A 56,903-nucleotide genomic window follows, 5' to 3' on the forward strand; every position below is an offset into this window, starting at 1 on the left:
CGCCATCGTGTGGGACGGCGAGACGTTGCATGGGCTGAACGCCTCGGGGCGCTCGCCTGCCGCATGGACTCCGGAGTACTTCGGCGGCGGCCCCGTACCGGAGCGGGGTTGGAACTCGGTCACCGTGCCTGGCGCGGTGTCGGCGTGGACCGAGCTGCACGCCCGGTTCGGCAGGCTGCCGTTTGCGCGGCTCTTCGAGCCGGCGATCGGCTACGGGCGCGAAGGCTTCCTCGTCTCGCCGACGGTCGCCGGGCAGTGGGCCGCGCAGGCGAAGGAGCTGCGGATGCAGCCGGGGTTCGCCGAGGCGTTCCTGCCTGGCGGACGGACGCCTTCACCGGGGGAGCTGTTCCGGCTGCCCGAACACGCGGCGACGTTGGAGAAGATCGCGGCAACGGGCGGGGAGGCGTTCTACCGCGGCGAACTCGCCGCAACGATGGAGGCGCATTCGACCGCGAACGGCGGTGTCATGCTGGCCTCGGACCTCGCTGCACACCGAGCCGACTGGGTCGACCCGATCAGCATCGACTACCGCGGCTACACCCTGCACGAGATCCCACCCAACGGTCAGGGGATCGTCGCCTTGATCGCGCTGGGCATCCTGCAGCACTTCGACATGGCCTCGCTCCCAGTCGATTCGGCAGACAGCGTGCACCTCCAGATCGAGGCGATCAAGCTGGCGTTCGCCGACGCGCTGGCCTACGTCGCCGACCCCGACCACATGCTGGTGGGCCCACAACAACTCCTCGACGCCGAATACCTGAAGCAGCGGTCGACGCTGATCGACCCGGTGCGGGCCACACCGGTCGCGGCCGGCAGGCCGCCGGGAGGCGGCACGGTCTATCTGACCGCCGCCGACGCGTCCGGGATGATGGTGTCGATGATCCAGTCCAACTACGAGGGCTTCGGATCGGGCGTGGTGGTGCCGGGCACCGGGATCTCCCTGCAAAACCGTGGGACGGAGTTCAGCGCGACACCGGGGCACCCCAATCTGGTTGGGCCGCACAAGCGTCCGTACCACACCATCGTCCCCGGCTTCCTCACCAGAGACGGCGCCCCTGTGATGGGTTTCGGCGTGATGGGCGGCACCATGCAGCCGCAAGGGCATCTGCAGATCGTGGCGCGCATCGCCGACCACGGCCAGAACCCACAGGCGGCGTGTGACGGCCCGCGGTTCCGATGGATACACGGCATGCAGGTGAGCGTCGAGGACGGCTTCCCGCGGGAAACGGTCGACGAGCTGCGTCGGCGCGGCCACGATCTCGTCGTGGTCAACGACTACAACCAGTTCGGCAGCTGCCAGGCGATCTGGCGCCTGCCCGACGGGTATCTGGCGGCGAGCGACCCGCGCCGCGACGGGCAGGCCGCCGGTTTCTGAGCCGACCCGAACGACTAGTCCGTCACAGGCTGCTGAGGTCGTCGGGCACGTCGATGGCGTGCTCGCGCAGCGTCTCGAGGGGCACCACCTCGAGGGTGCGCTCGTGGGTGGCCGCCAGCACCACCGGCGCGGCGTAGCCATCGCTTTGGGCGCGCAGCCAATTCACCGCGGTGACGCACCAGCGGTCGCCGGGCGAGAGGCCAGGGAACCGGTACTGCGGCATCGGGGTCGAGAGGTCGTTGCCGATGGTGCGCTGATGTTCCAGGAACTCACTGGTGACGACGGCACAGATGGTGTGCCTGCCGTGGTCCTCGTCCCCGGTCGAGCAGCAGCCGTCGCGGTAGAAGCCGGTGAGCGGGTCGGTTCCGCACGGCTCCAGCGGGCCGCCAAGCACGTTGCGATCAGCCATTGGCCAAGTATCCACCGAGCGAGTCCCAGAAGCGGGTCAGTGCGGCCGCGCCCCGTTCCGGATCCTGCACCATCCACCAGTGGCCAAGCCCGTCGAGCACCTCGGTGCGGGCTCCCGCGCGCGCCGCGGCCCGCCGCCGAATCTCCTCCGAGCCGACGTAGTGGTCCTCGGTCGCCAGCAGGCAGAGCCCGGGTCGCGCCGCGGCCCGCTCCAGCGACCGGCCCGCCTCGGCGAGGGCGGGGTGGCGCGCCGAGCGGTAGAGCGCGAGCAGTGCTCGAGCCATCTCAGGGCCGTGGGCGGTCGCCATCTTGGCTGCCACCTCGGGTGTCAGGCCAAGCCCGACCAGCCGATCCGTTCGGTCCTGCAGCGTCCCGCCGAGCATGGCGTCGGCCAGCCGTTCGCCCTCCACGGGCGTCTGCCACACCAGCGCCGCCTCGTGCCAGACGTAGTCGGGATCGAACACCCCGATGATGTCGCTGACCCAGCTGCGCACCAACTCTGGGCGATGCATCATCACGTTGACGACGTGGTTGCCGCCCCAGTCGTGTCCGACGACGTCGACCGGTCCATCGACGCGTGACAACTCGTCCTCCAGCCAGTCGCGGTAGTCCAGGTAGGTCGCTGGCCAGCCGTCCGGCAACGGGGCGCCGAAGCCCGGCGGGGACAGCCGGATCACGTCGTCTCTGCCGAGTGTCTCGACCAGAGGATCCCAGACCGCGTCGGTCTCCGGGTTGCCGTGCACCAGTACCACCGTCACGAGAGTTTGCTCCTTGTGTATTGCCGCACGGCCTCTTTGAGTACTTTTCCGTTGGACGTCAGCGGAAGCGCGTCGACGAAGAGGACGTGCCGTGGGCGCTTGAACGCGGCGATCCGCGCACGAACGTGGGTGGCCAACGCCTCCGCCGACGGGCGTTCGCCGGCGCGGGCGACGACGACCGCGCAGATCGCTTCGCCCCAGTACTCGTCGGGCACACCAACCACCGCGACCTGCTCGACGTCCGGATAGCTCGACAGCACGTCCTCGACCTCGCGTGACGATACGTTCTCGCCGCCGGTGATGATGACGTCCTTGAGGCGGTCGAGCACCACCAACCGCCCGTCGTCGATGCGGCCGACGTCGCCGGTGTGAAACCAGCCGTCGACCGTCGCCGGTGTGTGGTCGGGCCAGTAGCCTGCGGCGACTTGTGCGCCGCGGACCAGGATTTCACCGACACCGTCCTTCTCGGCGGCGATCCGGATCTGCACCTCGACGTGCGGCCTCCCCGCACTGGCCAGGATCGCCGCGTCACCGTCCGCCCCTGCGCGGTGGTCGGCGGCGCCGAGAAACGTGATGTTGCCCCCGGTTTCGGTCATGCCGTAGCCCTGATGGAAGTCGACGTCGAGTCGCGCGAGGGCGCGGCGGAGCAGGTCGGCCGGGATCGCGGCGGAGCCGTAGGCGATGTCGCGCAGCGTCGGCAGCTCGATGCCGGTGTCCTCGAGATGAGCAAGCAGACCGTGCAGCATGGTCGGCGCCAGCGAGCACGACGTCACGCCAAAGGCGTTGACCGCCTCCGCGAAGGCATCGGGGCGGAACGCCACGACGGGCAGCACCGTGGACTGGGCGGCGTGGTGCACCAGCATGTTGTAGCCCGCGACGTGGCACATCGGAAACGGCAGCAGGTACACGCCGCCGGATCGCACCGACCGTCCGGCGACGGTGCCTCGCACCGCGGTGGTGATGGACCGGTGGGTGTGCAGCACACCCTTCGCCGGCCCGGTCGATCCGCTGGTGAACAGCAGCCAGGCGGGGTCGTCGGGTGCGATCACTTCGGTGGGTCCGGTCGTCTCGTGTTCCGCGCGTTGCCATTCCGCATCGTCGAATGTCACGACGTGCTCGACGGACGGGAGATGTTCGGCGATCTCCGGCAGCACGTCGAGGTAGCGCGCGTCGCCGACGAGGATGGCGGGTTCGGCCAACGCGAGTTGGGCGATCTGCTCGGCGGGGCTGAGGCGCTGATTGATCAGCACCAGGATGCGGCCGCTGCGGGGAACGCCGTAGTACAGCCGGGCGTACGCGGCGCCGTTGTCCGCGATGACCGCGACGCGGTCGCCGCGACGGGTGCGCTGCGCCGTCCAACTCGCGACGGAGCGCACCTGCCGGTCGAACAAAGCGAAGGTGACAGACGAGCCGTCGGCGCAGATGATGGCCTGCCGGTCGGGCACCGCGGCCGCTGCCGACGACACCAGCTCGTGGATGAGGTCGATGCGGTCGTTCATCGCCCTCAGCTTGTCATGGCGTCATCGAGATGGCAGTGGCGGCGTAGACGTGCGAGTGGGCCGCGCCCTGAGCGCTATGTGAACGCTCAGCGCGGTCGGCAGTTCGGCTTCAGTTCGGAGAAGTGGACGGCGGGCATACCGTCGATGGTCACGAAGTCGGTTCCCACGCCCCACGTCGTCCATGTCATGTCCTGCAATACGCCGGTGCCGTCGCAGTTGTAGTCGAACCGCGTCGGTCGTTGTGGTGGGGGCAGAGCCAGATCGAAGCACTTGCCGATGGCGTAGAAGGCGGTGTCGGGTTGTGGTTCCGCCGCAGCGACGGGTGACGTCCACATCATTGCGATCGCGGCGACGGCAAACGGCAACGCCAGTGCGCGGACCACTCGTCCCCCCTTCTTCGCCGTCGCTGGACCACGGGGATGCTAACAGCACGCCGCGAAACCTGGCAGATTGTGACGTCGATACCCGGGAGGAGACGTAGGTGTGAACGAACGCAATTCGCGTGTTGCGCGCGCGCTGTCGGATGCAGGCGTGGAACCAGCCATCCGAATTCTCGACGCGGATGCCAAGACCGCGGTCGCCGCGGCCGCGCAGCTCGGCTGCGAGGTCGGAGCCATCGCCAACAGCCTGGTGTTCGACTGCGACGGCGCGCCCCTGCTGGTCATGGCCAGTGGCGCGGAGCGGGTAGACACCGATCTGCTTGCCCGCACGTTGAGTGCGGACGTGATCGGCAAGGCCAGCCCGCGGATGGTCCGCGATGCGACCGACCAGGTGATCGGCGGCGTCGCACCGGTGGGCCATCCCAGTCGGCTGCGCACCGTCGTCGACGAGTCACTGGCCCGGTACGACGTGATCTGGACTGCGGCCGGTACCGCCGACTCGGTGATGCCGCTGACCTACGACCAGCTGCTGGCCGTCACCGAAGGCGTTGCGGTCCAGGTTCGTTGAGTCACTCCGCAGGTAGGATCAGAGACAGCATGGTGTCCAGCCGATTCGCCATGGTGCGATAACCGACGGACCGCGACTGCACCTGCATCAGCGCTCCCCAGAACACCGTCTCGAGCGTGGCGAGCACCTCCGGCCATGCACCGGTGCCCAACGCTGCGCCAAGCCTGCGGCGTACCTCTGCGCCGATCCGGCCGCGGACGTCGTCGACGGCGGGATCGTCGTGGCGCAACAGCGCCTGCGTGCACGCTGCCGCGAGGCGGGGTTCGTCGGCGACGATCAGCGTGATGGCCCGCAACTGAACGCTCACCCGCGACTGCAGGCTCGCCGTGGGATCGACCACCAGCGGCAGCTCGGTCACGCGGTTGAGGTAGAGCTCGGCGAACATGGCGTCGAGTGACGAGAAGTGCGCGCGAAGCGCGGCGGGAGGGATCCTGACTCGCGCGGCGAGTGTCGGCAGGGAGACGTCCGACCGCTCGGACCCGTCGAGCATGGCCGCGGCAGCACCGAAGACGCGCCGGTGGGTGTGTGTCATGCGCGCGTGCGGGTCTCGCAGACGAATGACGTCCGCCACCGTTGAGCTGGACATGTGTCCAGTTTATCCGACGGGTTCGTGGTTCGCAATCGACGAGGTTAAATTCCGTGGAACAGCTAATTTTTGGAACCACCAGGTGGTCGCCCACCCGCGCTGGCGGTATGTCGTAAGTCACGACACATGACCAAATCAGACACCTGTCCAGTAGAGTGTGGCGCCAACGCCGGAAGGGGAAACCGTGGCATACGTGATCACGCAGAATTGCTGCAAGGACGCCAGCTGTGTGCCGGTGTGCCCCGTCGACTGCATCCGGCCCATTGACGACTCGTCAACGGCCCCGATGTCAACTGCGACGATGCTCTACATCGACCCGGAGTCGTGCATCGACTGCGGTGCGTGCCTCGACGAGTGCCCGGTCGACGCGATCCACTACGACGAGGATCTGCCGTCGCACCTCGAGCGGTTCAAGGAGATGAACGCCGCCTACTTCGAGCGCCACCCGCTCGAACCCGACGAGACCCCGGCGCGTCGGTCGCGTCCTGCGGTGACGCCGGGTGCGCTGCGGGTCGCCATCGTCGGGGCTGGTCCCGCCGCCTGTTACGCCGCGGCCGAGCTGATCGACGTCGACGGTGTGGAGGTCGAGCTCTTCGAGCGGCTGCCGACACCGTTCGGGCTGATCCGTGCTGGTGTGGCGCCCGATCATCTGCACACCAAGGCGGTGACCAACGTCTTCGAGCACGTGTTCACGAGCAAGCGGTTCGGGTGTCACCTCAACGTCGAGGTGGGCAGGGACGTCACCCACGACGAATTGCTGGCGCACCACCACGCCGTGATCTATGCCTTCGGCGCGGCGACGAGTCGTACGTTGGGAATTCCGGGGGAGGAGCTACCGGGCAGCCACGCCGCCGCGGACTTCGTCGGCTGGTACAACGGCCACCCCGATCGCGCCGCGCATTCGTTCGATCTCGGCTCGTCGCGGGCGGTGATCGTCGGCAACGGCAACGTGGCGCTCGACGTCGCCAGGGTCCTGCTGATGGGCTCCGATGGCCTGGCCGCCACCGACGCCGCCGAGCATGCGCTGGATGCGTTGTGCCACAGCGCCATCGAAGAGGTGGTGATCCTCGGTCGGCGCGGCCTTCGCGATGCCGCCTTCTCTGTCGGCGAGTTCCTCGCGCTCGGCCGCCTCGACGGCGTCGACGTCGTCATCGAACCCGGTGACACGTCCGAGACCTTTTCCGACGACGCCGACGACGACGCCGACGTCGAGACCTCGTTCATACTGGAGATCGCCGGCGAGTACGCGCGGCGGGCACCGACTCCTGGCAACAAGCGAATCGTGTTCCGGTTCAACGCAACTCCGATAGAGGTGGTGGGTGTCGAACGGGCCGAGGGTCTGCGGCTGGACGGCGGCGACGTGATCGACGCGGGACTCATCCTGCGTTCCATCGGCTATCGGGGTGCGCCGATGCCCGGGCTGGCCTACGACGACGCCAACGGCGTCATCCCCAACGACGACGGCCGCGTGCTGGACGGGTCCGGCAGCCGGGTCGCCGGCGTCTACGTCACGGGCTGGATCAAACGGGGCCCCCGAGGCATGATCGGCACCAACCGAGCGTGTGCCGAGGAGACGGTCGCCGCGCTATGGGACGACTTCGACGCCGGGCTACTCGATCGGGTCGTAGAGGACCGGGATGCGTTGCAGGCCTTGCTCGCCGAGCGCGGAGCCCGCCCGATTCCGTGGCGCGGATGGCGGGCGATCGACGAGGAGGAGCGTGTGCGCGGCGCAGCGACCTCGCGCCCGCGGGTGAAGATCGTCGCGGTCGCCGAGATGCTCAGCGCGGCCCAACCCCAGTCGGTTCCGGGGTAACGGGCACCGGGTCCGCGTCGGGCCGACGGGTGGCCAGCACCGAACCGCCCAGAATCAACGCCAGGCCCGCGACGTTCCACGGTGTCAGGGGTTCGTTGAGGATGATCACCCCGGCCGCCAGCGCCACCGCAGGGTTGACGTAGGTGAACACCAGCGCGCGTGTGGCGCCGACCTCGCGGATCAGGGCGAAGAACACGATGAAGGCCAACGCGGTGCAGACCACGGCAAGGCCCGCCAACGCCAACAGGATTCGGGTGCTTGGCAGGCGGTCGGGCCACGTCGCCGCCGCTGGGCCGGCGTACACCACAGCGGCAACGCTCAGGCATGCGGCCGTGAGCGGCAGCGTCGGCACGTCGCCGAGGTAGCGCGCGGCAACCAGGGGAGCGATTGCATAGCAGGTCGCCACCAACATCACCTCGGCGACGGACCACGCGCTGCCTCCGGTGAGTTCGGGCCCGGCAAGCACGGCGACGCCGAAGAGCCCGACGGCCAGCCCCGCAATCCGTTTGACGCCGAATCGCGTTTCGCCGCCGGTCAATCGGTCCAGCACCACGGCGATGATCGGTGCAGCCGCGATCAGCAGGCCGGTCAACGAACTGGACAGGTGGCGCTCGGCATCCGACAGCAGCGCCCACGCGGCGATGATCTCGAAGAACGCGAACACCAATACCGGGCGCCAATGCCGGAACACCGGGGCCCACGTCACGTGGGATAGCACGAGGGGCAGCAGCACGGCAGCGCCGATCGCGGTTCGTGCCAGCACCAGGACGGGCACCGACACGCCCTCCACCGCAATCTTGATGAGCAGGTAGGGGATACCCCAGATGACGCTCATGGCGGCGAACAACACCCACCCGCGAAGGCTCACGCCTTGGTCAGCTCCGCATATCGCGCCAGGTGATGGTCGGTCGTACCGAACTCGTACTGCACCGCGGTGAGTCGCTTGAAGTAGTGCCCGATCGCCAGCTCCTCCGTCATGCCCATGCCGCCGTGCAGCTGGACCGCGTTCTGGCCGATGAATCTGGCCGCCCGACCGATCGTAGCCTTGGCCGCCGACACCGCCCGCGCCCTCGTCGCCGGCTCGGCCTCGAGGTTGAGCACCGCGAGATACACGGCCGCAACGGACTGCTCGAGTTCCATGTGCATGTCGACCATCCGGTGCTGCAGCACCTGGAAGCTCCCGATCGGCTGTCCGAACTGTTGGCGCTGCTTGCAGTATTCGACGGTGTCGGCCAGCACCTTTCGCATGCCGCCGACAGCCTCCGCGCAGACGGCGGCCGCGCCCTCGTCGCGGGCCCGATCGAGCGACGGCCACGCCTGCCCCTCCTCACCGAGAAGCGCGTCGGCGGGCAGTCGCAGACCGGTGAGCACCAGATCGGCGGCTCGGCGGTCGTCGATCGTGCGGTAACCGTGGAACTCGAGGCCTGCCGTGCCGACGTCCACGCAGAACAACGAGATACCACTGTCGGTACGGGCGGTGACCAACAGGTGCGTCGCGATGGGGGCGCCGACGGCCATGATCTTGGCGCCGTCGAGAACCCACTCGGAGCCGTCCCGTCGCGCCGTGGTCGCGGCGTCCTGCCAGCGATCACCGGATCCCGCCTCCGCGGCGGCCAGTGCGACGATCGCCCGGCCGGCGACGATGTCCTCGAGCAGCGCTGTGGCGACGTCGCCGTCCGCGCGGCGCAGCAGGCCGGCGGCCACCACGGCGGTGTCCACGTACGGCTCGACGACCAGTGCGTGGCCGAGGGCTTCTGCGATGACCATCACCTCGACGGGCCCACCGCCGATGCCGCCGACGTTCTCGGGCAAGGCGGCGCCGAGGATGCCGAGTTCATCGGCGAATGCCCGCCAAATGTCGGGCTGCCAGCCCGCTCCGGTCTTGACGGCCGCCCGGCTGGCCTCCAAGTCGTAGCGCGTCGACAGGAACTTCGAGAGGCCGTCGCGCAACAGTTCCTGTTCGTTCGAGAGGGTGAAGTCCATCTAGAGTCCCAACTCCGCCTTGGCGAGAATGTTTCGTTGAATTTCGTTGCTGCCCGCGAAGATCGAGCCTGCGCGGTCGTTGAAGTAGTGCAGCGGAGCCACGGCTTGCCACGGCTCGCCACTGACGTAGCCATCCGCTGGAGGTTCGTACCCGGTGACTGGCCCGCCGGGAAGGGCGGCGTGTGGCTGGTACGCCCGGCCACGGGGTCCCGCCGCTTCCATGGACAGTTCGGTGAGCGCTTGACTGAGTTCGGTCGACAGGATCTTGAGCATCGACGATGCCGATCCCGGGTGCCCGCCGCCGGACAGTGCGGCCAGCACGCGGTACTCGAGGATCTCGAGCACCTCGGTGCGGATGCGTGCGTCGGCGAGCTTGCGGGCGAACCCGGGGTCGTCGATCAAGCTGCCGCCGGCGGGGCCGGGCTGGCTTGCCGCCGCGGCGGCCACCTCCGCGGCTCTCACCTGTAGTGCGGGGGCGTTGGCGCCGCCGCCACGCTCGAACTCCAGCAGGTACTTGGCGACCGTCCAGCCGTCGTCGATCTGGCCGATGACGTTCGACTTCGGAACCCGAACCTCGTCGAAGTAGACCTGAGTCTGGATCTCCTCGCCGGACGTCATCACCAGCGGCCGTATCTCGATGCCGGGCGTACTCATGTCGATCAGCACGAACGTGATGCCCTGCTGCTTCTTGGCGGTGCGCGACGTCCGGACCAGGCCGAACATCCAGTTGGCCTCCCTGGCGTGCGTGGTCCAGATCTTGCTGCCGGTGCAGATCAAGTCGCCGCTCGCTTCATCTGAGACGGCGGCCATGGACAGCGATGCCAGATCGGACCCGGATTCGGGTTCGGAGTAGCCCTGGCAGAAGAACACCTCGCCGGTCAGGATGCGGGGCAGGAAGAAGTCCTTCTGTGCTTGCGTGCCGTAGGCGACGATCGCGTGCGCGACCATCCGGATGCCCATCGGTGACAGTGATGGGGCGCCCGCCAGCGTCGACTCGCGGCTGAAGACGTAGTGCTGCGTCAGGCTCCAATCGCAGCCGCCGTGTTCGACCGGCCAAGCCGGTGCTGCCCAACCGCGTTCGTGCAGGATCGCCTGCCACTGCAGGCTCGCCTCGTGGTCGCTGTAGACGCTCGTCATCAGGCGACCGGCCCGCTGCAGTTCCGGTGTCAGCTTGTCCTGCAGGAAGGCCCGCACCTCATCGCGAAAGGCGATGTCGGTGGGCGACCACGTCAGATCCATGGGTTCCCCGTCCGTCGATGACCGTACCCAGACAGTAAACCTAGTTACCCAACTCGGATTCATGTCGGGGTGCCCGCAGATCGCCCCCCAAGGCGCAATAATCAACCCGTGGACAGGCGTCGTGATGGAGAGACCCGGCGGTCGCCGATGACACTGTTGAGTGAGCTGCCTGCGTTGGTCTTGCTGGAGCGGTTCCCGGTGCCGGTGCTGGCCATCGCCGAGGACGGTTCGATCATCTTCGCCAACGGCGCCTTCGCCGAGATGGTGGGCAGGAGCGTCGACGAGGTCATGGCGTTGAGGTTCCGGCAGGTGTTTCACAGCATGCCTGCCGACGAATCGACACTGTCCGTTCTGCAGGCCCACGCCGGCCTTGTCGTCGAGTTGCGCCACCGGGACCGCTCGGTCGTCCGCGCAAGGATGAGCAAGTCGGCACTTCTTCGGGGTGACGACCCCGTCGCACTCGCGACGTTCCAGGACGTCACCGAACGGCTGTGGTCCGAGGAACTATAAGGCCAGTTCTGCCGTGCCGAATTCTAGGACGACGGCAAGATGCGCATCGACTGGCGGGCGAGGAATTCGCGGTAGTACCCGAGCGAGTCCCCGGTAACGATTGCGGGCAGCAGGATCTCCAGCGTGCGCGCGAAGCGGCGCCGAAGATCGCGTCCATCGGTCATCGCGCTCGAGACCAGTTCGGCCCCCAGCATCGAGGCCAGGACCGTCGCGACGACGGCATCGGCATCGATGTCGGACCGGACATCGCCCTGCTCGACGGCCGCGCGGACGCGCTCGGCGAACTCGGCTTCGAGAACGCCGTAGGTGGCCTTCGCTGAGGGGTTGAATCCGCCGAACGTGCGCAGTAACCGACACGCCGCCTGCGCGACGCTGTCGGCCGTGATGGCATCGGCGACGACGAACCAGCCGTGCACGATGTTCTCCATCGCCGGGGAACCAGATCTGCCCGCGGAACGGAAGGCACCGAGGATCGTGTCCGTGCCTTCCTCGATGATGGCGGTCGCCACCGCCTCCTTCGACTCGAAGTGGTAGTACAAGGCGCCCTTGGTGAGTTCGGCGCGCTCGATGATGTCAGCGAGACCGCTGGCGGGATAACCGATCTCGTTGATCAAGGCGACAGCCGAGTCGATGATCCTCCGTCTAGTGGCCTCGGATCTGGCCTGGCGCACCACCCCCGTGCACCTCCATCAGCCCATAGAGACGGCAGTTCGCCGCCCCCAGGATCATAGATTGTTGGCGCGCAAAGGGACGGCGTTCTTGACGGCGAGTGCGGATCGGCGCCGGATGAAGCCTGCGAAGTAACCGAGCTTCTCGGGATTTGCGAAACCCGGAAGGACCAGCATCCACAGCGACTCCAGATCGCGGATGAAACTTTCGGGTTCGTCCAGGTTGCTCGTCTGCCGCAGACCCAGATACATCGAGACCAGAAGGCGGGCCGTGTGTTCGGGGTCGACGTGCTCGACGACGTCGCCCTCGCCGATGGCGCGACGGGTCAGCGACGCGAAGCCATTGACCCAGACGTCGAGCACCTTCGCCTGAAGGCCGTCGAAGCGGCCGACGGCCTCGAGCAGATTGAGACCGGCCCGGGCATCCGCCTCGCCGATGTCGGAGACCGCGATCACGTAGGCGACGTCGATCGTGGTCTCGAGTCCGGACAGTCCGTTGGTGCGAAGTTGCTCGACGGTGGCCCAGCCTCGCTCGGCGCGATGCTCGATGACGGCGTTGGCCAACGCGTGCTTTGACCGGAAGTGGAAGTACAGGGCGCCCTTGGTGACGTCGGCGCTCGCCACGATGTCGTCGAGGTTGACCTGGCTGTAGGGCCGGGTGGCGAACTCGTGTGCCGCGGCTTGCAGTATCTGCTGCCGCGTCGCGTCGGCCCTTCTGTCCGCCTGCTCAGTCACCGTCAGCCCTTGCCACTAACCCCGACTATCCCGATTCCCCTGGACCGGTCATTGTCCAGTGTCAATGGTGGCCGATTTTGCCGCAGACTTTAAGTCATCACCTTAGCTGCATAACAATCCAAAGGTATGTAAAGTACGGGATGTGATGACTCTTGGTCCGCGTTCGGCTGTGGCTGACTGCGGGGTCGTGACGTCGTCGAGGGCCGTGACCAGCATGCTCGGTCAGGCCCGTACGTGCCACGCCAGTGGTACGTCCCTGATGTTGCCACGGCCCGCATTGGCAAACCCCCCTTCGAATTCAGTGCGGACCGTGGCGACTCGAACTCGGTGCGACGGGTCAGTACTCAGTTCGGCCGCTGGAGCTCTAGATAATCGGTTCCCAAGGACGAAATACCGCGCGCAAATGCCCGCGGCGACGGACGTCATCGCGACAGTTTCGCGACAACTTCCACTCCTCACGATTCAGGGTAAGCAATCTTTAGGTAGTTAACGCAGATGTGGGATACAGAAGTCGACCTTGTGTGTATCGGCGCTGGAATCGGGGGCCTGGCCACTGCCATCGCCACCGTTGACGCGGGCGAAGACGTCATCGTCGCCGACACGGGTCAGATTGCTGCGTCGGTGGCGACTCATGGGGGTCTCGGCGCGGCGCGCGGATGGTTGCAGCACGACGGCGTGGACGTCGAGACCGAGGATTTCCTCGCTGCCGTGGTCGAGGGTCTCGACCCGCTGGCCCGGCGTCCCGGCGCGTCTCGCGTGCCGACGCGGGTCGCGCGCCCGTGGACGGGCGACGGCCGGTCGGTGGAGCCGTTCGTCGGCGCCACGATCCGGGCCTGGGACATCCAGTGCCTCGGGTCGCCGTACGGGACGCTGCACTCGAGCGTCTTCGGTTGGCAGCGCACCAGGATGCGTTCGTCCGACGGCGAGGCCATCGAGGTCATCCCAGTCGGCGAGATCGACTGGCACGACGGCCTTGGCGAACACGACCTGCTCGACTGGATGGGCGGGCAGGCGTACGACCGCGACGTCGAAGTGCTCTCGGCCAGCTCGCTGCAACGCATCGTCTTCGAGGAAGGGCTGATCGTCGGGGTCGTGCTCGACACGCCCGATGGTCCGTACGCCGTCGGCACCCGCCGCGGCGTCACGTTGTCGCCGCCTGACAATGGGCCGGCTGCGGCCGGCCAGCTCACCTCCCCATCCCAAGGCGACCGCAAGCAGGTGTGCCTCGTCGGGCGGTCCGCCAGCCGCTTCGGGCGCGTCGAGCTGATCACCATTGCGGCGCCCGCCGTCGTCGAACCGGTCTGCTCGGGGTCAGGGCGTCAGCTGCGCGGCCATCTCCGCGAATCCCGTCAGGTTCCGTCAGATCTTTGGCGTTGCGGAAAAGTGCATGGGCACACGGCCTTTGGCCAATAGCGCCTCCATGTGCCCGGCGCTCAGCGGATGCGAAAGCAGAAAGCCCTGCGCCCGGTAACAACCGTGGTGTAGCAACGTCCTCGCGGCGACCTCGGTCTCGACGCCCTCGGCCACCAGTTGCAAGCCGAATGCCTCGGCGAGTGCGATGATCGCCCGCACGATCGCGAGATCGTCCGGATTGGTGCCCAGATCGGTGACGAATCCCCTGTCGATCTTGAGCAGGTCCACTGGTAGCGCCTTGAGGTGTGCGAACACGCTGTAGCCGGTACCGAAGTCGTCGATGGCCAGCGCGACACCTGCCTGCTTGAGAGCGGCCAGCGTGACGCCGGTGGTCTCGATGTCCTGAACGACGACGCTCTCGGTGATCTCAAGGCACACCGAGCCCCGCTCGAGGCCGAACTCGCGCAACGTGCTCGCCACGGAGTCGACGAAACCATCTGAAACCAGCTGCATCGGCGAGACGTTCAGCCGCAGCACGGTGTTGGCGCCCAGACCATGCGAGCGCCACCGCGTGAAATCCAAGCACGCCGTACGCATTACCCAACGGCCGAGTTCGCCTGCGAGATTGATGGATTCGGCGACCGCGATGAACGAGGCAGGAGGTAGCAGCCCCCGGGTCGGATGCTGCCATCGAACCAGCGCCTCTATGGCGAGTACTTCACCGGTGCGCATGTCGACCTCAGGCAGGTAGCGCAGAAACAGCCCCCCGGTCTCGATGGCGCTCTGCAGATGCAGTTCGATGTCGGTGCGGTACTCCGACGTCAGCGACATGTCAGCGGAGAACATGGAAACGTGGTTCCCGCCTGCGGCCTTGGCGGTGAGGACCGCCTGATCGGCCCGACGGATCAAATCCGTCGTGGTGTCACTACCCGGAACGCCCAAGGCGACCCCGATGCTCACCGTGCGGGCGAGCAACTCGCCGTCGATGGCCACCCGTTCGCGCAGGACGGACTGCAATTGGTGGGCGAGCGCCTCGGCTTTCTCCGCCGACATCGGCAGTGCCGGTATCACGACGAACTCGTCGCCGCCAAGGCGCGCGATCATGTCGCGCTCGCCGGTCGCTGCCTCCAGCCGGTCGGCCAGCGCTTGGATGAAGCGGTCACCGGCGGTGTGGCCGAGGTAGTCGTTGATGGCCTTCAACCGGTCCAGGTCGATGAACAGTGCTGCGACGGGACTCGGCTGCCCAGGCGCCAAGCGCGCGTCCACGTCTGCCAGTAGTGCCCGCCGATTGCGTAGACCCGTCAGATCGTCGTGCTCGGCCAGATAGCGCAGCTGGTCTTCCGCCTCGACGCGCGCCTGGACCTGCGCGAACAACGAGGTGATCGCCATCAACGCGTTGAGCTCGGCGACGCTCCATTCGCGAGCGCCATGCTTGACGAAACCGAGCACGCCGGTGGTGACGTCACCGGACAACAGCGGCGCGCACACTACCGAGGAAGTCGGTACCTGTCTGCGGTCTTGGGTGGCACGTTGGTAGTCCTCTGCCTCGGCGTGAAACACCGTCGGTTCTGTGAGGTGCTCCGCGAACGCGAACATGGGATCGGCCTCGGCGAAGTAGATCAGCTCGAGCGGATCGACGTCGGCGCGCGGTGGCCACTTCGCGATCAGCCGGGTGGCGTGAATTCGGTGGTCATGGTGGCGCAGGAAGCCGATGTCGACGTCGAAGTGGGAGACGAGGTCGGCCATCACCTGCCTGCTGACCTTGACGGAGGAGGCCGCGTCGACTCCCATCAGGCGCGTCGCCACCCGGGTGACGACGACGTCGAGGCTGCTTTGCACCCGTTCCTCCAGTATCTCGTCAGCCTTGCGGTGAAAGGTACTGGCGAAGCGCGCGGCGGCGGCATCGCACCGATGGTCGCGGGGCGCCGGTCAAGAACCGGGGCCTGCGCTCCGTCCGGAAGGAGTGGTCGCCAATTCTCGGAAATTGTATTGCAGTGTGTTGCCACGCATCGACGCAACGCCGACCGTGGCGTGGTCCCGGTGTCGGTCGGAGTGGACCGTCACTGTTGGCTTCCGGCCAGCAGGCGGGTCTCACCTGCCCCGTCCAAATGTCTGGCGATTAGCCGGAATTCGGCGGCGATCCGCGAAGCTTGCCGAGACTCGGCGTGCTTGGCGAACGTGCCGCGGTCCCACCACATCATCGTTGTCTGATATCGCTCGTCGGGATAGGGAGTGGGTGGAACTTGGGTCGCCACCAACCCGCCCGTCGCGCGCCATCGGGCCAGTACGTGCGTGCCACTGGTGGCCAACGCGAATTTGGCGTCGAGCAACAATACGGAGTGCAACGGAAAACGGGCGAGGACGTTGGTGAGCGAACGATTTCGGGCCGGGTCGTCGGTCACCCACGCGGTTTTGATTTCCACGACACCGAACGGGATTCGATCGCTGATCAACTTCCGAACCGTGTCCAAACCGGGGCGCCCGTGCCACTCGACGACCGCGTGCGATTCGTCGGCTGCGCCGTATGGCCCCTTGGCCCGAACGCCGGCCACCATCTGGCCGCCCTGGTCCATCACGGCCAGGAACAGCGAAGTATCGCTGGGTTTGCGCAGTGATTCCAGGTCAAGCGCGCGCTCGACGCCGTGCCGGCAGTAGCTGTCCTGTGCGCCACGTACGTATTCCGCCCAAAGTCGCGGTTCCGTCGTCGGCTCGGCTGCCACGAGCGTGCACTCGGTGTCCGGATCCCACCACTCGATGCTGCGGTCGAGGCAAACGGGAAGGCAATCGCTGGCATCCAGCGTCGAAACGCTCATAGGTGTCCGTTCTCTGGGGCAGGCCTGGTTGTTGAAGCCGCTGCCACATATGCGCATCCAATGGATAGCAAATACCGTCTAAGTATCGCTCTTTGGCGCCCGTTTGGAGCCATTGCGTTGATCTTGTATTGACCGTTGTTTGCTCAATAAAAATACTTTTAGCCTGTTATTGTGGATTGGACAATTCATCGATCATGGCGATGGCTTCGATACCAGCAATTAGGTAGCCAAATCGTCATGATGGCAAACTATGCGTCGGCTTCAGGGCCCGCCCGGGGCAGTATACGAGAGTTTCCCGAGTGTTCACTGGGTGGTGTCGGCAAAGGCTCGTCGTCGCCTCGGCGGCGGCTACGGGGCCCGGACGGTGGACGTCGGGCGAGGCCGGACTGGTGCCGGGAAAGGCGACGCGCTACACATGTTGGGTCGGCTAGTGGGGTCGGCGTCATCGTTCTAGGGAGTGCTGTGAAGGTCTTCGAGGGTCTGGATGAGTTCGCGGCGGCAAAGGGTAGTCAGTTCGGACCCACCGAGTGGCTGACGATCAGCCAAGAGCGCGTCAACCTGTTCGCCGACGCCACCGACGACCACCAGTGGATACACGTCGACCCCGAAAAGGCGGCCGCCGGGCCGTTCGGCGGCACCATCGCGCACGGCTTGCTGACGCTGTCGCTGCTACCGCATTTCTCCCAGCAGCTGTATCGCGTGGCCAACATCGCGCTGGCGGTGAACTACGGCTACAACAAGGTCCGTTTCATCACCCCGGTGAAGGTGGGCGCGAACGTGCGGGCACGCGGTGAACTCACCTCGGTCAATCAGCTGGACGGGGCAGTCCAGGCGACCACGACGATCACGGTGGAGATCGAAGGCACCGACAAGCCTGCGGCCGTGGTGGAGTCGATCGTCCGCTACATCGCCTGAGTTTCTAGGATCCCCCCGTCGCTTCGCTCGCCCCAGGTGACGACCGCTGCGCGGCTCTGACCAGTCCGCTGCCGATGATGAGGCGCTGGATCTCACTGGTGCCCTCGTAGAGGCGGAGCAACCGGACGTCGCGGTAGATGCGCTCGACCGTCACCTCCCGCATGTAGCCGCTGCCGCCGTGGATCTGCACGGCGAGATCGGCGACGTTGCCGACCATCTCGGTGCAGAACAGCTTCGCGGCGGACGGGGCGATGCGGCGATCCTCGCCCAATAGCCATACGCGCGCGGCATCGCGCACTAGCGCACGCCCGGCCATCACCCCGGTCTGCTGGTCGGCGATCATCGCCTGCACCAGCTGGAAGTCGCCGATCGGCGTGCCGCCCTGGGTGGCGGTGGCGGCGTAGTTCACCGATTCGTCAAGCGCGCGCTGCGCGGCGCCCACCGCCAGCGCGGCGATGTGGATGCGGCCCCGTGCCAGTGATGTCATGGCGGCTCGGTAGCCGATGTCCTCGGCCCCGCCGATGAGCGCGTCGTCGCCCACCCGCACCTCGTCGAGACCGACGTCGGCGGTCCATGCGCCTTCCTGGCCCATCTTGGCGTCCTTCGTGCCAACCACCACGCCAGCGGCGTCGGCGGGCACCAGGAACACCGCGATGCCTGGGCCGTCGGAGTCCGCAGGCCTGCTCCTGGCGAAGACGACGAACAGGTCGGCGGTCGGCGCATTGGTGATGAACCGCTTCTGGCCGGTGATCACCCAGTCCGAACCGTCCCGAATCGCCTTGGTGCGCAAGCCCGCCGGGTTCGACCCCGCGCCCGACTCGGTCAGCGCGAAGGACGCCACGACCTCGCCACCGGCGATCCCGTCCAGCCAGCGGCTCTTCTGCTCGTCGGTGCCGAAGCCGACGAGCACCTGACCGGCGATGCCGTTGTTGGTACCGAACATCGACCGTAGCGCCAACGTGGTGTAGCCGAACTCCATCGCCATCTCGACGTCCTGGGCGATGTTCAGGCCGAGCCCGCCCCACTCCTGTGGGATCGCGTAGCCGAACAGACCCATCTCCTTGGCCTGGTTGCGGATGTCGTCGGGCACCCGGTTGTCGGCCATGATCTCCAGCTCGCGAGGCATCACAGCGGACCGGATGAAGTGCCGCGTCGCGTCGAGGATGTCCCGGAAGTCGGCTTCAGAGACGGCGGGGTCTGCCATGCGTCGTGCTCCTGACCGGGGGGCGGTGTAGGCGTCGTGCAACAAATATCATATTTTATGTTGTGAAAACCTTCAGGAAGGGTGAGCGCATGGCTTTGCTCGACGGACGAACCGCGGTGGTCACCGGCGGAGCGCAGGGGATCGGCTTCGCGATCGCCGAGCGTTACGTCGCCGAGGGGGCGCGGGTGGTGCTCGGCGACCTCGATCCGGATGCCTCCGCGGCTGCGGTGGAGAAACTCGGCGGTGGCGACGTCGCTGCCGCGGTGCGCTGTGACGTGACGAAGGCCGCCGACGTCGAGGCGCTCATCGCCGCCGCGGTGGAGACGTTCGGCGGACTCGACGTCATGGTGAACAACGCGGGTATCACCAGGGACGCCACGATGCGCAAGATGACCGAGGAGCAGTTCGACCAGGTCATCGCCGTCCACTTGAAGGGCACCTGGAATGGCACCCGCAAGGCGGCCGACGTCATGCGGGAGAACAAGCGCGGCGCCATCGTCAACATCTCGTCGATCTCCGGCAAGGTCGGGCTGATCGGGCAGACCAACTACTCGGCGGCCAAGGCGGGCATCGTGGGCCTGACCAAGGCAGCGGCCAAGGAGGTCGCGCATCTCGGCGTGCGGATCAACGCGATCCAGCCGGGCCTGATCCGTTCGGCGATGACCGAGGCCATGCCGCAAAGGATCTGGGATTCCAAGCTCGCCGAGATACCGATGGCCCGGGCCGGGGAACCGGCCGAGGTGGCCAACGTCGCGCTGTTCCTGGCTTCGGACCTGTCGTCGTACATGACCGGCACCGTGCTGGAAGTGACTGGGGGAAGGCACATCTGATGGGCGACTTCACGAGAGACACTTCTTTTACATCGCTCCTCGCGTCCGCAGTGATCTGCGAACCGGTCCGCACTCCGATCGGCCGCTACGGCGGAATGTTCAAGTCGGTGACCGCCGTCGATCTGGGCGTAGCCGCGCTGAAGGGTCTGCTGGAGCGGACGGGCGTGGCGCCCGACGCGATAGGTGACGTCATCCTTGGGCACTGCTATCCCTCGCCAGAGGCCCCGGCGATCGGGCGGGTGGTGGCACTCGACGCCGGCTTGCCCGTGACGGTTCCGGGTATGCAGGTCGACCGCCGGTGCGGATCGGGCCTGCAGGCGGTGATCCAGGCGTGCCTGCAGGTGGGCGCCGGTGCGAACGATCTGGTGGTCGCGGGCGGCGCGGAGAGCATGAGCAACGTCGCGTTCCACTCCACCGACATGCGGTGGGGAGGCGCACGGGGCGGCGTGACGGTGCACGACGGCCTGGCCCGCGGCCGCACCACCGCGGGCGGGCGCAACTACCCGGTGCCAGGCGGCATGCTCGAGACGGCAGAGAACCTGCGGCGCCAGTACGGCATCTCGCGTGCCGAACAGGACGAGCTCGCGGTGGCGTCGCACCAGCGCGCGATCGCCGCCCAGAAGAACGGGATCCTCGCCGAGGAGATCGTCCCGGTCACCGTGCCCGGGCGCAACGGCGACGAATTGATCGACACCGATGAACACCCCCGCGCCGACACCTCGGTGGAATCGCTGAGCCGGCTCAAACCCGTACTGCTGCGTGAGGATCCAGAGGCCACCGTCACCGCGGGCAATTCCAGCGGGCAGAACGACGCGGCCTCCATGTGCATCGTCACCACACCGGCGAAGGCGGCCGAGCTGGGCCTGCGACCGCTAGTGCGACTGGTGTCGTGGGGCGTCGCCGGGGTGGCGCCGAACGTGATGGGGATCGGCCCGGTGCCCGCGACCGCCGTCGCATTGCGGAACGCTGGGCTCGAACTCTCTGATGTCGACCTGATCGAACTCAACGAGGCGTTCGCCGCGCAGGCGCTGGCCGTGATGCGCGAATGGGGGTTCACCGACGCCGACCGGGAGCGCACCAACGTGCACGGCTCGGGCATCTCGCTGGGGCACCCGGTGAGCGCAACCGGCGGCCGGATGCTGGCGACGCTGGCGCGCGAACTCGACCGGCGCGACGCGCGGTACGGACTCGAGACCATGTGCATCGGGGGCGGGCAGGGATTGGCCGCGGTGTTCGAGAGGGTCGCGGGATGACAGCCAAGCGAGAAGCGAAGCGGGATCGCCGCATGACAGCCAAGCGAGAAGCGAAGCGGGATCGCGCATGACCCGGCTGGCTCAGACGATCGGCCTCACGGAGTTTCAAACCGAGGTCCTCGCCAACGTGCGCCAATTCGTGGACAAGGAGGTCATTCCGAACGCGCAGCAATTGGAGCATTCAGACACCTACCCGCAGCACATCGTCGATCGGATGAAGGCGATGGGCCTGTTCGGTCTGATGGTCCCGGAGGAGTACGGCGGGATCGGCGAATCCTTGCTGACCTACGCGCTGTGCGTTGAGGAGCTGGCCCGCGGCTGGATGAGTGTGTCCGGTGTGCTCAACACCCACTTCATCGTCGCGTACATGCTCCGCCAGCACGGCACCGAGGAGCAGAAGCAACGGTTCTTGCCGCGGATGGCGACCGGCGAGGTGCGCGGCGCCTTCTCGATGTCCGAGCCGGAGCTGGGTTCCGACGTTGCGGCCATCCGCACCAAGGCCGTTCGCAATCCGGGCGGCGGCTACGCCATCACCGGGCAGAAGATGTGGGTGACCAACGGCGGCAGCTCCACGCTGGTGGCGGCGTTGGTGAAGACCGACGAGGGAGCCGACAAGCCGCACCGCAACCTGACGGCGTTCCTGATCGAAAAGCCAACGGGCTTCGGCGAAGTGGCGCCAGGGCTGGTCATTCCCGGCAAGATCGACAAGCTCGGCTACAAGGGCATCGACACCACCGAGTTGATCTTCGACGGCTACCAGTGCAGCGACGATGACGTGCTCGGCAACGCGCCAGGGCAAGGCTTCTTCCAGATGATGGACGGCATCGAGGTCGGCAGGGTCAACGTCTCTGCCCGCGCGTGCGGCGTCGGCATCAGGGCGTTCGAGCTCGCCGTCCGGTACGCCCAGCAGCGCAGCACCTTCGGCAAGCCGATCGCCGACCACCAGGCCATCGCCTTCCAGCTCGCGGAGATGGCGACGAAGGTCGAGGCCGCCCATCTGATGATGGTCAACGCCGCACGGTTGAAGGACTCGGGGGAGCGCAACGACGTCGCGGCGGGGATGGCCAAATACCTTGCCAGCGAGTTTTGTTCGGAGGTGACCCAGCAGAGCTTCCGGATTCACGGCGGCTACGGCTACTCCAAGGAGTACGAGATCGAGCGACTCGTGCGCGACGCCCCGTTCCTGCTGATCGGTGAGGGCACCAGCGAAATCCAGAAGACCATCATCAGCAAGAGCCTCCTTCATGAGTATCGACTCTGACCCGGAGGGGCGAGCGAAGCGACGGGGGGAACCGGAGTTCGCCGCAAGGCCGCAGCTGTCCGACGACGTCGCGCGCTATGTCCGGCGGCGGATCTTCAACGGCACCTACCGGGCAGGGGAGTACCTGCGGCTGGACCAGCTCGCCGTCGAACTCGGCGTCAGCGTCACGCCCGTGCGGGAAGCGCTGTTGAACCTCTGCGCCGAGGGGCTGCTGATACAGCAGCCACGGCGAGGCTTCGTCGTGCTCGAGCTGACCGCGCGCGACATCGCCGACGTGGCGAACGTGCAGGCCTTCATCGGCGGTGAACTCGCCGCGCGGGCCGCGGAGAACATCAGCGACGAGCAACTGGCCGCCCTTCGCGGAATCCAGGACGAGCTGGAGCGGGCCTATGAGCAGGACGACCTGGAGCGCACCGTCCGGCTCAACCACGAGTTCCACCGCACCATCAACGTGGCAGCGGACTCACCGAAGCTCACCCAGTTCATGTCGGGCATCACGCGATACGCCCCCGAGTCGGTGTTCCCGACGGTGAGCGGCTGGCCGAAGCTGTCGATCAGGGACCACCGTCGCGTGATCGCCGCGTTCGAGCGCAGGGATGCCAATCGGGCCAGGATGGCGATGGCCGAGCACTTCACGGTCGGCGTCGCGCCACTCACCGACCATCTGATCGAGCGGGGCGTGATCGCAGATGCGGATGCGCCTGCTCAGTCGGAGGCCGCAGGTGGTTCCTAAGCGTTCGGATTGTCATCGCGGTCGTGCCTCGGCAATTTCGACGGCCCTCAGTGCAATATCAACGCCGCAACCGGCTCCTGGCTCGTCACGCTCGGCTATCGTGCTGAGAATGAAGCGTTCGATTGCCGGTGTCATTGCAGCTCTGGCCTGCGCCGCGGGCGCCGCAGTGGTGACGGCAGCACCAGCTCAGGCCGATGACATCGGGTACATCATCAACGTGACCCTGAGGCCGGGGTACAACTTCGCGAATGCGCAGGCGGCGCTCGACTACGGCCACGGCCTCTGCGACCGCATCGGCCAGAAACAGAGCTACGCCGATCTGGCGTCCTCGATCAGGTCCGACTTCAACACGTCCGACGAGTTCCAGATCTCTTATCTGCTCAGCCAGGCGACTCAGGAGCTGTGCCCTGCCCAGATCTGGCAGTTGCGGCAGTCCGCGGCGGGCTATCGCGTACCTGCTTGACCGAGGTCTGAGCGCTCGGATTCAGCGCGCCGCCTTGCGGCGTTGCGACGGAGCCGCCTTGGTCGATGCCTGCTCGATCAGCCGCTCGGCATGATCGAGGATGCAGTCGAGGCCGTACTCGAAGTTCTTGTCGTCGGGGGCACCGATCCGGTGGCTCTCATCGCTCAGCCTGGCCAGCAGCGGCGTCGTCTCGGGCGCGAGGACCATTTTCTCCTCGAAGCCGCCGGATCCGCCGTCGGACGACCGGTTCTTGTCGTACAGGCGCTGCAGCACAACGGATCCGCGCACGTGCACCGACACCGCGGAGTACGTGTCGAAGGCGTCCTCGGGTGACAGGCCCGCCTCGACCAGGCTCTCGATCGCCTTCTCCACCGCGGCGGCGCCGAGCTTGGCCGCGCGTGGGCTCAGCGCCGAACGGATGAGGATCAGGTCGCACAGAATCGGGTTGCCCAGGAACGCCTTTCGTACGCTGCGCGCGTGGTTGCGCAACGTCTCGCGCCAATCCTTGGCTTCCACGTACGGCGTGGCGAACACGTACTGCTTCAACGCCCGGTCGGTCATCGCGTTGAGGAGTTCGTCCTTCTTGCGGAAGTACCAGTAGATGCTCGTCACGCCCACGCCGAGATGCTTGCCAAGCAACGGCATGCTGACGTTGTCTATGCCGAGTTCCTCGGCGAGTTCGAAGGCGCCCTTGATGATGTCGTCGGGGTTGATCGAGCCGCGTTCGCGACGTTGTCGCTTTTCGGCGGTCGCCGGCTTGGCCACGAGGACACCTCCGTCAAGATCACTACCCCTGGCACCGCACCCGTACGGGATGGGCCAACTCAATCTACCGGCAGCGGGCGCCTGGGCCCTGGAAGTGCTGGTCACGGGGTCGCGTCGTTCCCCGCTCGGAGACTACTGAAATACCCATAGTAAGTTTCTCCGGGTAGGGGAATCGACGACCGACAGTGAACAGGTTGGGACGGAACCAAGTGGCCGACGAAATTCTGACGGAGCGCCAAGGGCGGACTCTCGTCATCACCATCAATCGCCCGGAAGCGCGCAACGCATTCAACTTGGCCGTGACCAAGGGGCTCGCGGATGCCATGGACGAACTCGACGCGACACCCGAGTTGTCGGTCGCGATCGTCACCGGGGCAGGCGGCAACTTCTGCGCAGGCATGGATCTGAAGGCATTCGTGGCCGGGGAGAACGTCTCGATCCCTGGCCGCGGAATCGGATTCACCGAGCAACCGCCCCGCAAACCGGTCATCGCTGCCGTCGAGGGCTATGCGCTCGCAGGCGGTACCGAGATCGTCTTGGCGACCGACCTGGTGGTGGCGGCCAAGAACGCGAAGTTCGGTATCCCCGAGGTGAAGCGCGGCCTGGTGGCCGCGGGTGGTGGTCTGCTCCGGCTGCCCCATCGCATCCCGTACCAGAAGGCTCTCGAGCTGGCACTCACGGGCGACAACTTCACCGCCGAGGAGGCGTGCGCCTGGGGCTTCGTCAACGTGCTCACCGAGCCGGGCGGGGCGCTGGCCGGCGCACTCGCCCTCGCCGAGCGCATCACGAAGAACGGGCCGCTTGCGGTCGCGGCGACCAAGGAGATCATCGTGAAGTCGGCGGGCTGGAGCGAGGACGAGATGTGGCGCAAGCAAAGCGAACTCATCCGGCCGGTGTTCTCGTCCAAGGATGCGATCGAAGGTGCCACGGCGTTCGCCGAGAAGCGCGCACCCAATTGGACCGGTTCCTGACGGGATTCCGACGGGATCAGGGCTGGTGGGCGATCAGCTTGATCATCAGGCCGTTGGCCTCGCTCAGCACGGTGCCGTCGGCATCGGTCATGGTCGCCGTGACGAACGCCTTGCGGCCGTCGATTCGATCGATGCGGCCGCGGCTGATCAGAGGGGTGTCGATCGGGGTGACGGCGCGGTAGTCGACGTGCAGATAGCCGGTGCGACTGATGGGCCGTCCCGCGGCCGACACGATCATGCCGAAGTGCCAGTCGTAGAGCAGCGGTATCACCCCGCCGTGCACCGCCATGTTGCCGCCGACGTGATACCTGCTGAAGTGCCCCTCCATCGTCACTCCCTCCGCATCGAACGCCGTGATCGTCCACGGCGGCATCAGCGGGTGACCAAGGCCGGGTAGCTTGACGGCGCGGCCCGCGGGGGCCTGACCATCGGGCACCTGGTGGGGTTCGAGTGCAGCGCAGGCACTTTCGATAGCGTCCGTCGCGGTGTTCCACGTCTCGCCGTCGGGTTTGGTCGATACGGCCAGGTCCTGCAGGCGGCGTACCGCCGTGGCGAACCGCTCCAATTCCGGCGGAGCGTCAACCGGTATGAGCTCCGGGAAGCCGCGGGTCTCGGCCACGTGCGTGTCTCTTCTCGTCGATCCGAAGTTATGGAAGACTCTACAGTAGGGATTTCTGGATGGGAGCCTGCGAGTGAAGGACCGGGTGCTGGACGAGCTGGGCTACTACCTGTTGGCCGGCGCGGGCGGCGAGGGCCCCGCCGGTTTGATGGACGAGGCGCGACGCGGTGAGGAGCTCGGCTTCGGCACCGCGTTCATCTCAGAGCGATGGAACGTCAAGGAGGCGTCGTCATTGGTCGGTGCGGCCTGCGCGGTCACCAGCCGCATGCAGATCGCCACCGCCGCAACCAATCACAACACCCGCCATCCGCTGATCACCGGATCGTGGGCCACCACCATGCACCGGCTGTCGAAGGGCCGATTCACCCTCGGGATCGGCCGCGGGATCGCCGCCGTGTACGGGGCATTCGGCGTGCCGCCGGTCACCACCGCGCAGATGGAGGACTTCGCCAAGGTCATGCGAAGGCTCTGGCACGGGGAGCTGATCTATGGCCATGACGGGCCGATCGGGAAGTATCAGTTGCTCTATCTGGACCCGGACTTCAACGAGGACATCCGCCTGGCGATCATGGCGTTCGGTCCCAAGACCCTCGCGCTCGGCGGGCGTGAGTTCGACGACGTCATCCTGCACACCTACTTCACGCGGGAGACGCTGCAGCGCGCCGTCAAGACCGTCAAGGACGCCGCCGAGCAAGCGGGCCGCAACCCAGACGACGTGAAGGTCTGGTCATGTTTCGCCACGATCGGCGATCACCTGCCCGAGGCGTTGCGGCTGAAGAAGACGGTCGCCCGCCTTACCACCTACCTGCAGGGCTACGGCGACCTCATGGTCAACACCAACGGGTGGGATCCCGCTGTGCTGCAACGCTTCCGGGAGGACCCGGTGGTGACGTCCATCCCCGGCGGCATCGACCACAAGGCTACCGCCGCGCAGATCGAGCACATCGCCACCCTGATCCCCGACGAGTGGCTCGAACCGTCGGCGACGGGCTCTGCCCAACAGTGCGTCGACCGCGTCCGCAAGGAATTCGACTACGGCGCCGATGCGGTGATCATGCACGGAGCCACGCCGGACGAACTCGCGCCGATCGTCGAGGTCTACCGCAGCACCGCCGGTTAGAGCGTGTCGTCGAGCTGCCCGAGCCGTTCGGTCAGGCGCAGGTTCTCCGAGTAGTCGACGGGGCACGCGATGATCGACACACCGTCGTCGGCGAGGGCCGTGCGCAGGGTTGGCAGGAGTTCGTCGGCGGCGGAGATTCGGTATCCCTTGGCGCCGAAGCTCTCTGCGTACTTGACCACGTCGGGATTGGTGAAGCCGACGTAGTAGTGATCACCGAGTTCGAGATCCATCTTCCATTCGATCAGGCCGTACCCGCCGTCCTCCCAGATCAGCACCACCAGGGGAATCCGCTCGCGGACCGCGGTCTCGATCTCCTGGCTGTTCATCAGGAAGGCGCCGTCGCCCATCACCGCGAGCACCTTCGAGTCGGGTTGCGCCAGCTGCACCCCCAACGCCCCAGGAAGGGAGAAGGCCATGGTGGACAAGCCATTCGAGATCAGGCAGGTATTGCGCTCGTAGGTCGGGTACAGGCGGGCCATCCACATCTTCGCCGCACCCGTGTCGACAAGCACGACGTCACTGCGGTCCAGTGCCGCCCTGGTGTCGGCGACGATCCGCTGCGGCGCGAGGGGGAAGCTCGAGTCCCGTTGTCCACGAGCGAATTCCTCCGCGAGCAGACCCGCGCCGGGGGCGGCGACTTCGATGTCGAATTGGTGTCCCGCCATCGATTCGCGCACGGCGTCGAGGGACTCGCTGATGTCGCCGATGATGCCGACGTCGACCGGGTAGTGCACGTCCACTTCGGCGGGGAAGCGGTGGATGTGGATGATCCGCTTGTCGGAGTCGGGGTTGATGCGGACCGGGTCGAACTCCTGAAGTTCGTAGCCGACCGCGATGATCAGGTCGGCGTCGTCGAAACCGAAGTTGACGTAGTCGTGGCGCATGAAGCCGATCGTTCCCATGCTGTTGGGATGGTCGTCGGGCATGACCCCCTTGCCGTGGAACGTGTTGGCGACCCGCACACCGAGCTCCTCGGACAGGCGTACCAGCGCCGCGGTCGCGTCGGCGCGGGCCGCGCCATGGCCTGCCAGGATGACCGGCCGCTTCGCCGAACGTAGGAGATCGACGGCACGGACGACCTGGCGGGGCGACGGCGCCTCGGGCTGAACCACGTTGCGGGGCAGGGGTTTGAGGTCGTAGTCGGCCTCGTCGGCGTCGATGTGCTCTGGCACGGCCAGATACACCGCAGCCGGGCGTTCGGTCTCCGCGAGCTTGAACGCCTTGCGGAACATCTCGGGGATCGCCGCCGTCGTGGGGACGCCATCGGACCAGCGGGTGATCGGAGCGAACATCGACACCAGGTCGACGTACTGGTGGGACTCCTTGTACTCGCGGTCCTGTCCGACCTGGGCCGAGATCGCCACCAGTGGGGTGCTGTTGGTGGTCGCGTCGGCGACACCGAGCTGCATGTTGATGGCACCGGGTCCGAGCGTCGCCGACACCACGGCGGCACGGCCGGTCACCCGGCCGTACATCTCGGCCATGAACGCCGCGGCCTGCTCGTGGCGGGTCAGTACGTACCTGATCTGCGACGATGCCGCCAGCGCCTGGACGAAGTGGATGTTCTCCTCGCCGGGTATGCCGAAGACCAGGGAAACACCCTCTGCCTCAAGGCAGTTGACCATCAGTTGTGCCGCCGTGCTCATCGTCGTCGTCCTCCGGCTCAGGCGTCCGGGGGCTCCGGGGTGTCGCCATCGTGGAACACCAGGCTATCGAACCGTCGGGTGACGGCCTACGGCGCCGGCAACGCCTCGGCGCTACCCGCGCGCCGCCACACCAGGGTGCTGTGCCTGGTCACGCCCGCGTTGTCGGTCATCGTCGCTGACAGCGTCAAGAGGTCTCCGTCCACTCTCGCCTGCCGGAACTGGGGACGGGCCAACAGTTCCGGCACCATCGACATGGTGACGTCGTGGTACAGGGTCGACGTCGCTTCGTTCACCTCGAAGCGGCCGCCGTAAGCGATGTAGCGGCCCATGTCCGAGTCGGCCAGCTGTGCCGACATGTGGCCGTCGTCGGTGTAGAGGATCAGCCCGCGGGGTGCGGTGCCAAGCGGATGGCGGACGCGGCCGGTGGCTGCGTTGCGGGCCGTGAACGACACCAACTGCCAGGCGCCAAGGATGCGGTCGCGCAGTGTCTGGCTCACGGCATGATGACCGTGCGGGTGATGGGTTCCGCGGCGACCTGTCTGCCGAACAGCCCTCGCTGTAGGGCTGCCAGCAACGCGTCGCGGGTCTCGCGCGGATCGATCAGCTCGTCGAACCCGAAGCGCTCGGCCGACCGGTACGACGCCTCGAGCTCGGCGTCGCGCAGATTGGCGCTGAGATCCTCTGCGGCATTCGATGCACGGCTCAACGCCGCTGCGCTCATGGCGCCCATCGTCGCGCCTGGGTAGGCGAACGTCGCCACTTGATCGTCGAAGCCGAGCATGGACATCACCATCGATCCGAAGCCGTAGGCCTTGCGCAGGGTGAGGTGCAGTTTCAACGTGGTGGCGGCAGTCTGGGCGGCGAACATCCTTGCACCAGCGCGCAATACACCGCTGCGCTCGGAGCGGCTGCCCGGCAGCATGCCCGGGTTGTCGGCAAGGAACACGATCGGCAGGTGAAACGAGTCGGCGACCATGATGAAGTGCGCGGCCTTGTCGGCGGCGTCGGCGTCGATCGAGCCGGCCGACACGTTCGGCTGGTTTGCCACCACCGCGATGGGGTGTCCGCCGAGGTGAGCCAGCGCGCAGATGATCGCCCGGCCGAACCGCGGTTGCACCTCGAACCAGTCGGGCCGGTCGAGCATCACGTCGAGCACGGCCCGCATGTCGTAGATCCGCCGGTTGTCCCGGAAGACGATGTCGAGCAACTCCGGGGTGGGCCGCGGCGCCGCGGTCTCGTCGGCGGGCAGCTGCGTGGGGTATGACCACGCACTCGGCGGGAAGTAGGAGAGGTACCGGCGGACGTCGTCGATCACCGCCTCGTCGTCCTCGGCGACGTTGTGGATCACCCCGCTGGCGAGGGCGACGGCGGGGCCGCCGAGGTCCTCCTTCGAGACGTCCTCACCCGTCGACTCCTTCACCACGGGCGGGCCTGCGGCGAAGATCGCGCCGTGGCTGCTCATGATCCTGAAGTCCGACACGGGAGCGACCAGAGCGCCGTGGCCCGCCGACGGGCCGAGGACGGCGGCGACCGTTGGCACCCGGCCCGAGCACTTGGCCTGAGCGATCAGGTCGGTGGGGGAGCGCCCGTAGTGTTCCCCCGTGGGCCGAAAGCCTGCGCCCTCCAGCAGCATCACCAGCGGAATTCGGTCCCGCACAGCCAGTTCGGCGATGCGGTAGCGTTTGGCGTTGCCACCGGGCCCGATCGTGCCGGCCAGTGTGGTGAAGTCCTCGGCGCCCACCATGACGGGTGTTCCGTTGAGCAGTCCGGAGCCGACGACGATGCCGTCGGCGGCGACCTCGCCGCCGACCAGGGTGCCGATCTCGTGGAACGATCCCTCGTCCAGCAGCCGGTCGATCCGCGCCCGCACGTCGAGCTTGCCCGTGTCGCGATGCTTGCTGACGCGCTCCGCGCCACCCATCGCCAACGCACGTCGACGCCGTCGCTCGAGATCGTCGAGCGTGCCTTGCCAATCTTGGGCGTCGGTCATGCGATCGAGTGGCTCAGCAGCACCGGCTCTGCGGGTTCTCCTCGGTGGCCGCGTGACGCATCCGCCAGTAATCCCGCTCCGACATCCCGGCCTCGCCGGGGTGGGTGCGGTTGCGAAGGTCGACGTAGCGCCGATAGTGGTTGTCGCCCATCAATGTGCCCCAGTACCAACTGATCTTGTGTGCAACGCTGGTAACGCTTCCCATTGCTTGGTCACCTCCTTCTCAGCGGCAGTCGGGATCAAGCCCGACGGTGCGAAGATTCGGGACGGCGTCGGGTCGTCCTCGCTGAGTGGCCGTCCTGCGCCCCGGATCGCCTTCAACGCCATGACGACCCCGGCCACGACCACGATGCACACCAGGACGGAGAACACGATCGACAAGGTGCCCTGGATGAACGTGTTGCGGATGACGGCATCGATCTGGCCGATGTTCTTGGCTGCTCCGAACGTCGTCTTGCCTGCGTCCTTGGCGTCGACGTACTGGGCGTGCTGCGACCAGTAGCCCACCTTCGGGTCTGCGGAGAAGATCTTCTGCCACGACGCCGTCATCGTCACCGTCAGATCCCACAAGAGTGGAATACCGGGAATCCAGGCCCATTTCAGCAGACCGCGTTTGATCACCACCACGGTGACGACCGTCAGCGCGATCGCGGCGAGCAGCTGGTTGGCGATGCCGAACAGCGGGAACAGCGTGTTGATGCCGCCGAGTGGATCGGTGACGCCCATCAGAAGGATGCTGCCCCACGCGGCGACCACGATGATGCTGCACGCCCACGCGCCGACCCGCCAGCTCGGATTGCGCAACTTCTTCAGCGGCCCACCGAGATTGGCAAGGCCGTCCGAGAGCATGAAGCGCGCCACGCGGGTGCCCGCGTCGACGGTGGTGAGGATGAACAGCGCCTCGAACATGATCGCGAAGTGGTACCAGAACGCCTTGAGTCCCGTGCCGCCGAACACCGTGTGCAACACCTCGGACATGCCGAACGCCAGCGTCGGTGCGCCGCCGGTGCGCGACACGATCGTCTTCTCGCCCACGCTCGTTGCGGCTTCGGTGATCTCGGCGCCGGTGACCGGAGCGCCCGACAGGCCGAGGCCGTTGACGTAGTCGGCCGCCGTCTGCGCGGTGGTACCCGTCTGGGCGGCGGGCGCATTCATCGCGAAGTACAGGTGCTGGTTGAGGATGGCCGCGGTGATGAGCGCCATGATCGCGACGAACGACTCGGTGAGCATGCCGCCGTAGCCGATCAGCCGCATCTGGCTTTCCTTCTCGAGCAGCTTGGGCGTGGTGCCCGAGGAGATCAGCGAGTGGAAACCGGACAGCGCGCCGCAGGCGATGGTGATGAACAGGAACGGGAACAGCGAGCCCGCGAACACTGGTCCCGTTCCACTGGACGCGAACGACGAGACGGCGGGCGCCTCCATGATGGGCTGCGCCACCAGGATGCCGATGGCCAGCAAGATGATGGTGCCGACCTTCATGAACGTCGACAGGTAGTCCCGGGGCGCCAACAGGAGCCACACCGGAAGCACCGACGCGGCCAAACCGTAGACGATGATGCACCACGACAGGGCGACCTTCGACAGCGTGAACCAGTCGGCGCCCCATGCCGATTCGGCGACCCAGCCGCCGGAGATCACTGCCAGTAACAGCAGCACGACGCCGATCAGGGACACCTCGGACACCCGTCCGGGCCGCAGGTATCTCAGGTAGAACCCCATGAAGACGGCGATCGGAATGGTCATCGCGATCGAGAAGACGCCCCACGGGCTCTCGGCGAGCGCGTTGACGACGACCAACGCCAGGACGGCCAGCAGGATGACCATGATGACCAGCACGCCGACGATCGCGGCGACACCGCCCGTCGTGCCCAGCTCGTCGCGCGCCATCTGCCCGAGCGAGCGGCCACGACGGCGCACCGAGATCGACAGCACCAGGTAGTCCTGCACGCAGCCGGCGAACACCGCGCCGACGATGATCCAGATGGTGCCGGGCAGGTAGCCCATCTGCATGGCCAGTACCGGCCCAACCAGCGGGCCCGCACCGGCGATGGCGGCGAAGTGATGGCCGAACAACACCCGCCGGTCGGTCGGCATGTAGTCGGTGGCGTTCTCGAACACCTCGGCGGGCGTGGCGTCCTCGTCGCGCGGCTTGACGATCTTCATCTCGATCAGCCGCGCGTAGAACCGGTATCCGATGAGGTAGGTGCAGACGGCCGCGATGACGAACCAGACCGCGTTCACCGTCTCCCCACGGAAGAACGCGATCATCGCCCAGGCGATCGCACCCAGCAGGGCGATGACGCCGAACACGATCTTGTGCTTGGTGGTGATCGGGGACCGGTCGATGATCGCCACCGGCGGCAGGTCGGGGTCCGTCCGGACGTAGGTGATGTCGCCGACGGTCTCCTCCGAGCGCTCCGCAGCGGTAGGACCAGAAGATGAAGCCATGCTCCGATCCTTTCATCGCGTGCCGCGGCGGTTGGCGAAACGGGGGCTTTGGGTGCGCACGCTGACCACGACGTTGTCCCCCCCGCAGCCCGGCAAACGGTTAATGTTCTGCGCAAGCAGATCACTAGCGCGAGCGGAAGCACATGTCGCTGCGAAATTCATCCCGATACGCAGGCGCGGCACCGTGCTTCGCGTCTTGCCGTAGCCACGTCGACCAAGCCTCTGATCTCGATGGCCTCTGATCCCGTGAGCGGGCACGCCGAGGCTCGGGCGGTTGCCGACTTCCTGGCCTCCGCGTCCCGGCGGCCGTCGGCGCTGGTGGTGGAGGGTGAGCCGGGCATCGGCAAGACCACCCTGTGGTCGGCCATCGTGGAGCAGGCCCGTGAGCGTGGGTTCCGCGTCTTGTCGGCCCGGCCGGCGGCAGCGGAGTCGGTGATGGCATACGCCTCGTTGGCCGACCTGTTGGGCGACGTCGACGAGGCCGCCATTGCGCGCCTGCCATACCCGCAGCAGCACGCGATCGATCGGGTCCTGCTGAGGGCCGAAGGAACGGAGCCCACGGATCAGCGCGCGGTGGCGGCGGGCCTCCTCTCGGTGGTCGAGGGCCTCGCCGACGAGACGCCGATGCTGCTGGCGGTCGACGACCTGCAGTGGCTCGATCCGTCAAGCGCACGCGCCCTCGCGTTCGTGGCACGGCGGCTCTCGGCGCCGGTGGGTGTACTCGGCGCGGTCCGCACCGATCCGGATGACGGCAGTCCTGCGTCCTGGCTGCAGTTGCCGACTGCTGACTGGGTCGAGCGGATTCGGTTGCGTCCGTTGGCCGTTGGCGGTTTGCATGCCGTGGTGTCCGAGCGGCTTGGACGGTCCTTTCCGCGGCCGACGATGGTGCGCATCCAGGAGGTCTCGGGAGGCAATCCGTTCTATGCCCTCGAGCTGGCGCGGGCGATCGCCGATGGCGCAACGGATGCCGACGGGTCGTTGCCGGGCACGCTCGCCGAGTTGGTGCGGGCCAGGGTCGGCGTCCTCGACGAGGACGTTCACGAGGTGTTGCTTGCGGTGGCGTGTGCAGGCGCGCCGACGGTGGAGCTGCTGGCGCGCGTCGCGAGCACCGACGCGGCAAGGGTTGACGAACTCCTTGGGGATGCTGAGCGCAAGGGCATCGTCGGGATCGACGGCAACCGGGTGCGTTTCACCCATCCGTTGTTGGCCAAGGGTGTCTACACCGACGCCGCTCCGGCGCCGAGGCGGGCCATGCATCGGCGCTGGGCCGAGGTCGTCACCGAACCCGAGCAGGCGGCCCGGCACCTGGCCCTGGCGGCGACCAGCGGTGACCCCGTCACGTGGGCGTCTCTCGACGAGGCCGCCGAGATGGCGCGCCTGCGCGGCGCGCCCGCGGCGGCGGCCGAGCTGGTTGACCTGGCTGTGAGGCTCGGCGGTGATACGCCGCAGCGCCGGATCCGCTCGGCGAGCCATCATTTCGAGGCTGGAGATCCTGGGCGGGCCCGGACGATGCTCGAGAAGACCATCGAGGGCCTGACATCCGGGGCACTGCTCGCGGCAGCGCTGTATCTGCTGGCCATGGTGCGCTTGACAGACGACAGCTTTCTCGAGGCGGCCGGCTTGCTGGAGCGCGGACTGAGTGAGGCCGGTGAGGACTTGGCGATGCGGGTGCAGATGCTGCTCTCGTTGTGCTTCGCGCGGGGCAACGTCGGCGAGCTCGACGCCGCCGCCGAGAGCGCCGACGACGCGGTGGCCGACGCCAAGCGGCTTGGCCACCCACATCTGCTAAGCCAGGCGCTGGGCATGCAAGTCGTGGCTCACGTCGTGCGCGGCGACGGGCTTGATGAGCAGGCGTTGCGGCAGGCACTCGAGCTCGAGGACCCGAAGGCGCCCGTTCCTCTGCCCTTCCGTGCGAGTCTCCAGAACGCCGCGCTGCTGGCGTGGACCGGGCAACTCGACCGGGCCCATCACGAGTTCCTCGGCGTCCGTCACCGCTGCCTCGAATATGGGGAGGAGAACGAGCTGATGTTCCTCGCCTTCCACGGGGCGCTGATCGAAATCTGGCGAGGCGATTTCGCCGAAGCCACCGGGGTTGCCGAAGACGCCATGGAGCGCGCGAGGCTGCTCGGCGGTGACTTGCCACTGTTCATTGCTTTGACGATCAGGGCCGCGGTCGCCGCCTACGCCGGCCGGGTCGATGATGCTCGCTCCGATGCGATTGCGGCGCTCGAAGCAGGTCAGCGCAGCCATTCGACCACGATGTTGGTATGGCCGGACACCGTATTCGGTTTCCTCGAGGTGTCCCTGGGCAACTACGCCGCAGCGGTGACCGCGCTCGAGGAACAGATGGCAAGGCTTGGTGCCGCTCCGGACGGAACGGAGGTCATCGCCGCGTCGTTCGTGCCCGACGCCGTCGAGGCCCTCATTCAGCTGGGTCGGCTCGCGGAGGCCGAGCCACTGATCGAGCGGCTCGAACGCAACGGAGCCAGGCTCGACCGCGCCTGGATGCTGGCGGTCGGGGCGCGCGGCCGCGCCATGCTGTTGGCCGCCCGCGGCGACCTCGAAGGGGCCAGCCAGGTTGCGGTGCTGGCGATGGCGGAACACGCGCGGTTGCCGATGCCCTTCGAGCGCGCCCGCACCCAGCTGCTGCTCGGCCAGATTCAGCGTCGCCAACGCCGCAAGGAAGCTGCCGCCGAAACGCTGCGCGAAGCCCTAGCCGCATTCGAGGACATGGGTATCCCGCTGTGGGCCGATCGGGTCCGCGCCGAGCTGGCCCGCTGCGCCGTCGTCCCACGCCGGCCGACTGAGCTCAGCCCAGCCGAACAACGTGTCGCCGAGCTCGCCGCCTCCGGGATGACCAACCGTGACGTCGCCGCAGCGCTATTCATCAGTCCAAAAACGGTTGAGGTCAACCTTTCCCGCGTCTACCGCAAGCTCGGCATCCACTCGCGGGCCGAGCTCGGCCGTCACGTGGGCCAAACAGATCTGTAGGGAAACACCGGATTTCGTCGGTGTCGGGCGGGCCTAGCGTCGCGTCTGCGGTGGTCTTCGGTGTGCTGGCAGGCCGGGGTCCCGCTCGGCGGCTCAGCCTGGTCATCGACGTCCGCGCTAGCGCGTCAGTTGTAGGTAAACACCTGATTCTGCGCTGGCCCTTGGCTCAATAGCGTCAACGGGCGGGAGACCACACGGCCTTGCGGTACACGGATGATCCGAGGGGATTTCAGATGGCTACACATCGTCGGCGGGGTAATGGCTCTGGGGGGTCGCGCAAGGCGGGTCATCCGTGGCTGGCAACGGCGGTGGCGATCGGCGGGGCGGGTATCGCCTTGGCTGCTCCTGGCGCGGCGTTGTTGGCCACTCCCGCGGTGGCTCAGGCCGCGCCGCCGCCAGTGGTGGATCCGTTGTGTTCGCTGTTGGGGAGCTGCTCTTCGGGCGGCTTGGGGGCAAGCGTCGCTCATAACCTTGCTGATCCGCTCGGGTTGCCCACCGACCTATTCGGTTTCGCTGGTGCCATCCCGGTTCTCAATATCTTCATCGGCAACGGCGCTGACGGCACCGCACTGCATCCGGACGGCTTCAACGGCGGGTTGTTCTTCGGTAACGGCGGCAAGGGCTTCAGTCCGACCACTCCGGGGGCGAACGCGGGCAACGGAGGCAACGCCGGGATGTTCATCGGCAGCGGCGGCAGTGGTGGCGCCGGCGGTGCGGGCAACGCCACCACCGCGGGCGGACAGGGTGGCAACGGCGGCGCAGCCGCGATGTTCATCGGCAACGGTGGTGCCGGTGGTGCGGGCGGCGCCGGCGGTACCGGCGGTACCGGGGTGAATCCCACGACGACGAACACCGCCGCGGCGGGAACCGGGAACGGGGGCAACGGGGTCAACGGCTTCGGCTTCCAGAACGGCGGCGACGGCGCAAACTCCCAAGGGGATCCACTTGTCAGTATCCCTGGTGGCAATGGCGGCAGTGGTGGATTCCTCGGCGGTAACGGCGGCGACGGCGGCGACGGCGCAGACGTGTCGACGGTCTTCAACAGCAATGGCGGCGACGGCGGCGACGCCCTTGCCAATGGCGGCGACGGCGGTAACGGCGGTGCCGGCGGGAGTGGTGGACGCCCCGTCTTTGCTAATGGCGGTAGCGGCGGCGACGGTGCGGCCTCGACCGCGACCGCCGGCAATGGCACCGCGGGCGGCAACGGCGGCACCGGTGGTGCCGGCGGACTCATCGTCGGCAGCGGCGGTGGTGGCGGCGCGGGTGGCGTGGGCGGCCAGGGCGGCGCCGGCGCGGTCGGCGGCAGCGGTGGTACAGGCGGACAAGGCGGCGACGGCCCGGCTGGCGGTGGCGCCGGCGGCAGCGGTGGCAGCGGTGGCGAGGGCGAACGAGGCGGTGCCGGCGGTAACGGCGCCCCCGGTGGTAATGGCGGCACAGCCGGATCCGGCGGGCTGCTGCCTGTCCTGACCAGCAGCGGGACGCCCGGCGCTGGTGGCACCGGCGGCACCGGCGGCACCGGCGGTACCGGGGGCACTGGCGGCAGCGGGGGCACCGGCGGCACCGGCACCCTCGGCGCCGCCGACGGCAGCAACGGCACTGCGGGCACCGGCGGCACCGGCGCGGTCGGCGGCAGCGGGGGCGCTGGCGGCAAGAGCGGTAGCGGCACAACGGGCACGCCTGGCGGGTCCGGCGACTCCGGCTCCGGCGGCACCGGCACTAGTGGGGGGCCCGGCGGCAGCGGAGGTAGCGGCGGTAGCGGCGGCGCACCGTGACCGCCACGCGGTAGGGACTCATCAGGGTCCCATCGCGATTCGATCCCGACAGAGCACCGGGCCCACACCTGGGCCCGGTGTTCTACATCCCGCCGACCCGGCCCGGTCACCTCCGTCATCGGGCAGCGGCGCGGACGTGATCGATGTCCCGCGTCTGCCGCAAGCTCGTCATCCACTCGCGGGCCGAGCCCGGCCGTCACGTGGGCCGAACGGATCTGTATTGAACGCCTGATGTCGTCGAGACCAAACGGATTCGGCCTTGGTGATCGGCTTGGCCTGGTGTCTTTCTGCCGAACTGCGTGGGCCATAGGGAAACACCTGATTCTGCGGATGCCGGGAGTCAATAGCGTCGGCGGGTGGAGTCGGTACACCGCTCCAGTGCTGAGACGTTCGAGGGGGATTCGAGATGGCCAACCATCATCGGCGGGGTAGGGGTTCTGAGGCGTCGCGCAGACGGGGCCGTGCCTGGCTGGCAGCGGCGATCGGTGGGGCGGGGATCGTGCTGGCCGCGCCGGGCGCAGCGCTATTGGTCTCTCCTGGGGTGGCCCAGGCCGCCCCGGTTGCGGCGAATCCGGTGTGTCCGCTGTTCGGGGGTTGTGCGTCCGGAGGCTTGGGTCCGGGAATCGGTGATGTTGTGGGCCTGGCGGCGCCGACGCCGAATGCGTTGGCCGTCGGGGTAGTTGGAGCCGGCGTGAATGGGCCGTTGTCTGCCCTGATTGGTATCGCGGGTCAGATCCCGTTCGTCAACATCTTCGTCCACAACGGGGCTGATGGCACCGCAGCACATCCCGACGGCGGCAACGCCGGGCTGTTCATCGGCAACGGCGGCAACGGCTACAGCTACACCGCGGCTGATCGACTGATCCTTGGCGGAAACGGCGGTAACGGCGGAACAGCGGGGTTGTTCGGCGGCAACGGCGGCAACGGCGGCAACGGCGTGGCAGGCGGCACCGGCTTGGGCGGGGTGTTACTGCCCGGCGGCAGTGGCGGCAACGGCGGCAGCGCCGGACTGTTCGGCGACGGCGGCAGCGGCGGTAACGGCGGGGCAGGCGCGACGGGCGCCAACGCCGTGAACCCAACCGGCGCCCCCAACCCGGTGCGCGGAGCCAACGGTGTCGGCCTTCAGAACGGCGGCAATGGGACGTTCCCGGGGGGCGACGGCGGCGACGCAGGCGGCTTGGGCGGCAACGGCGGAAAGGGCGGCAACGGCAATCCGGCAACCTCCCGCATCCCGGCTGGCGACGGCGGTGACGGCGGTGACGCCATAGCCAGCGGCGGTGCCGGCGGAAATGGCGGTAACGGCGGCAGCACCAACGGCATCGGCGGGACCGCAGGCCACGGTGGCGACGGCGGCGACGCTGCTTCCGACGGTGTCAACGGTCAGTCCGGAAGCGCAGGAGGCAGTGGCGGTGCCGGCGGCCGCGGCGGGTCTGTCTCCGGTGTCGGCGGCAACGGTGGCGTCGGGGGCACCGGCGGGAAAGGTGGCAACGGAAGCACGGGCGGTGACGGCGGCACTGGCGGCAACGGCGGCACCGTCGCCGGACCCGGCACCGGCGCCACTGGCGGCCACGGCGGTAGCGGCGGTGGCGGCGGGTTCGGCGGCTTCGGCGGGAACGGCGGCAACGGTGGTGCACCCGGGTCCGGCGCGTCCGGTTCCGGGTCCGTCGGCACCGGCGGGCCTGGCGGAAACGGCGGCACCGGGGGGACCGGCGGCTTCGGCGGGGGCGGCGGCGGGAGCGTCGGCGGCCTCCCTGAAGGCGCCAGCGGCACCGGCGGCCCTGGCGCCACCGGCGGCACCGGCGGTACCGGCGGAATCAGCGGCAACGGCAACGCTGGACACATAGGCGCCAATGGCAAGCCGGGTGGCACCGGTGTCCCCAGCAACGAGGGCGGACCCGCCTTCGGCGGTGGCGGCGGTGCCGGCGGTGCCGGCGGCGCTGGGGGCTGACGCGCGGCACCGGCCGGGTAGACCGCTGACCGTCGTCCGAAGTGTCACCGACACAACGAAAGGATCGCGCCAATGACGTTGCGCGACAACGAATTACTAGGAGGAGAACGTGAATAATCGGTTGCGGAATGTGGCGGTGGGCGCGTTGGTGCTCATTGCCGGTGTGGTTGGGCTCTTCTTGCCGGTGTCGGTGTTCGACGGGAATAGTTCGACCGTCGCGTGCGGGAATGCAGTGGTCGCCGACCAATCCGTGCCGCGGGCGGCGAACGACGCGACGGCAGCAGGCGTCCCGGTCGCCAATCAGGTCGTCCTCCATCTCGACTACGTCGCCGAATGCGAATCCGCGATATCCGGGCGGCGTCACTGGGCCGTCCCATTGGTGATCGTCGGGGCGGCAGGCATTTTGGTCGGACTACTGGCTCGCGGTCGCCGTAGTGCTGGACGGCTTGGTGGTCCCTGACGCCGAGCGGTCCAGCTCTGGACGGCAGTGTCGCGCGTCAGCCGTAGGGAAACACCTGATTCTGCACCGTGCGTCGCTCCATAGCGTCGATACGCGAGGGACCAACGCTTCGGGTTCGGGGCATGATGCAAGGAGACTCAGATGGCTGGGCATCGGCGGCGGGGTAACGGTGCAGGGCGGTCGCGGACACCGAGTCGTCCGCTACTTGCCACGGCGATGGCGATCGGTGGGGCCAGTATCGCGTTGAGCGCTCCAGCGGCAGCGTTGTTGGCTGCTCCCGGCGTGGCCCAGGCCGCACCGCCCCCGGCGGCTGATCCGTTGTGCCCGCTGTTCGGGTCGTGCAATCCACCCAGCGTGGGATCAGCGGTCGCGAGCCTTGCCGGGCCAGGCAACCTCGCAGATCCCTTCGGAGTGCCAACGGCTTTCCTGAGCCTGGCCGGTGCCATCCCGATCGTCAATGTCTTCATCGGCAACGGTGCTGACGGCACCGCGGCCCATCCCGACGGCTTCAACGGCGGGATCTTCGCAGGCAACGGCGGAAGGGGCTACAGCCCGACCGCGGTGGGGGCCAGCGGCGGCAACGGTGGTTCAGCGGGACTGTTCTTCGGCGGCGGCGGCAGTGGCGGCAACGGCGCGATCGGCGACGCGGTCACCGCCGGTGGCAATGGCGGGAATGGCGGCGCCGCGTCGTTCTTCATCGGCAACGGTGGCGCCGGCGGCATGGGTGGCGCGGGTGCGCCCGGTGTCACCGGGGTCCTAGGCCTTGGCGGGACGAACGGCGGCGGCGGTGGGGCCGGCGGTAACGGTGGCACGGCCGGGCTCATCGGTGACGGTGGAGCCGGGGGTTACGGCGGGACCGGCGGGACTGGTGGCGCCGGTGGGGCCGGGGCGACCGGTCTTTCCGCGACGACTCCGGGTGCCGTGGGCGGTGTGGGTCAGGTCGGCGGCGGTGGCGGTTCGGGCGGCGCGGGCGGCAATGCCGGGACCGGCGGTGCCTCCGAATTCTTCGGTAGCGCCGGCGCTTCCGGGGTCAACGGCAGCGGCGGTAACGGCGGCGACGGCGCTACCGGTGGCACGGGTGGAGCGGGTGCCACCGGCGCCAACGGTCTGGCTGCAGCGACCCCGGGCGCTGTCGGTGGTGTGGGTCAGGCCGGCGGCGGTGGCGGCACCGGTGGTGCCGGTGGACTAGCGGGGGCAGGTGGTGCGGCCGGGGTCGGCGGTATCGGCGGCTCGGCGGGTGTCGCCGGTACCGACGGCGGCGGTGGCGCGGGCGGCGATGCCGGTAACGGCGGCAAGGGTGGCGCCGGCGCGGCTGGCGGCACGGGCCCTGCGGCGACGACTCCTGGCGCGAAGGGCGGTGTGGGTCAGGGCGGGGGCGGCGGTGGCGCGGGCGGTGCGGGCGGCAATGCCGGGGCCGGTGGTGCGGGTGTCACGACGGGTACTGCGGGGGTCAACGGCAGTGGTGGCGATGGCGGCGACGGCGCTACCGGTGGCACGGGTGGCGCGGGTGCCAACGGCACCAACGGCGTGGATGCGACGACGCCGGGCGCAAAGGGCGGTGTGGGTCAGGCCGGTGGCGGTGGCGGCACCGGTGGTGTCGGTGGACTGGCGGGCGCTGGTGGCGCCGCCGGGACGGGTGGCGCGGGCGGCGCAACGGGCGGGGCCGGGGCCGAAGGCAATGGCGGTGCGGGCGGCAATGCCGGTAACGGCGGCAAGGGTGGCTCCGGCGCGGCTGGTGGCACGGGCCCTGCAGCGACGACTCCTGGCGCGAAGGGCGGTGTGGGTCAGGGCGGTGGCGGTGGCGGTTCGGGCGGTGCGGGCGGCAACGCCGGAGCTGGTGGCGCGGGCGCGACGTCGGGTACTGCCGGGGTCAACGGCAGCGGCGGTAACGGCGGTAACGGCGCCACCGGTGGCAAGGGCGGCGCGGGTGCGGACGGCGCCAACGGTGTGGCTGCGACGACCCCGGGCGGTGTCGGTGGCAACGGTCAGGCCGGCGGTGGCGGCGGTACGGGTGGTGCTGGTGGACTGGCCGGAGCCGGTGGCGCCCTCGGGACGGGTGGTACCGGCGGCTCGTCCGGTGTCGCCGGGACCGAAGGCAATGGCGGCGCGGGCGGCAACGCCGGCGACGGCGGCAAGGGTGGCGCCGGCGCGGCGGGCGCAAACGGCACGACAGGGCCTGACGGGCAGACGCACCCCGACGACAACGGAGACAATGGCGGCAACGGCGGCAACGGCCAGAGCGGCGGCAAGGGCGGCAGCGGCGGGAACGGGGGCGGTGGCGGCGCTGGCGGTGTGGGCCTGACCATTGGGGCCGCGGGCTCCAACGGGAACGGCGGGAACGGCGGCAAGGGCGGCAAAGGCGGCAGCGGCGGTGACGGCGGCAACGGCGGCGACTCGATCCTGACTACCAGCATTTCGAGTACCCGCGGCGGCGACGGCGGGTTTGGCAGCAGAGGCGCCGGCGGGGGTGCCGGGGGCGGCGGTGGCAACGCCGGCGTCGGCGGTATCGGCGGTACAAACGGTGTCGCTGGCGGCAGCGGCGCCGGCGGTGGCGGCGGTAACGGCGGCAACGGCGGCGACGCCTCGAACACGGCTGGCACCAGCTTCGCGGTCGGCGGCAACGCCGGCTTCGGCGGCAACGGCTCCGGCACCGGCAATGGGGGCGACGGCGGCAACGGCGGCAACGGCTCCGGCAGCGCAGGCAACAACTCAGGCAACGGCGGCGGTTCCGGTGGTCACGGCGGTAGCAGCCAGAACGGCCACGGCGGCCACGGCGGCAACGGCGGCAACGCCAGCGCCGACCAACCCGGCAATTCCGCCGACGGCGGCGACGGCGCCCCCGGCGGCGACAGCCAGACCGGCACCGGCGGCGACGGCGGAAACGGCGGTTCGGGCAAAGCCACTGGCAGCGGCGGCGACGGCACCGGCGGCGACGGCGGCAAGGGGGGTACCCCCGGCGGCGCAGGCGGAGCCGGGGGTGCCGGTGTAGGCGGCCCTGGCGGGACCGGCACCGACGGCTCGAAGGGAGCCAACGGCTGATGTGCACGGCGACCGCCGCCCCCAGCTGTTCATCGACCTAAAGTCATTGGAGGCAAACCTCTCTCGGGTCTATCGCAAGCTCGCAATGAGCTGCGGCCCGAGCTCGGCGGCCACCTGAGTCAATCTGATCCGTAGGGAAACACCTGATTCTAAGGGTGTGTTGCACGCCTAGCGTTGGGTCGATGAGCTCCTCTGGGTTGCCGCAACGGTGTTACCTCGCCGAGTGGTATCGGTCCGAGCTGACTGAGGAACTGCTCGATTCTGCCGTGACCAAACTCGACGAGTGTGTGTCCTCGGTGTGCGCGCAGGGCTCGCCGGTGCGGCTGTTGATGGCGCTCGCGGTGCCGGACGACCAGTTGGTCTTCGGCGTCTTCGTGGCCGGCTCGGAGGAGATTGTCGACAGGGTATGCCGGGAGGCCGGCATTCCGGCACATCGGCTCAGCGCGGCCATTGACGCCCGCGTGCCGCGCTGATCACGGGAAACCCTTGATCTTGCGCCAACATTCGCTCGACGGAGTGGTGCCGTTGGCATACTCGGACGATACTGCGCAGGCGGGATGGGGAGGGAGTTCACATGGCACGCTGGACATTCGACGACATCCCTTGCCAGGCGGGCAGGACCGCCCTGGCGACCGGCGCCAACAGCGGGTTGGGATTCGAGTCCGCTCGACAGTTGGCACTCAAGGGCGCCAACGTCATCGCCGCATGCCGTCACCATGACAGGGGCCTTGAGGCAGTGCGGCGGATCCGCGACGAGTCCCCGAACGCAAGCATCGCGTCGGCGTCGCTGGATCTGGCCGATCTGGACTCCGTCGCCCGCTTCGCCGACGACTTCCTGGCCGGGCATCGCCGACTCGACCTGCTGATCAACAACGGTGGGGTGTTGACCCCGCCGGAGGGCAAGACCAAACAGGGCTTCGAGTTGCAGTTCGGGACCAACCATTTGGGACACTTCGCGCTGACCGGCCGTCTGCTCATTGCGCGCCGTCGGCGTCACCGGACCGGTTCGGCAGGCCCGGATTTCGGTGCGCGCGCGGGACGCCGCGGTGGCCGAGCAACTGTGCGACGTCAGCGAGCGGCTCACCGGCGTGAGCTACGTCTTCGTCGGCTCACGCGCCTAACGTGCGTCGGACAGCACGAAGTCGGCGCTCGCCGATCATGATGGACGGGGCGTTGGTGTTGGCACGTGGCAACACGGGCAGCGCGGACGCGTCCGCGACGCGCAAGCCCCGCACGCCGCGGACGCGCAATTTCTCGTCGAGCGGACTGTCGGGGTCGGTGCCCATCGCGACCGTGCAGCCGGGATGGCTTGCGGTGATGGCGGTTTCCCTGATGACCGCCTCGATGTCGCGTCCCGCGCCTGGGACGAGTTCCCGATCGACGGCTGAGGCGATCGGCTCGGTGGCGCGGCCGTCTTGCAGGACCACGCGCTGGACGTGGGCCCTCGTGACGACGGTGAGGTTCTTCTGATGACCGAGGTAGCCGCGGGCGGTGTTCCAGCGTTGCCCGCGGTCGATGGTGACGGATGAGATTGCCGCGCCGTCCAATTCGGGCCCGCTCACGTCGTCGTTGGCGGGAACACCGGCGGCGCGGGCGGACGTGACGAACAGCGACGACAACTCGTCGGGATCCTGCAACCGGGCGACGTGCATGCGTCGTTCCATGCGCGCGAATACCGGGGCCACGTCGGTCCATGCCCAGCCCGGCACTCGCCAGCCGTCGTAGTCGAGGTTGCTGCCCTTGACCCAGATCATCGCGTTCATGCCGCTGGTACCGCCGAGCGCGCGGCCGCGGGGGAGCTTGATCCGCCTGCCGGCGCAGCCGGGTTCGGGTCCGGATTCGTAGGCCCAGTCCAGTGAGGTGCCGAACTGCAGGGCGAAGGCCAACGGCGCCCGGATCGTGAATCGGCGGTCCGTTCCGCCGGCTTCGATCAGCAACACCGTCGACGACGAGTCGCTGGCCAGTCGACCGGCCACCGCGCAGCCTGCGGAGCCGGCGCCGATGACGATGAAGTCGTATCCCGCCACTGGGCCCCCGCCACAACCGACCGCCGCAACCTCCCGTCGTCAATGTAAACCGTTCGTCGCTACCCGTTGGCGCCCGTGTTTCCGTTGGCCGAGTTGCCGGTGCCACCGGCACCGCCTGGCCCGCCTGGCGAGCCACCGGGGCCGCCGTCGCCGCCGTTCCCGGTGCCGCCAGCGGTGGCATTGCCGCCGGTGCCGCCCGCTCCGCCGGCCCCGCCGTTGGCGCCCGCACCGCCGGTACCGCCGGTGCCGCCCCGGCCAGTGCTGTTGGTGCTCGTCCCGTTGCCGCCGGCCCCGCCGGTGCCGCCAGGGCTGCCGGTTCCGCCGCTGCCGCCGTCACCGCCGGTGCCGACGCCGTTGGCGGGTGCCTTGCTGATTCCGTCGCCGCCGGCGCCGCCCGACCCGCCGGGGCCCGAAGCGCCTGCATTGCCTCCGTCGCCACCGTAGCCACCGTCGCCGTAGAAGCCGGTGCCCTTGCCGCCGCTGCCGCCGTTGCCGGCGTTACCCGTGACGGCTCCGCCGGTGCCGCCGTTCCCGCCGTGGCCGGCGTCGCCGACACCGCCGCCGTCGTTGGCGGAGCCACCGCCGCCGTTGCCGCCATCGCCGCCCGTGCCGCCCGCACCGCCGTTCCCACCGTTACCGCCCGCCCCGACGCCTCCGAGGTCTGTCACGCCGCCACCGCCACCATCGCCACCGGTTCCGCCAGAGCCGCTGAAGCCCCCGGTGCCGCCGTCGCCGCCGGTGCCACCGAAGCCAGTCCCCGAGGTGGCCGTCGCGAATCCGCCACCTCCACCGTTGCCGCCGCCGCCGACCAAGCCGCTGGCGCCGCCCGCACCGCCGTCGCCACCTAGGCTGTCCCCCTGGACGACCTCGGCCTCGCCGCCGTTTCCGCCGTCACCGCCATTGCCGATCAGGGCGCCCCCTGCGCCGCCGCTGCCGCCGCTGCCGCCGTTGCTGTCGCCGTTTGTGAGGAGGTAGAGGCCCCTACCGCCCGCGCCGCCGGTGCCGCCATTGCCGATGAACATCGAGGCCGCGCCGCCGTTGCCGCCGTTGCCGCCCGGCAGGTTCAGGCTTACATCGCCGTCCGCGCCGTTGCCGCCGTCTCCGCCGCTCCCGAAGAACAACCCCGCAGCACCGCCGTTGCCGCCGTAGGCGCCGGGGGTGGTGGGGCTGTAGCCCTTACCGCCGTCACCGAAGAACAACCCACCGTTGAAGCCGTCGGGGTGCAACGCGGTGCCGTCCGCGCCGTTGCCGATGAAGATGTTCAAGCCAGGAATCGCACCGGCGAAACCCAGTAAGGCAGTGGGCAACCCGAAGGGATCAGCAAGACCGCCCGGCGGGACGAGACTCGCGATACTCGCGCCAACGCCGCCACCCGACCCGCACCCCACCAACAGGGGGCACAACGGACCGGTCGGCGGCACCGGCGCGGCCTGAGCGAGCGCCGGAGTAGTCAACAACGCCGCTGCCGGAGCGGCCAACACGATCCCGGCCCCTCCGATCGCCGCCGCCCATGCATGACTCGGCGTGCGCGTCCGCCCTGAACCGCTAACTCGCTGACGATGCTTGGCCATGATGACGTCCTCTCGGATGTTTCCGTACGGGAGTGCTGTCTGGTCTCCCCGCGCGTTGACGTTATGGCGCCAAGTGCCGCGCAGAATCAGGGGTTTCCCTATCGCTGACGCGCAGCGCGGGCGTCAATCGCCAGGCTGAGCCGCTGCGCGGGCCTCAGGTGTTCCCTACAGGTCGGACCGACTCATGTAACGACCAAGTTCGGCGCGTTAGTGGATGCCGAGCTTGCGATACACCCGGGATAGGTTGGCCTCGACGGTTTTTGTGCTGATGAACAATGCAGCGGCGACGTCGCGGTTGGTCATTCCTTCGGCCGCCAGCGTGGCGACACGCCGCTCCACCGGGGTGAGTTCGGTGGGCCGACGGGGCACCACCGCGCAGCGTGCCAGCTCGGTGCGAACCCGCTCGGCCCACAGCGGGATCCCATGCCCTCGAACGCCGCCATCGCCTCGCGCAACGTCTCCGTCGCGGCGGCCTTGAGTCGTTGGCGACGCTGAATCTGGCCAAGCAGCGGCTGCGCGCGAGCCCGCTCGAGAGGTGCATCCGCCGGGGGAGTTGCACGAGTTCGAGAACGGTCCGGCTCGTTCCATGCTGTTTCGAGTCCGATACGGCAACGACATGCGCCATCACAGCGTGGCGTGGCGTGGCCAGGCCGAGTGGAAGCAGTCATCCGAGGACGCTGCCTATTTCGCGGCATCGTCGTCCGCCTTGGCGGCGCACCTCGACGCCTAGCGCTCGTACAGGGCGCGCACGGTGTCCACCGTGTCCGCGTCGACGGGCCCCTTGTCGTCGCGATAGCGCAGCACGCGGGCAAAGCGCAGGGCCATCCCGCCGGGGTAGCGGGTGGACGTCTGCACGCCGTCGAAGGCGATCTCGACCACCTGCTCGGGCCGGACGGCCACCACGTAACCGTCCGTGCCGTCCACTGCCAGTTCGGTGAATCGCGCTGTCTGCCAGTCGAGCATCGCGTCCGTCATGCCCTTGAAGGTCTTGCCCAGCATCACGAATCCACCCGTCTCCGGATCGCGCGCCCCGAGATGGATGTTGGACAGCTTGCCGGTGCGCCTGCCCGAACCCCACTCCACCGCAAGGACGACGAGGTCGAGGGTGTGCACCGGTTTCACCTTGAGCCAGCCGGCACCGCGTCGGCCCGCCTCGTACGGCGCCGCAGGCGACTTCGCCATCACCCCTTCATGTCCCGCGGCCAGTGTCGTGGCCAGGAAGGCCGCCGCGGCCACGCCGTCAGAGGTGGCCAACCGATCGACGCGCTGGGCGGCAGGCACGATGGCGTCGAGGGCGGCAAGCCGGTCCGCCGCAGGCAGATCCAGCAGATCGGTGCCGTCGAGGTGGAGCAGGTCGAAGAAGAACACCGACAGGAGTTGCGCGGCACGGGCCGCTACGACGTCGGCGGTCCGGCCGAAGCGCGACGCCGTGACCTGGAACCGGTGTGGTCGCCCGTCGGGTTGCAGCGCGATGGCCTCGGCGTCGGCGATGAACTCCTTCGCAGGCAATGCCAGCGCGGCCTCGACGACCTCAGGGAGTCGCGCGGTGATGTCGTCGAGGCTGCGGGTGTAGACGGACACGGTGTCGTGCGCTCGGTGGATCTGCACCCGCGCGCCGTCCAGCTTGGCCTCGAAGATGGCCGTCCCGCCGAGCTTTTCGAGTGCGGCGTCCACTCCGGTCGCGGTCTGGGCAAGCATCGGGCCGACCGGGCGTCCGACCTTGAGCGTGAACTCGGTCAGTGCCGCCGGGCCGCCGGTCAATGCCGCCGCCGCGACGGTCGGGAGGTCACCGCTCAGCATCGCGGCCCGACGCACGTCGGCGGCGGGGAGCTCGGCGGCCTTGGCGACCGCGTCGGCCATCACCCCGACGAGCGCGCCCTGGCGCAGTTCGCCGCCGAGCAGACGGCGCAGGAATGCCTGCTCGACGTCGGTGGCCGCGGCGAAGACCGCGTTGACGAGCTCCGAGCGGCGCGCCTGAGAACCCGGGCCCGCGGTCGTGCCGATCTCGGTGAACGTGGCGTCGACCCCTCGCACCGTCAGCGACGGTTCGGCCGCGGCTCCGGGTAGCGAGCGCAGGGCGGCCCACCCCACCCCGATCTGGCGCTGTGGCAGGTCGCCGGAGAGCCAGGCGACGACGATGGCGACAAGTGTCGGGTCGGCCTCGGCGGCGGCCTGTTTCAGCACCTCGGCGATGCGGCCGACCTTGGCCAACCGCGCCGACACGGAGCCGACGTCGGCGGACGCGGTGGCGACGTCGACGAGGTGCACGAGACCAGCCTGGCACGGGGGTCGGACATCGCCTGACCGACGCGCGCTGCAGGATTTGCCAGACCGCGATGAATACCGAACACGCGGTGGTACTTTTCGCTGGTCGTTCGCCGAATCGCGGCGCCGGGAAGGAATTGTCATGCCAGCAATAAGGACCGGAGTAGCGGCGCTCTTCGCGGCGACGTGTGCCGTGGTCGCGATCGGTGCCGCACCGATGGCGGCGGCCGACGACGAGTGCGACCCCTCGGTGGCGGTCTGCGACTCGCCAGGGAACGTCGAAATCAACGACTCCCCACCCGCTTCTTCGGTCGATCAATACCCCTCCGACGACGAGTGGTACTTCAATCCTGCCGGCGGCGGGACGGCCCTACAACCCAGCGGTGGGTCCCACTCCGGTGGCGGTGGAGGTGGAGGAGGCGGACACCGCTAACGGTCAATCGGTGATCGCAGGTCCGGTCTCCAACCTCGTTTCATCCCAAGGCAATTCATCAGGTATCTAGACTCTTAGGAGAACGATTCATGTTGTTTTCAACCTCAGTCGCGCGGCGCGCGGCAGTAGCCGCGGCCGGTGCTGGTGCGATCGCAGGCGTCATGTTGCTCAGTGGCGCGCCGTCGGCGCTGGCCGACCCACCGCCACCACCCCCGGTGGGCTGCTCGGCGGCCGATTTCGAGCAGGTCAAGGGTGACGTCTCGGTTGCGACCGCGGGCTACTTCTTCACCCATCCCGACGTCAACGCGTTCTTCTCCACTCTCAAGGGGCAACCGCGGGACCAGATCAGTCAGCAGGTCAAGGACTACTACGCGGGCAATCCGCAGGTCCAGTCCGAGATGGCTGGGATCCGTCAGCCGATGCGCGACTTCAAGGCTCGCTGCCAGTAACTCGAAGTCGCGGTCACCCGCCACTGACCAGGTCGACGATCACCGCTGCCTCCGCGCGGACGGCCTCCGCCCGCTCGGACTGCCCGCCGGCGTCCATCTGCTCAGCGGCCAGCAGTCGGTCATCGACGTCGGTGCGTAGCAGCGTGCGGATCTCGGCGTCGGTCAGAATCCGCCGAGGCACCTGTGGCTTCTCAAACTCTGTGTCCAATTCTCCTTCAAAATTCCACTCGTCGACAAGCAGGACGGCGTGGACTTTTGCGATCTCAGCGAACGCGGAGTCACGACCTGGGCGGAACGAGCTGGCTGTGCTTGTTCATGAGGACACCGTCCGGCGGACGCCCGGGAAGCCGAGTCCGGCACATGCGCGACAGTCCGGTAGACCCGGCGCGCTCGCCTGCCCCGCCTGCGTCGACCGCCGCACACCCGAGCACCGCGTGGTCGCTCAACAAAGAATCAACAACGGTCCATACATCGATCTCGGATGTGGATGTTGTCCAAATACCTTGTGCGCCGGTCAAACCGCCGTGTCAACCGAGACGACGTCCGCGAGGAGGTCCCGGAGGTGCCGCCGTCCGCGGTGAATCCGGGACATCACGGTTCCCGTCGGGATGTGCATGATGTCGGCGATCTCCTTGTACTTGAGGTCTTCGACGTCGGCGTAGTACACGGCGATCCGGAATCTGTCGGGCAGAGCCTTCATTGCTGCCGCCACGGCGGTGTTGGGGAACAGCGCGAGCGCCTCGTCCTCCGCTGACGGCAGCCCGAGCGAGGTGTGTTCGGAGTTGGACATCAGCTGCAGGTCGGTGATCTCTTCGGCCGGATACGTGACGGGCTGCCGCTGGCTCTTGCGATAGGCGTTGACGTGAGTATTGGTCAGGATCCGATGCAGCCACGCATTGAGGTTGGTGCCCTGTCGAAACGAGTTGAAACTGGCGTAGGCGGACAGCATGGTCTCCTGCAGCAGGTCCTCGGCGTCGGCCGGATTGCGCGTCATGCGCAGAGCCCGGCGATACAGAGGCGCGCACAACGGGATGGCTTCGCGTTCGAAGCGCGCGGCCAGCTCCGCAACGGTGTCTTCGACGAGATCTGCGTTGCGGGTGGGGTTTGGGCACAAGGGCCCTATCGCATCGATGACCGCCAGTTCGCCCGCGCCATCCGCAGATTCGGCAAGTACAGCAGTCACGATCGGTACCACTTCCTCTCGGAGCAATGGCATTGACTGCCTGACATTGACCTGTGTCGGGTGCGCCGCCGTGGGCGGTTGGATGCGGTAGCGCCGGCATCGCGATGAGACGGCGTCCAGAAGGGATGATCGGCTGACGGCGACTTCGCCTCGACCATGTCCATCCCCTTTCCGCCATTGCATCGTATACCTATATGATATGGAAACATCGGAGATTTTTATCAGGAGTCGGCTCCGCCCGGGTCTTCATGTTCACGTGGCAACACCAGCCGCTCGCCCTGCCGCTGACGACCACCCAATCGATCACCGCCGCAATGTCAGGGAGGGTGGGCACGGTCCGCAAGCATCTGGCGCCGACGTCGTTGCCGGGGTTCCGCCTGCGGTACTCGGATCAACGTATGAAACGAAGTGTATATCGGGTACATGATATAAATGCTGGATGGAACGGGCAAACCCGGGCACCAACGGAGACGACATCGCGGAGGCGCTCGAACAGGCATCGATCCTGATCACGCGGCATCTGTCCGACCGCACGGCGTTGAGCCTGACCGCATCGATGACACTGGACACGCTCAATCGGGAAGGCCCGATCCGGCTGACGGCGCTAGCCGCGGCGGCGGGAATCAGCCAGCCGTCGATGACCGAATTAGTCCAGCGACTGGAGCGACAGGGCTTTCTGACCCGAGTAAACGACCCCGAGGACGGGCGCGCCGCCCTGGTGGGTATCACCGACGGCGGCCGGGCGCTACTAGATGAACGGCGGCGGTACCGCCGCGACCGGCTGGCCGAATTGCTGACGGACATGTCGCCACAGGAGGAGGCCGCGCTCACCCTGGCCATGCAGGTGGCCTTGCCGAGCATCAGGCAACTCATCCAGAACGCCACCAGCCGCGTACGCAAGGACGGGCCGGTCACCGCGCCTTCCTGATTCGGGCAACCGAGCGTGGGCTTTCGCCCACCGCCGGACTGTGGCAATGGATTTTCAGCCAGTACGGGCGGCTGGCGAGCCCGCCTGACGTGGGCCCTATCTGCGTTTGCGGGCAGGAGGCGCGAACCATACGTCCGTGGGTCTGACACTGATCGGATGAGGTTTTCCCACCGCTGACGGTCAATCGGTGATCGCGGGCCCCGTCTCCAACCTTTTTTCATCCCAAGGCAATTCACCAGGATCTAAACTCTTAGGTGAACAATTCATGTTGTTCGAAGTCGCGGTCACCCGCCACTGAGCAGGTCGACGATCACCGCTGCCTCCGCGCGGACGGCGGACGCCCGGGCGGATTGCCCGCCGGCGTCCATCTGCTCAGCGGCCAGCAGTCGGTCGTCGACGTCGGTGCGCAGCAGCGTGCGGATCTCGGCGTCAGTCAGAACCCGCCGTGGCACCTCGGCCCTGCCGAGGCCTGCCACGCTGGCCGCGATGGCACCGGCGGCCGGGACGTCGACGTCGGGGGTCTCGGCGTTGTCGATGGCGCTCAGTGCTGACCGCAGCGCCGACACCCGGATGGAGTCGCGGTCCTTGCGGGCGGCCATCAGTTGCGCCCGCAGCGTTTGGCGCCATTGTGCGGCAGGGTCTTCCATGCGGTTCACGGTAGCCACTGTCTGACGGCGGCTCGAGCGCATTTACGCCACTGCGAAGGACACCGTGTGCCAGCCGGTGGCGCCGTCGGGGATGACGTCGGCTTGTTGCGACGTCTGCACCGCACCGGAGTTGTCGGTCGTCCGCACGGCGATCTGGTGCGATCCCGTGACGTTGGCCTGCCAATCGAAGCTCCACAGCCGCCAGGTGTCATCGGAGTAGCCGGCACCCAGCTGCGCGGGTTGCCATGGGCCGTCGTCGATCTGGACTTCAACGGCCTTCACGCCGCGCGGCTGTGCCCACGCCACGCCACCGAACCGCACCTGGCCGCGCGGGACGTCCGCGCCGCTGCGCGGGACGTCGATGCGCGACTCCGTCTTGATCGGACCCCGGGGAGACCAACCGAGCCGTGTCCAGTAGGCCTCGGCCCGATCGAACCGGGTCACCTCGAGGTCGACGATCCACTTGGTCGCCGAGACGTAGCCGTACAGCCCGGGCACCACCAGACGCGCCGGGTAGCCGTGCTCGACTGGAAGGGGCTGGCCGTTCATCGTGATCGCCAGCAGTGAGTCGCGGTCGTCGGTGAGCGCCTCAACGGGGGTTCCCGCGGTGAATCCGTCGGTGGACGTGGACATCACCATGTCGGCGTCGGGGTGAATGCCCGCCGCCGCCAACAGATCCCGCACGCGGTACCCGGTCCACACCGCGTTCGAGACGAGGTCGCCGCCAACCGGGTTGGACACGCAGGTGAGCGTCACCATCTTCTCGACGAGATCGAACTTCGCCAGATCGTCGAAGCGGTAGGTGATCTCCCGGTCGACCATGCCGTGGATCTTCAGCTGCCACTCGTTGCGACTGAGCTGCGGCACGCTCAACGCGGTGTCGATCCGGTAGAAGTCCGCGTTGGCGGTGACGAAACTGGGCAGGGCGACCCCGTCGGGCTGGACGTTCGCAGGGACCGGCCGGATGGGGTCCTTGATCGGCGGTGGCTTGAACGCCTCGCGGTCGCCCGATACCGAATGGATGTTGCGCGACAGCACCGCGCCCAACACACCGGACAGCACGCCGGCGCCGACGAAGCCCATCGCCGCCAGCGACAGCCGGCGGCCGGGATTGGCTGGCCGATCGGATGTTTCGCCGTCATCCGATCGGGGTGGCACCACGTCGCCGTCGGTGAACCGTTCCGACGTCAAGAACCGCAGGACCACGATGCCGCACGCCGCCCCGATCAGGGTGGGCACGACGTCGAACACCGATGCGCCCGCGCGGCTCAGCACGGCTGCCGAGCCCGCCAGCGCGGCCAGCACGATGGCGACGCTGCCGACCGGAATGCGCGACCGCTCCCACTGCGCGGCCACTGCGGCAACCGTGCCGATCACGATGAGCACCATCGCCGACAGGAACAACTTGTCGGCGGTGCCGAACGTCTGGATCGCCCACTCCTTGACCGGACCCGGCGTCAGGTCGATCACCGACGAGCCGACAGCGGTGCGGGCATCGGCACTCGAACCGAATGGCACCGCGACCAGGGCGCTGACGCCGAGGGCGATCGCTGCGGCGGCGAGACCGGTGAGCGGAGAGCTACGCGACGTGGCCGTCGGCGGGGGAGTGCGCGCGGTAACCGCCATAACGCCAAGGTACCGACTCGGAGCCCCGAAATCCTTACCGTAGGGTGACGTTACAGTTTGGCCTCAATATGGAAAGGGAGCTAGATGGAGATCTCGGGGAAGAAGGCCATCGTCGTCGGCGGTGCCTCGGGCTTTGGCCGGGCCACCGCGGAGTCGCTCATTGCGCGTGGCGCGGACGTGGCGATTCTGGACCGGGCACAGTCGGACGGCAAGGACGTCGCATCGGCGATCGGTGCCGCGTTCCACGAGGTGGACATCACCGACTTCGCCGGAACCGAGACGGTGCTGCAGAACGCCATCGACGAGCTCGGTGGGCTGCACGTCATCGTGACGACCGCGGGCGGCGGCATCGCCGAACGCACCGTCAAGAAGGACGGCCCGCACGGCCTGGACTCCTTCCGCGCGACCATTGACCTCAACCTCATCGGCACCTTCAACATCAGCAGGCTGGCGGCGTGGCAGATGAGCAAGCAGGAGCCCGTCGACGACGACGCCGAAGAGCGCGGCGTCATCATCAACACGGCATCGATCGCCGCGTTCGAGGGTCAGATCGGGCAACTCGCGTACACCGCGTCGAAGGCCGCCATCGCGGGCATGTGCCTCACCATGGCGCGTGATCTCGGCAGCTTGGGTATCAGGGTGCTGGCCATCGCGCCGAGCCTGTTCGCCACCGGTCTCACCAAGGGTATTCCCGATGAGTTCGCCGCGGCGCTCACCAAGGACGCCGCGTTCCCGAAGCGGCTCGGCAAGCCCGAGGAGTACGCGAAGCTGGCGCTCGCGATCGTCGACAACCCGATGCTCAACGGCCAGTGCCTTCGCCTCGATGCCGGCCAGCGTTTCGCCCCCAAGTAATAGAGTGATTTCGGCACACTGAGTCGCGCTCAGCGCTACCCAGCGTGCACAAATCGCTGACTCGGGAGGCGCTCGTGGCGACCGTTGCAAGCAAACTCATCGCGGCGTTGGCGCGCAACGGTGTTCGCCGCGTCTACGGACTGCCCGGCGACAGCCTCAACGGGTTCACCGATGCCATCCGGCGATCGGGTGACATCACCTGGGAGCACGTCCGGCACGAGGAGACGGCGGCGTTCGCCGCGGCCGCCGACGCCGCACTGACCGGTGAGCTCGCGGTGTGCGCGGGCAGCTGCGGTCCCGGCAACCTGCACCTGATCAACGGACTGTTCGACGCCAACCGCAGCCGGGTGCCGGTGCTCGCGATCGCGGCGCACATCCCGCGCAGCGAGATCGGGTCGGAGTACTTCCAGGAAACGCATCCCCAAGACCTGTTCGGTGAGTGCAGCGTCTACTGCGAACTGGTCAGCACCCCGGAAATGGCGCCGCGTATCTTCGAGATGGCGATGCGGGCCGCGGTGGAGGAGAACGGCGTCGCCGTCGTGGTCGTGCCAGGCGAGATCTTCCTCGCGGCGGCCAGCGAATCCGATTGGCTGACAAGGCCCATCGAGCCCACCCGGTCGGTGATGCGGCCCGACGACGCGTCGCTTCGGCAGGCCGCGGACCTGCTCAACGTCGGCGACAACGTCACCATCCTCGGCGGCGCGGGAGTGGCCGGTGCCCACGATGCACTGGTCCGGCTGGCGGGCACGCTGAACGCACCGATCGTGCATGCGCTGCGAGGCAAGGAGTTCATCGAGTACGACAATCCGTTCGACGTCGGGATGACCGGGCTGCTGGGATTCGCGTCCGGGTACAAGGCCATCAAGGAGGCCGACGTCCTGCTGATGCTCGGCACCGACTTCCCCTACCAGCAGTTCTATCCCGATCACGCGCGGGTCATTCAGGTCGACGTCCGAGGGCGCAACCTGGGCAGGCGCACCCCGATCGACCTCGGCCTGCGCGGAACGGTGGCCGACACGCTGGCCGCGCTGCAGCCGCTCCTGGTCCAGAAGGATTCCCGTGCTCACCTCGACCGTTCGCTGCAGCACTACCGCAAGACGCGCAAGTCGATGGACGCGTTGGCGGTCAACGACCGCGACCGCACCCCGATCCGCCCCGAATACCTTGCCGGACTTGCCGACCGGCTGGCCGCCGACGACGCGGTGTTCACCGTCGACGTCGGTTCACCAGTCGTCTGGGCCGCGCGCTACCTGACCATGAACGGCAAACGCAGGATCGTCGGCTCGTTCAACCACGGCACCATGGCCTGCGCGCTGCCACATGCGATCGGCGCGCAGACGGCCTTCCCGCACCGCCAGGTGGTCGCCCTTGCCGGCGACGGCGGCCTGACCATGCTCTTCGGCGAGCTCATCACGCTGATCCAGAACCGGCTACCGGTCAAGGTGATCGTCTTCAACAACTCGTCGTTGAACTTCGTCGAACTGGAGATGAAGGCGGCCGGCATCGTCACCTTCGGCACCGACCTGGCCAATCCGGACTTTGCCGCGGTTGCACAGGCTATGGGCGTTTTCGGGAAACGGGTGGAGCATCCCGCCGAACTGGAGCAGGCGCTATCCGATGCCTTCGCATACGACGGCCCCGCGGTCGTCGACGTCGTCACGGCACGCCAGGAGCTCTCGATCCCGCCCTCCATCACCGCTGAGCAGGCCAAGGGCTTCTCGCTCTACGCGATTCGGACCATCATGGCCGGCCGCGCCGACGAGCTGCTCGACCTGGTCACCACCAACGTGTCGCGTCGTCTCCTGG

54 protein-coding genes (2 of these 54 cut by a window edge) are annotated in these 56,903 nt (G+C 68.0%); 26 read left to right on the forward strand and 28 right to left on the reverse strand.

Annotated elements, in window-relative coordinates:
- Positions 1–1,375, forward strand: the 3' portion of a protein-coding gene (locus HNP02_RS37555; RefSeq protein WP_184445736.1) for a gamma-glutamyltransferase family protein. It extends 212 nt beyond the left edge of the window; only the last 1,375 of its 1,587 coding nucleotides appear in the window; the start codon falls outside the window, past its left edge; its stop codon occupies positions 1,373–1,375.
- Between the two features lie 22 nt (positions 1,376–1,397).
- On the opposite strand, the gene HNP02_RS37560 is transcribed toward HNP02_RS37555, so the two are convergent.
- From HNP02_RS37560 to HNP02_RS37575, 4 genes are all read right to left on the reverse strand, one after another.
- Positions 1,398–1,784, reverse strand: a complete 387-nt coding sequence (locus HNP02_RS37560) for a DUF2237 family protein (protein ID WP_184445737.1) — start codon at positions 1,782–1,784, stop codon at positions 1,398–1,400.
- Positions 1,777–2,541, reverse strand: a complete 765-nt coding sequence (locus HNP02_RS37565) for an alpha/beta fold hydrolase (RefSeq protein ID WP_184445738.1) — start codon at positions 2,539–2,541, stop codon at positions 1,777–1,779. The genes HNP02_RS37560 and HNP02_RS37565 overlap by 8 nt, the downstream gene beginning before the upstream one ends.
- Entirely contained in the window at positions 2,538–4,040 is a 1,503-nt protein-coding gene (locus HNP02_RS37570; protein ID WP_184445739.1) for an AMP-binding protein, read from the reverse strand. Before HNP02_RS37570 ends, HNP02_RS37565 begins: the two co-directional genes overlap by 4 nt.
- Positions 4,041–4,126: 86 nt before the next feature.
- Positions 4,127–4,423, reverse strand: coding sequence for a hypothetical protein (locus HNP02_RS37575; RefSeq protein WP_309241838.1), 297 nt, complete (start codon positions 4,421–4,423; stop codon positions 4,127–4,129).
- A gap of 100 nt (positions 4,424–4,523) precedes the next feature.
- On the opposite strand from HNP02_RS37575, the gene HNP02_RS37580 reads away from it, so the two are divergent.
- Positions 4,524–4,988, forward strand: a complete 465-nt coding sequence (locus tag HNP02_RS37580) for a YbaK/EbsC family protein (RefSeq protein WP_184445740.1) — start codon at positions 4,524–4,526, stop codon at positions 4,986–4,988.
- Between the two features lies 1 nt (position 4,989).
- On the opposite strand, the gene HNP02_RS37585 is transcribed toward HNP02_RS37580, so the two are convergent.
- Complete coding sequence (locus HNP02_RS37585) at positions 4,990–5,574, reverse strand: TetR family transcriptional regulator (RefSeq protein ID WP_184445741.1); 585 nt, start codon at positions 5,572–5,574, stop codon at positions 4,990–4,992.
- 184 nt (positions 5,575–5,758) lie between these two features.
- Between HNP02_RS37585 and HNP02_RS37590 the strand changes: the two genes are divergently transcribed.
- Positions 5,759–7,387 carry an FAD-dependent oxidoreductase gene (locus HNP02_RS37590; protein WP_184445742.1) on the forward strand — a complete coding sequence of 543 codons (1,629 nt, stop codon included), beginning with the start codon at positions 5,759–5,761 and terminating at the stop codon, positions 7,385–7,387.
- Here the strand turns inward: HNP02_RS37590 and HNP02_RS37595 are convergent.
- Genes HNP02_RS37595 through HNP02_RS37605 form a run of 3 tightly spaced genes read right to left on the reverse strand, consistent with a single transcriptional unit; the run spans position 7,353 to position 10,609 of the window.
- A complete protein-coding gene (locus HNP02_RS37595; RefSeq protein WP_184445743.1) occupies positions 7,353–8,255 on the reverse strand; it encodes a DMT family transporter in 903 nt (300 codons plus the stop codon). The two genes, HNP02_RS37590 and HNP02_RS37595, sit on opposite strands and share 35 nt — an antisense overlap.
- On the reverse strand, positions 8,252–9,370 hold the full coding sequence (locus HNP02_RS37600; protein WP_184445744.1) for an acyl-CoA dehydrogenase family protein: 1,119 nt from the start codon (positions 9,368–9,370) through the stop codon (positions 8,252–8,254). The genes HNP02_RS37595 and HNP02_RS37600 overlap by 4 nt, the downstream gene beginning before the upstream one ends.
- The gene (locus tag HNP02_RS37605; protein WP_184445745.1) at positions 9,371–10,609 is read right to left on the reverse strand and encodes an acyl-CoA dehydrogenase family protein; all 1,239 of its coding nucleotides are present in this window, start codon (positions 10,607–10,609) and stop codon (positions 9,371–9,373) included.
- Between the two features lie 108 nt (positions 10,610–10,717).
- Between HNP02_RS37605 and HNP02_RS37610 the strand changes: the two genes are divergently transcribed.
- Positions 10,718–11,119 (forward strand): PAS domain-containing protein, encoded by a 402-nt coding sequence (locus tag HNP02_RS37610; protein ID WP_375373755.1) that lies wholly within the window; start codon positions 10,718–10,720, stop codon positions 11,117–11,119.
- Positions 11,120–11,142: 23 nt separating this feature from the next.
- Here the strand turns inward: HNP02_RS37610 and HNP02_RS37615 are convergent, their stop codons facing one another.
- Positions 11,143–11,793 (reverse strand): TetR/AcrR family transcriptional regulator, encoded by a 651-nt coding sequence (locus HNP02_RS37615; protein WP_184445746.1) that lies wholly within the window; start codon positions 11,791–11,793, stop codon positions 11,143–11,145.
- A gap of 51 nt (positions 11,794–11,844) precedes the next feature.
- Complete coding sequence (locus HNP02_RS37620; RefSeq protein ID WP_184445747.1) at positions 11,845–12,522, reverse strand: TetR/AcrR family transcriptional regulator; 678 nt, start codon at positions 12,520–12,522, stop codon at positions 11,845–11,847.
- A 495-nt stretch (positions 12,523–13,017) separates the two neighbouring features.
- On the opposite strand from HNP02_RS37620, the gene HNP02_RS37625 reads away from it, so the two are divergent.
- Positions 13,018–13,935: an FAD-binding protein gene (locus HNP02_RS37625; RefSeq protein ID WP_184445748.1), complete on the forward strand. Its 918-nt coding sequence runs from the start codon at positions 13,018–13,020 to the stop codon at positions 13,933–13,935.
- Here the strand turns inward: HNP02_RS37625 and HNP02_RS37630 are convergent.
- Both HNP02_RS37630 and HNP02_RS37635 read right to left on the reverse strand, forming a co-directional pair.
- Positions 13,882–15,714 (reverse strand): bifunctional diguanylate cyclase/phosphodiesterase, encoded by a 1,833-nt coding sequence (locus HNP02_RS37630; RefSeq protein ID WP_184445749.1) that lies wholly within the window; start codon positions 15,712–15,714, stop codon positions 13,882–13,884. The two genes, HNP02_RS37625 and HNP02_RS37630, sit on opposite strands and share 54 nt — an antisense overlap.
- A 221-nt stretch (positions 15,715–15,935) precedes the next feature.
- Entirely contained in the window at positions 15,936–16,688 is a 753-nt protein-coding gene (locus HNP02_RS37635) for a hypothetical protein (protein ID WP_184445750.1), read from the reverse strand.
- 462 nt (positions 16,689–17,150) lie between these two features.
- On the opposite strand from HNP02_RS37635, the gene HNP02_RS37640 reads away from it, so the two are divergent.
- On the forward strand, positions 17,151–17,603 hold the full coding sequence (locus tag HNP02_RS37640) for a MaoC family dehydratase (RefSeq protein ID WP_184445751.1): 453 nt from the start codon (positions 17,151–17,153) through the stop codon (positions 17,601–17,603).
- 4 nt (positions 17,604–17,607) lie between these two features.
- Here HNP02_RS37640 and HNP02_RS37645 read toward each other — a convergent pair whose 3' ends face one another.
- Positions 17,608–18,807, reverse strand: a complete 1,200-nt coding sequence (locus HNP02_RS37645) for an acyl-CoA dehydrogenase family protein (RefSeq protein ID WP_184445752.1) — start codon at positions 18,805–18,807, stop codon at positions 17,608–17,610.
- A gap of 89 nt (positions 18,808–18,896) precedes the next feature.
- Between HNP02_RS37645 and fabG the strand changes: the two genes are divergently transcribed.
- The 5 genes from fabG to HNP02_RS37670 all read left to right on the forward strand — a co-directional run bounded on the left by fabG (position 18,897) and on the right by HNP02_RS37670 (position 23,347).
- Positions 18,897–19,637, forward strand: coding sequence for a 3-oxoacyl-ACP reductase FabG (fabG, locus tag HNP02_RS37650; protein ID WP_184445753.1), 741 nt, complete (start codon positions 18,897–18,899; stop codon positions 19,635–19,637).
- Positions 19,637–20,890, forward strand: a complete 1,254-nt coding sequence (locus HNP02_RS37655) for an acetyl-CoA C-acetyltransferase (RefSeq protein ID WP_184445754.1) — start codon at positions 19,637–19,639, stop codon at positions 20,888–20,890. The genes fabG and HNP02_RS37655 overlap by 1 nt, the downstream gene beginning before the upstream one ends.
- Positions 20,891–20,957: 67 nt before the next feature.
- The gene (locus tag HNP02_RS37660; protein WP_184445755.1) at positions 20,958–22,151 is read left to right on the forward strand and encodes an acyl-CoA dehydrogenase family protein; all 1,194 of its coding nucleotides are present in this window, start codon (positions 20,958–20,960) and stop codon (positions 22,149–22,151) included.
- Complete coding sequence (locus HNP02_RS37665; RefSeq protein ID WP_184445756.1) at positions 22,135–22,884, forward strand: GntR family transcriptional regulator; 750 nt, start codon at positions 22,135–22,137, stop codon at positions 22,882–22,884. Before HNP02_RS37660 ends, HNP02_RS37665 begins: the two co-directional genes overlap by 17 nt.
- A 109-nt stretch (positions 22,885–22,993) precedes the next feature.
- Positions 22,994–23,347: a DUF732 domain-containing protein gene (locus HNP02_RS37670; RefSeq protein ID WP_184445757.1), complete on the forward strand. Its 354-nt coding sequence runs from the start codon at positions 22,994–22,996 to the stop codon at positions 23,345–23,347.
- 21 nt (positions 23,348–23,368) lie between these two features.
- Here HNP02_RS37670 and HNP02_RS37675 read toward each other — a convergent pair whose 3' ends face one another.
- The gene (locus HNP02_RS37675) at positions 23,369–24,112 is read right to left on the reverse strand and encodes a TetR family transcriptional regulator (RefSeq protein ID WP_184445758.1); all 744 of its coding nucleotides are present in this window, start codon (positions 24,110–24,112) and stop codon (positions 23,369–23,371) included.
- Between the two features lie 209 nt (positions 24,113–24,321).
- Here HNP02_RS37675 and HNP02_RS37680 point away from each other — a divergent pair, with 209 nt between their 5' ends.
- Positions 24,322–25,083: a crotonase/enoyl-CoA hydratase family protein gene (locus HNP02_RS37680; protein ID WP_184445759.1), complete on the forward strand. Its 762-nt coding sequence runs from the start codon at positions 24,322–24,324 to the stop codon at positions 25,081–25,083.
- A 16-nt stretch (positions 25,084–25,099) separates the two neighbouring features.
- On the opposite strand, the gene HNP02_RS37685 is transcribed toward HNP02_RS37680, so the two are convergent.
- Entirely contained in the window at positions 25,100–25,702 is a 603-nt protein-coding gene (locus HNP02_RS37685) for a PaaI family thioesterase (RefSeq protein WP_184445760.1), read from the reverse strand.
- Between the two features lie 73 nt (positions 25,703–25,775).
- On the opposite strand from HNP02_RS37685, the gene HNP02_RS37690 reads away from it, so the two are divergent.
- Positions 25,776–26,822, forward strand: coding sequence for a TIGR03857 family LLM class F420-dependent oxidoreductase (locus tag HNP02_RS37690; protein WP_184445761.1), 1,047 nt, complete (start codon positions 25,776–25,778; stop codon positions 26,820–26,822).
- Here the strand turns inward: HNP02_RS37690 and HNP02_RS37695 are convergent.
- The 5 genes from HNP02_RS37695 to HNP02_RS37715 all read right to left on the reverse strand — a co-directional run bounded on the left by HNP02_RS37695 (position 26,819) and on the right by HNP02_RS37715 (position 32,906).
- Complete coding sequence (locus HNP02_RS37695) at positions 26,819–28,468, reverse strand: acetolactate synthase large subunit (RefSeq protein WP_184445762.1); 1,650 nt, start codon at positions 28,466–28,468, stop codon at positions 26,819–26,821. The two genes, HNP02_RS37690 and HNP02_RS37695, sit on opposite strands and share 4 nt — an antisense overlap.
- An 86-nt stretch (positions 28,469–28,554) precedes the next feature.
- A complete protein-coding gene (locus tag HNP02_RS37700; protein ID WP_184445763.1) occupies positions 28,555–28,965 on the reverse strand; it encodes a lipocalin-like domain-containing protein in 411 nt (136 codons plus the stop codon).
- Positions 28,962–30,458, reverse strand: a complete 1,497-nt coding sequence (locus HNP02_RS37705; protein ID WP_184445764.1) for an acyl-CoA carboxylase subunit beta — start codon at positions 30,456–30,458, stop codon at positions 28,962–28,964. The genes HNP02_RS37700 and HNP02_RS37705 overlap by 4 nt, the downstream gene beginning before the upstream one ends.
- A 13-nt stretch (positions 30,459–30,471) precedes the next feature.
- A complete protein-coding gene (locus HNP02_RS37710) occupies positions 30,472–30,609 on the reverse strand; it encodes a YbdD/YjiX family protein (RefSeq protein WP_309241839.1) in 138 nt (45 codons plus the stop codon).
- The gene (locus tag HNP02_RS37715) at positions 30,609–32,906 is read right to left on the reverse strand and encodes a carbon starvation CstA family protein (RefSeq protein ID WP_184445766.1); all 2,298 of its coding nucleotides are present in this window, start codon (positions 32,904–32,906) and stop codon (positions 30,609–30,611) included. Before HNP02_RS37715 ends, HNP02_RS37710 begins: the two co-directional genes overlap by 1 nt.
- 231 nt (positions 32,907–33,137) lie before the next feature.
- Here HNP02_RS37715 and HNP02_RS37720 point away from each other — a divergent pair, with 231 nt between their 5' ends.
- The 7 genes from HNP02_RS37720 to HNP02_RS37750 all read left to right on the forward strand — a co-directional run bounded on the left by HNP02_RS37720 (position 33,138) and on the right by HNP02_RS37750 (position 44,278).
- Positions 33,138–35,897, forward strand: a complete 2,760-nt coding sequence (locus HNP02_RS37720; RefSeq protein WP_184445767.1) for a LuxR family transcriptional regulator — start codon at positions 33,138–33,140, stop codon at positions 35,895–35,897.
- A 233-nt stretch (positions 35,898–36,130) separates the two neighbouring features.
- The gene (locus HNP02_RS43595; RefSeq protein ID WP_221318451.1) at positions 36,131–37,669 is read left to right on the forward strand and encodes a PGRS repeat-containing protein; all 1,539 of its coding nucleotides are present in this window, start codon (positions 36,131–36,133) and stop codon (positions 37,667–37,669) included.
- A 406-nt stretch (positions 37,670–38,075) separates the two neighbouring features.
- Entirely contained in the window at positions 38,076–39,617 is a 1,542-nt protein-coding gene (locus HNP02_RS37730; protein ID WP_184445768.1) for a hypothetical protein, read from the forward strand.
- A 109-nt stretch (positions 39,618–39,726) separates the two neighbouring features.
- Positions 39,727–40,077, forward strand: coding sequence for an aminopeptidase (locus tag HNP02_RS37735; protein WP_184445769.1), 351 nt, complete (start codon positions 39,727–39,729; stop codon positions 40,075–40,077).
- Positions 40,078–40,218: 141 nt separating this feature from the next.
- Positions 40,219–43,116: a PGRS repeat-containing protein gene (locus HNP02_RS43600; protein ID WP_184445770.1), complete on the forward strand. Its 2,898-nt coding sequence runs from the start codon at positions 40,219–40,221 to the stop codon at positions 43,114–43,116.
- A 182-nt stretch (positions 43,117–43,298) separates the two neighbouring features.
- Positions 43,299–43,589, forward strand: coding sequence for a hypothetical protein (locus HNP02_RS37745; RefSeq protein WP_184445771.1), 291 nt, complete (start codon positions 43,299–43,301; stop codon positions 43,587–43,589).
- Between the two features lie 101 nt (positions 43,590–43,690).
- Positions 43,691–44,278, forward strand: coding sequence for an SDR family NAD(P)-dependent oxidoreductase (locus tag HNP02_RS37750; RefSeq protein ID WP_184445772.1), 588 nt, complete (start codon positions 43,691–43,693; stop codon positions 44,276–44,278).
- Here HNP02_RS37750 and HNP02_RS43920 read toward each other — a convergent pair.
- From HNP02_RS43920 to HNP02_RS44230, 3 genes are all read right to left on the reverse strand, one after another.
- The gene (locus HNP02_RS43920) at positions 44,226–45,143 is read right to left on the reverse strand and encodes a GMC family oxidoreductase (protein WP_184445773.1); all 918 of its coding nucleotides are present in this window, start codon (positions 45,141–45,143) and stop codon (positions 44,226–44,228) included. The two genes, HNP02_RS37750 and HNP02_RS43920, sit on opposite strands and share 53 nt — an antisense overlap.
- 59 nt (positions 45,144–45,202) lie before the next feature.
- Positions 45,203–46,714, reverse strand: a complete 1,512-nt coding sequence (locus HNP02_RS43605) for a PGRS repeat-containing protein (RefSeq protein WP_184445774.1) — start codon at positions 46,712–46,714, stop codon at positions 45,203–45,205.
- 207 nt (positions 46,715–46,921) lie between these two features.
- Entirely contained in the window at positions 46,922–47,083 is a 162-nt protein-coding gene (locus HNP02_RS44230; RefSeq protein WP_375373756.1) for a helix-turn-helix transcriptional regulator, read from the reverse strand.
- Positions 47,084–47,300: 217 nt separating this feature from the next.
- Between HNP02_RS44230 and HNP02_RS43395 the strand changes: the two genes are divergently transcribed.
- Entirely contained in the window at positions 47,301–47,444 is a 144-nt protein-coding gene (locus tag HNP02_RS43395) for a hypothetical protein (RefSeq protein ID WP_255507439.1), read from the forward strand.
- Here HNP02_RS43395 and HNP02_RS37770 read toward each other — a convergent pair.
- The gene (locus tag HNP02_RS37770) at positions 47,441–48,982 is read right to left on the reverse strand and encodes an ATP-dependent DNA ligase (RefSeq protein ID WP_184445775.1); all 1,542 of its coding nucleotides are present in this window, start codon (positions 48,980–48,982) and stop codon (positions 47,441–47,443) included. The two genes, HNP02_RS43395 and HNP02_RS37770, sit on opposite strands and share 4 nt — an antisense overlap.
- A gap of 139 nt (positions 48,983–49,121) precedes the next feature.
- On the opposite strand from HNP02_RS37770, the gene HNP02_RS37775 reads away from it, so the two are divergent.
- A complete protein-coding gene (locus tag HNP02_RS37775) occupies positions 49,122–49,412 on the forward strand; it encodes a hypothetical protein (RefSeq protein WP_184445776.1) in 291 nt (96 codons plus the stop codon).
- 89 nt (positions 49,413–49,501) lie between these two features.
- Positions 49,502–49,861, forward strand: coding sequence for a heme-binding protein (locus HNP02_RS37780; protein ID WP_184445777.1), 360 nt, complete (start codon positions 49,502–49,504; stop codon positions 49,859–49,861).
- A 13-nt stretch (positions 49,862–49,874) separates the two neighbouring features.
- Here the strand turns inward: HNP02_RS37780 and HNP02_RS37785 are convergent, their stop codons facing one another.
- Positions 49,875–50,069, reverse strand: coding sequence for a hypothetical protein (locus HNP02_RS37785; RefSeq protein ID WP_184445778.1), 195 nt, complete (start codon positions 50,067–50,069; stop codon positions 49,875–49,877).
- A 306-nt stretch (positions 50,070–50,375) separates the two neighbouring features.
- Entirely contained in the window at positions 50,376–51,002 is a 627-nt protein-coding gene (locus HNP02_RS37790; RefSeq protein ID WP_375373758.1) for a sigma-70 family RNA polymerase sigma factor, read from the reverse strand.
- Between the two features lie 481 nt (positions 51,003–51,483).
- Here HNP02_RS37790 and HNP02_RS37795 point away from each other — a divergent pair, with 481 nt between their 5' ends.
- The gene (locus tag HNP02_RS37795) at positions 51,484–51,972 is read left to right on the forward strand and encodes a MarR family winged helix-turn-helix transcriptional regulator (protein ID WP_184445780.1); all 489 of its coding nucleotides are present in this window, start codon (positions 51,484–51,486) and stop codon (positions 51,970–51,972) included.
- 284 nt (positions 51,973–52,256) lie between these two features.
- On the opposite strand, the gene HNP02_RS37800 is transcribed toward HNP02_RS37795, so the two are convergent.
- Positions 52,257–52,619 (reverse strand): GatB/YqeY, encoded by a 363-nt coding sequence (locus HNP02_RS37800; protein ID WP_184445781.1) that lies wholly within the window; start codon positions 52,617–52,619, stop codon positions 52,257–52,259.
- A gap of 42 nt (positions 52,620–52,661) precedes the next feature.
- Entirely contained in the window at positions 52,662–54,245 is a 1,584-nt protein-coding gene (locus HNP02_RS37805) for a molybdopterin-dependent oxidoreductase (RefSeq protein WP_184445782.1), read from the reverse strand.
- Between the two features lie 84 nt (positions 54,246–54,329).
- Between HNP02_RS37805 and HNP02_RS37810 the strand changes: the two genes are divergently transcribed.
- Positions 54,330–55,097: an SDR family NAD(P)-dependent oxidoreductase gene (locus HNP02_RS37810; protein ID WP_184445783.1), complete on the forward strand. Its 768-nt coding sequence runs from the start codon at positions 54,330–54,332 to the stop codon at positions 55,095–55,097.
- A gap of 74 nt (positions 55,098–55,171) precedes the next feature.
- Positions 55,172–56,903, forward strand: the 5' portion of a protein-coding gene (gene poxB / locus HNP02_RS37815) for a ubiquinone-dependent pyruvate dehydrogenase (RefSeq protein ID WP_184445784.1). 5 nt of this gene lie beyond the right edge of the window; the window shows 1,732 of its 1,737 coding nt (coding positions 1–1,732); the start codon lies at positions 55,172–55,174; the stop codon falls past the right edge of the window.

Origin of the sequence: Mycobacterium sp. AZCC_0083 (assembly GCF_014202335.1) — a bacterium.
Taxonomy (GTDB): Bacteria; Actinomycetota; Actinomycetes; order Mycobacteriales; family Mycobacteriaceae; genus Mycobacterium.

Excerpts from the sequence above, each read along its gene's own strand:
- HNP02_RS37560 (WP_184445737.1), bottom strand. The coding sequence starts at position 1,784 with ATGGCTGATCGCAACGTGCTTGGCGGCCCGCTGGAGCCGTGCGGAACC.
- HNP02_RS37570 (WP_184445739.1), bottom strand. The coding sequence starts at position 4,040 with ATGAACGACCGCATCGACCTCATCCACGAGCTGGTGTCGTCGGCAGCG.
- HNP02_RS37585 (WP_184445741.1), bottom strand. The coding sequence starts at position 5,574 with ATGTCCAGCTCAACGGTGGCGGACGTCATTCGTCTGCGAGACCCGCAC.
- HNP02_RS37600 (WP_184445744.1), bottom strand. The coding sequence starts at position 9,370 with ATGGACTTCACCCTCTCGAACGAACAGGAACTGTTGCGCGACGGCCTC.
- HNP02_RS37605 (WP_184445745.1), bottom strand. The coding sequence starts at position 10,609 with ATGGATCTGACGTGGTCGCCCACCGACATCGCCTTTCGCGATGAGGTG.
- HNP02_RS37625 (WP_184445748.1), top strand. The coding sequence starts at position 13,018 with ATGTGGGATACAGAAGTCGACCTTGTGTGTATCGGCGCTGGAATCGGG.
- HNP02_RS37635 (WP_184445750.1), bottom strand. The coding sequence starts at position 16,688 with ATGAGCGTTTCGACGCTGGATGCCAGCGATTGCCTTCCCGTTTGCCTC.
- HNP02_RS37645 (WP_184445752.1), bottom strand. The coding sequence starts at position 18,807 with ATGGCAGACCCCGCCGTCTCTGAAGCCGACTTCCGGGACATCCTCGAC.
- fabG (WP_184445753.1), top strand. The coding sequence starts at position 18,897 with ATGGCTTTGCTCGACGGACGAACCGCGGTGGTCACCGGCGGAGCGCAG.
- HNP02_RS37655 (WP_184445754.1), top strand. The coding sequence starts at position 19,637 with ATGGGCGACTTCACGAGAGACACTTCTTTTACATCGCTCCTCGCGTCC.
- HNP02_RS37660 (WP_184445755.1), top strand. The coding sequence starts at position 20,958 with ATGACCCGGCTGGCTCAGACGATCGGCCTCACGGAGTTTCAAACCGAG.
- HNP02_RS37665 (WP_184445756.1), top strand. The coding sequence starts at position 22,135 with ATGAGTATCGACTCTGACCCGGAGGGGCGAGCGAAGCGACGGGGGGAA.
- HNP02_RS37670 (WP_184445757.1), top strand. The coding sequence starts at position 22,994 with ATGAAGCGTTCGATTGCCGGTGTCATTGCAGCTCTGGCCTGCGCCGCG.
- HNP02_RS37695 (WP_184445762.1), bottom strand. The coding sequence starts at position 28,468 with ATGAGCACGGCGGCACAACTGATGGTCAACTGCCTTGAGGCAGAGGGT.
- HNP02_RS37705 (WP_184445764.1), bottom strand. The coding sequence starts at position 30,458 with ATGACCGACGCCCAAGATTGGCAAGGCACGCTCGACGATCTCGAGCGA.
- HNP02_RS37710 (WP_309241839.1), bottom strand. The coding sequence starts at position 30,609 with ATGGGCGACAACCACTATCGGCGCTACGTCGACCTTCGCAACCGCACC.
- HNP02_RS37715 (WP_184445766.1), bottom strand. The coding sequence starts at position 32,906 with ATGGCTTCATCTTCTGGTCCTACCGCTGCGGAGCGCTCGGAGGAGACC.
- HNP02_RS37720 (WP_184445767.1), top strand. The coding sequence starts at position 33,138 with ATGGCCTCTGATCCCGTGAGCGGGCACGCCGAGGCTCGGGCGGTTGCC.
- HNP02_RS43595 (WP_221318451.1), top strand. The coding sequence starts at position 36,131 with ATGGCTACACATCGTCGGCGGGGTAATGGCTCTGGGGGGTCGCGCAAG.
- HNP02_RS37730 (WP_184445768.1), top strand. The coding sequence starts at position 38,076 with ATGGCCAACCATCATCGGCGGGGTAGGGGTTCTGAGGCGTCGCGCAGA.
- HNP02_RS43600 (WP_184445770.1), top strand. The coding sequence starts at position 40,219 with ATGGCTGGGCATCGGCGGCGGGGTAACGGTGCAGGGCGGTCGCGGACA.
- HNP02_RS37745 (WP_184445771.1), top strand. The coding sequence starts at position 43,299 with ATGAGCTCCTCTGGGTTGCCGCAACGGTGTTACCTCGCCGAGTGGTAT.
- HNP02_RS37750 (WP_184445772.1), top strand. The coding sequence starts at position 43,691 with ATGGCACGCTGGACATTCGACGACATCCCTTGCCAGGCGGGCAGGACC.
- HNP02_RS43605 (WP_184445774.1), bottom strand. The coding sequence starts at position 46,714 with ATGGCCAAGCATCGTCAGCGAGTTAGCGGTTCAGGGCGGACGCGCACG.
- HNP02_RS43395 (WP_255507439.1), top strand. The coding sequence starts at position 47,301 with ATGCTGTTTCGAGTCCGATACGGCAACGACATGCGCCATCACAGCGTG.
- HNP02_RS37775 (WP_184445776.1), top strand. The coding sequence starts at position 49,122 with ATGCCAGCAATAAGGACCGGAGTAGCGGCGCTCTTCGCGGCGACGTGT.
- HNP02_RS37780 (WP_184445777.1), top strand. The coding sequence starts at position 49,502 with ATGTTGTTTTCAACCTCAGTCGCGCGGCGCGCGGCAGTAGCCGCGGCC.
- HNP02_RS37795 (WP_184445780.1), top strand. The coding sequence starts at position 51,484 with ATGGAACGGGCAAACCCGGGCACCAACGGAGACGACATCGCGGAGGCG.
- HNP02_RS37800 (WP_184445781.1), bottom strand. The coding sequence starts at position 52,619 with ATGGAAGACCCTGCCGCACAATGGCGCCAAACGCTGCGGGCGCAACTG.
- HNP02_RS37805 (WP_184445782.1), bottom strand. The coding sequence starts at position 54,245 with ATGGCGGTTACCGCGCGCACTCCCCCGCCGACGGCCACGTCGCGTAGC.
- HNP02_RS37810 (WP_184445783.1), top strand. The coding sequence starts at position 54,330 with ATGGAGATCTCGGGGAAGAAGGCCATCGTCGTCGGCGGTGCCTCGGGC.